This is a genomic window from Plantimonas leprariae (assembly GCF_008802405.1).
Lineage (GTDB): Bacteria > Pseudomonadota > Alphaproteobacteria > Rhizobiales > Rhizobiaceae > Plantimonas > Plantimonas leprariae.
In genome coordinates, this window is record NZ_VZDO01000015.1 from 57672 (window position 1) to 113107 (window position 55436).

56 protein-coding genes (2 of these 56 cut by a window edge) are annotated in these 55436 nt (G+C 69.7%); 36 read left to right on the forward strand and 20 right to left on the reverse strand.

What is annotated here, in order from left to right:
* The 9 genes from F6X38_RS17240 to F6X38_RS17280 all read left to right on the forward strand — a co-directional run.
* Nucleotides 1–649: the 3' portion of a FadR/GntR family transcriptional regulator gene (locus tag F6X38_RS17240; RefSeq protein WP_425482879.1), read on the forward strand. The gene continues 83 nt to the left of window position 1, outside the view; only the last 649 of its 732 coding nucleotides appear in the window; the start codon falls outside the window, past its left edge; the stop codon is at nucleotides 647–649.
* Between the two features lie 57 nt (nucleotides 650–706).
* Entirely contained in the window at nucleotides 707–1687 is a 981-nt protein-coding gene (locus F6X38_RS17245; RefSeq protein WP_150971805.1) for a mannonate dehydratase, read from the forward strand.
* A gap of 31 nt (nucleotides 1688–1718) precedes the next feature.
* Nucleotides 1719–2621, forward strand: coding sequence for a 5-dehydro-4-deoxyglucarate dehydratase (gene kdgD / locus F6X38_RS17250; protein WP_150971807.1), 903 nt, complete (start codon nucleotides 1719–1721; stop codon nucleotides 2619–2621).
* 15 nt (nucleotides 2622–2636) lie between these two features.
* Nucleotides 2637–3038: a family 1 glycosylhydrolase gene (locus F6X38_RS17255; RefSeq protein ID WP_150971809.1), complete on the forward strand. Its 402-nt coding sequence runs from the start codon at nucleotides 2637–2639 to the stop codon at nucleotides 3036–3038.
* Nucleotides 3039–3178: 140 nt separating this feature from the next.
* Nucleotides 3179–4192, forward strand: coding sequence for a mechanosensitive ion channel family protein (locus tag F6X38_RS17260; RefSeq protein ID WP_150971810.1), 1014 nt, complete (start codon nucleotides 3179–3181; stop codon nucleotides 4190–4192).
* Nucleotides 4193–4355: 163 nt separating this feature from the next.
* Nucleotides 4356–5297 carry a hypothetical protein gene (locus F6X38_RS17265; protein WP_150971813.1) on the forward strand — a complete coding sequence of 314 codons (942 nt, stop codon included), beginning with the start codon at nucleotides 4356–4358 and terminating at the stop codon, nucleotides 5295–5297.
* 190 nt (nucleotides 5298–5487) lie between these two features.
* The gene (locus F6X38_RS17270; RefSeq protein ID WP_150971815.1) at nucleotides 5488–5682 is read left to right on the forward strand and encodes a hypothetical protein; all 195 of its coding nucleotides are present in this window, start codon (nucleotides 5488–5490) and stop codon (nucleotides 5680–5682) included.
* A gap of 115 nt (nucleotides 5683–5797) precedes the next feature.
* Complete coding sequence (locus F6X38_RS17275) at nucleotides 5798–6811, forward strand: Gfo/Idh/MocA family protein (RefSeq protein WP_150971817.1); 1014 nt, start codon at nucleotides 5798–5800, stop codon at nucleotides 6809–6811.
* Nucleotides 6812–6820: 9 nt separating this feature from the next.
* A complete protein-coding gene (locus F6X38_RS17280) occupies nucleotides 6821–7219 on the forward strand; it encodes a VOC family protein (RefSeq protein WP_150971819.1) in 399 nt (132 codons plus the stop codon).
* Here F6X38_RS17280 and F6X38_RS17285 read toward each other — a convergent pair whose 3' ends face one another.
* Genes F6X38_RS17285 through F6X38_RS17295 form a run of 3 tightly spaced genes read right to left on the reverse strand, consistent with a single transcriptional unit; the run spans nucleotide 7220 to nucleotide 11362 of the window.
* Nucleotides 7220–9469 (reverse strand): xanthine dehydrogenase family protein molybdopterin-binding subunit, encoded by a 2250-nt coding sequence (locus F6X38_RS17285; RefSeq protein WP_246191405.1) that lies wholly within the window; start codon nucleotides 9467–9469, stop codon nucleotides 7220–7222.
* On the reverse strand, nucleotides 9466–9960 hold the full coding sequence (locus tag F6X38_RS17290) for a (2Fe-2S)-binding protein (protein WP_150971821.1): 495 nt from the start codon (nucleotides 9958–9960) through the stop codon (nucleotides 9466–9468). The genes F6X38_RS17285 and F6X38_RS17290 overlap by 4 nt, the downstream gene beginning before the upstream one ends.
* Before the next feature lie 4 nt (nucleotides 9961–9964).
* Nucleotides 9965–11362, reverse strand: a complete 1398-nt coding sequence (locus tag F6X38_RS17295; protein ID WP_150971823.1) for a c-type cytochrome — start codon at nucleotides 11360–11362, stop codon at nucleotides 9965–9967.
* Between the two features lie 123 nt (nucleotides 11363–11485).
* Between F6X38_RS17295 and F6X38_RS17300 the strand changes: the two genes are divergently transcribed.
* On the forward strand, nucleotides 11486–12310 hold the full coding sequence (locus F6X38_RS17300; protein WP_246191406.1) for a nitroreductase family protein: 825 nt from the start codon (nucleotides 11486–11488) through the stop codon (nucleotides 12308–12310).
* Between the two features lie 15 nt (nucleotides 12311–12325).
* Here F6X38_RS17300 and F6X38_RS17305 read toward each other — a convergent pair whose 3' ends face one another.
* Nucleotides 12326–12757, reverse strand: a complete 432-nt coding sequence (locus F6X38_RS17305) for a DUF6314 family protein (protein ID WP_150971825.1) — start codon at nucleotides 12755–12757, stop codon at nucleotides 12326–12328.
* Nucleotides 12758–12975: 218 nt separating this feature from the next.
* Here F6X38_RS17305 and F6X38_RS17310 point away from each other — a divergent pair, with 218 nt between their 5' ends.
* From F6X38_RS17310 to F6X38_RS17325, 4 genes are all read left to right on the forward strand, one after another.
* On the forward strand, nucleotides 12976–15504 hold the full coding sequence (locus F6X38_RS17310) for a bifunctional diguanylate cyclase/phosphodiesterase (protein WP_246191407.1): 2529 nt from the start codon (nucleotides 12976–12978) through the stop codon (nucleotides 15502–15504).
* A gap of 33 nt (nucleotides 15505–15537) precedes the next feature.
* Nucleotides 15538–16773, forward strand: a complete 1236-nt coding sequence (locus tag F6X38_RS17315; RefSeq protein WP_150971829.1) for a type III PLP-dependent enzyme domain-containing protein — start codon at nucleotides 15538–15540, stop codon at nucleotides 16771–16773.
* A gap of 36 nt (nucleotides 16774–16809) precedes the next feature.
* Nucleotides 16810–17985 carry a DMT family transporter gene (locus F6X38_RS17320; protein ID WP_246191408.1) on the forward strand — a complete coding sequence of 392 codons (1176 nt, stop codon included), beginning with the start codon at nucleotides 16810–16812 and terminating at the stop codon, nucleotides 17983–17985.
* Between the two features lie 124 nt (nucleotides 17986–18109).
* The gene (locus tag F6X38_RS17325; protein ID WP_150971831.1) at nucleotides 18110–18541 is read left to right on the forward strand and encodes a hypothetical protein; all 432 of its coding nucleotides are present in this window, start codon (nucleotides 18110–18112) and stop codon (nucleotides 18539–18541) included.
* A gap of 12 nt (nucleotides 18542–18553) precedes the next feature.
* Here the strand turns inward: F6X38_RS17325 and F6X38_RS17330 are convergent, their stop codons facing one another.
* On the reverse strand, nucleotides 18554–19288 hold the full coding sequence (locus F6X38_RS17330) for a copper homeostasis protein CutC (protein ID WP_150971833.1): 735 nt from the start codon (nucleotides 19286–19288) through the stop codon (nucleotides 18554–18556).
* A gap of 104 nt (nucleotides 19289–19392) precedes the next feature.
* Between F6X38_RS17330 and F6X38_RS17335 the strand changes: the two genes are divergently transcribed.
* Together F6X38_RS17335 and F6X38_RS17340 are read left to right on the forward strand one after the other, a co-directional pair.
* Nucleotides 19393–20370 (forward strand): ROK family protein, encoded by a 978-nt coding sequence (locus F6X38_RS17335; protein WP_150971835.1) that lies wholly within the window; start codon nucleotides 19393–19395, stop codon nucleotides 20368–20370.
* A 95-nt stretch (nucleotides 20371–20465) separates the two neighbouring features.
* Entirely contained in the window at nucleotides 20466–20726 is a 261-nt protein-coding gene (locus F6X38_RS17340; protein WP_150971837.1) for a hypothetical protein, read from the forward strand.
* 3 nt (nucleotides 20727–20729) lie between these two features.
* On the opposite strand, the gene F6X38_RS17345 is transcribed toward F6X38_RS17340, so the two are convergent.
* The 7 genes from F6X38_RS17345 to F6X38_RS17375 form a co-directional block, all read right to left on the reverse strand.
* The gene (locus tag F6X38_RS17345; protein ID WP_150971839.1) at nucleotides 20730–21350 is read right to left on the reverse strand and encodes an alpha/beta hydrolase; all 621 of its coding nucleotides are present in this window, start codon (nucleotides 21348–21350) and stop codon (nucleotides 20730–20732) included.
* A 4-nt stretch (nucleotides 21351–21354) separates the two neighbouring features.
* Entirely contained in the window at nucleotides 21355–22206 is an 852-nt protein-coding gene (locus F6X38_RS17350; RefSeq protein WP_150971841.1) for a VOC family protein, read from the reverse strand.
* 132 nt (nucleotides 22207–22338) lie between these two features.
* Nucleotides 22339–23313: an aldose epimerase family protein gene (locus tag F6X38_RS17355; RefSeq protein WP_150971843.1), complete on the reverse strand. Its 975-nt coding sequence runs from the start codon at nucleotides 23311–23313 to the stop codon at nucleotides 22339–22341.
* Nucleotides 23314–23366: 53 nt separating this feature from the next.
* A complete protein-coding gene (locus F6X38_RS17360; RefSeq protein ID WP_150971845.1) occupies nucleotides 23367–24299 on the reverse strand; it encodes an efflux RND transporter periplasmic adaptor subunit in 933 nt (310 codons plus the stop codon).
* A gap of 13 nt (nucleotides 24300–24312) precedes the next feature.
* Entirely contained in the window at nucleotides 24313–24516 is a 204-nt protein-coding gene (locus F6X38_RS17365; protein ID WP_150971847.1) for a DUF1656 domain-containing protein, read from the reverse strand.
* Nucleotides 24517–24520: 4 nt separating this feature from the next.
* A complete protein-coding gene (locus F6X38_RS17370) occupies nucleotides 24521–26614 on the reverse strand; it encodes an FUSC family protein (RefSeq protein ID WP_161992810.1) in 2094 nt (697 codons plus the stop codon).
* Between the two features lie 190 nt (nucleotides 26615–26804).
* Nucleotides 26805–27011 carry a hypothetical protein gene (locus tag F6X38_RS17375; RefSeq protein WP_150971850.1) on the reverse strand — a complete coding sequence of 69 codons (207 nt, stop codon included), beginning with the start codon at nucleotides 27009–27011 and terminating at the stop codon, nucleotides 26805–26807.
* Nucleotides 27012–27210: 199 nt separating this feature from the next.
* Here F6X38_RS17375 and acuI point away from each other — a divergent pair, with 199 nt between their 5' ends.
* The 12 genes from acuI to F6X38_RS17435 all read left to right on the forward strand — a co-directional run bounded on the left by acuI (nucleotide 27211) and on the right by F6X38_RS17435 (nucleotide 42441).
* The gene (gene acuI, locus F6X38_RS17380; protein ID WP_150971851.1) at nucleotides 27211–28197 is read left to right on the forward strand and encodes an acrylyl-CoA reductase (NADPH); all 987 of its coding nucleotides are present in this window, start codon (nucleotides 27211–27213) and stop codon (nucleotides 28195–28197) included.
* Between the two features lie 112 nt (nucleotides 28198–28309).
* A complete protein-coding gene (locus F6X38_RS17385) occupies nucleotides 28310–29506 on the forward strand; it encodes a glycosyltransferase family protein (protein WP_150971853.1) in 1197 nt (398 codons plus the stop codon).
* Between the two features lie 10 nt (nucleotides 29507–29516).
* The gene (locus F6X38_RS17390; protein ID WP_150971855.1) at nucleotides 29517–30779 is read left to right on the forward strand and encodes a glycosyltransferase; all 1263 of its coding nucleotides are present in this window, start codon (nucleotides 29517–29519) and stop codon (nucleotides 30777–30779) included.
* Nucleotides 30776–31912, forward strand: coding sequence for a glycosyltransferase family 4 protein (locus F6X38_RS17395; RefSeq protein WP_150971857.1), 1137 nt, complete (start codon nucleotides 30776–30778; stop codon nucleotides 31910–31912). Before F6X38_RS17390 ends, F6X38_RS17395 begins: the two co-directional genes overlap by 4 nt.
* Nucleotides 31912–32487 carry a histidine phosphatase family protein gene (locus tag F6X38_RS17400; RefSeq protein ID WP_150971859.1) on the forward strand — a complete coding sequence of 192 codons (576 nt, stop codon included), beginning with the start codon at nucleotides 31912–31914 and terminating at the stop codon, nucleotides 32485–32487. The genes F6X38_RS17395 and F6X38_RS17400 overlap by 1 nt, the downstream gene beginning before the upstream one ends.
* Nucleotides 32484–33683 (forward strand): glycosyltransferase family protein, encoded by a 1200-nt coding sequence (locus F6X38_RS17405; protein ID WP_150971861.1) that lies wholly within the window; start codon nucleotides 32484–32486, stop codon nucleotides 33681–33683. The genes F6X38_RS17400 and F6X38_RS17405 overlap by 4 nt, the downstream gene beginning before the upstream one ends.
* Nucleotides 33662–34453 (forward strand): polysaccharide deacetylase family protein, encoded by a 792-nt coding sequence (locus tag F6X38_RS17410; protein ID WP_150971863.1) that lies wholly within the window; start codon nucleotides 33662–33664, stop codon nucleotides 34451–34453. Before F6X38_RS17405 ends, F6X38_RS17410 begins: the two co-directional genes overlap by 22 nt.
* Nucleotides 34454–34475: 22 nt before the next feature.
* Entirely contained in the window at nucleotides 34476–37139 is a 2664-nt protein-coding gene (locus tag F6X38_RS17415) for a dipeptide ABC transporter ATP-binding protein (RefSeq protein ID WP_150971865.1), read from the forward strand.
* Nucleotides 37136–38302, forward strand: a complete 1167-nt coding sequence (locus F6X38_RS17420) for an FkbM family methyltransferase (RefSeq protein ID WP_150971867.1) — start codon at nucleotides 37136–37138, stop codon at nucleotides 38300–38302. Before F6X38_RS17415 ends, F6X38_RS17420 begins: the two co-directional genes overlap by 4 nt.
* Nucleotides 38303–38330: 28 nt before the next feature.
* Entirely contained in the window at nucleotides 38331–40259 is a 1929-nt protein-coding gene (locus tag F6X38_RS17425; RefSeq protein WP_150971869.1) for an ABC transporter substrate-binding protein, read from the forward strand.
* Nucleotides 40260–40288: 29 nt separating this feature from the next.
* Nucleotides 40289–41287 carry an ABC transporter permease gene (locus tag F6X38_RS17430; protein WP_150971871.1) on the forward strand — a complete coding sequence of 333 codons (999 nt, stop codon included), beginning with the start codon at nucleotides 40289–40291 and terminating at the stop codon, nucleotides 41285–41287.
* Between the two features lie 50 nt (nucleotides 41288–41337).
* A complete protein-coding gene (locus F6X38_RS17435) occupies nucleotides 41338–42441 on the forward strand; it encodes an ABC transporter permease (protein ID WP_150971963.1) in 1104 nt (367 codons plus the stop codon).
* An 18-nt stretch (nucleotides 42442–42459) separates the two neighbouring features.
* On the opposite strand, the gene F6X38_RS17440 is transcribed toward F6X38_RS17435, so the two are convergent.
* The 6 genes from F6X38_RS17440 to F6X38_RS17465 form a co-directional block, all read right to left on the reverse strand.
* Nucleotides 42460–43737: an adenylate/guanylate cyclase domain-containing protein gene (locus F6X38_RS17440; protein WP_150971873.1), complete on the reverse strand. Its 1278-nt coding sequence runs from the start codon at nucleotides 43735–43737 to the stop codon at nucleotides 42460–42462.
* A 13-nt stretch (nucleotides 43738–43750) separates the two neighbouring features.
* A complete protein-coding gene (locus F6X38_RS17445) occupies nucleotides 43751–44680 on the reverse strand; it encodes an MBL fold metallo-hydrolase (RefSeq protein ID WP_246191409.1) in 930 nt (309 codons plus the stop codon).
* Between the two features lie 83 nt (nucleotides 44681–44763).
* Nucleotides 44764–45225 (reverse strand): cyclic nucleotide-binding domain-containing protein, encoded by a 462-nt coding sequence (locus F6X38_RS17450; RefSeq protein ID WP_150971874.1) that lies wholly within the window; start codon nucleotides 45223–45225, stop codon nucleotides 44764–44766.
* Nucleotides 45226–45435: 210 nt separating this feature from the next.
* Entirely contained in the window at nucleotides 45436–48297 is a 2862-nt protein-coding gene (locus F6X38_RS17455) for an ABC transporter transmembrane domain-containing protein (RefSeq protein ID WP_150971876.1), read from the reverse strand.
* A 97-nt stretch (nucleotides 48298–48394) separates the two neighbouring features.
* Nucleotides 48395–49045, reverse strand: coding sequence for an NrsF family protein (locus F6X38_RS17460; RefSeq protein ID WP_150971878.1), 651 nt, complete (start codon nucleotides 49043–49045; stop codon nucleotides 48395–48397).
* Nucleotides 49023–49562 carry a sigma-70 family RNA polymerase sigma factor gene (locus tag F6X38_RS17465; protein WP_150971879.1) on the reverse strand — a complete coding sequence of 180 codons (540 nt, stop codon included), beginning with the start codon at nucleotides 49560–49562 and terminating at the stop codon, nucleotides 49023–49025. The genes F6X38_RS17460 and F6X38_RS17465 overlap by 23 nt, the downstream gene beginning before the upstream one ends.
* 216 nt (nucleotides 49563–49778) lie before the next feature.
* On the opposite strand from F6X38_RS17465, the gene msrA reads away from it, so the two are divergent.
* Genes msrA through F6X38_RS17480 form a run of 3 tightly spaced genes read left to right on the forward strand, consistent with a single transcriptional unit; the run spans nucleotide 49779 to nucleotide 51143 of the window.
* Nucleotides 49779–50522 carry a peptide-methionine (S)-S-oxide reductase MsrA gene (gene msrA / locus F6X38_RS17470; RefSeq protein WP_150971881.1) on the forward strand — a complete coding sequence of 248 codons (744 nt, stop codon included), beginning with the start codon at nucleotides 49779–49781 and terminating at the stop codon, nucleotides 50520–50522.
* A gap of 23 nt (nucleotides 50523–50545) precedes the next feature.
* Nucleotides 50546–50818: an Rdx family protein gene (locus F6X38_RS17475; RefSeq protein WP_281353078.1), complete on the forward strand. Its 273-nt coding sequence runs from the start codon at nucleotides 50546–50548 to the stop codon at nucleotides 50816–50818.
* A gap of 58 nt (nucleotides 50819–50876) precedes the next feature.
* Nucleotides 50877–51143: a hypothetical protein gene (locus F6X38_RS17480; RefSeq protein ID WP_150971885.1), complete on the forward strand. Its 267-nt coding sequence runs from the start codon at nucleotides 50877–50879 to the stop codon at nucleotides 51141–51143.
* A gap of 72 nt (nucleotides 51144–51215) precedes the next feature.
* Here F6X38_RS17480 and F6X38_RS17485 read toward each other — a convergent pair whose 3' ends face one another.
* Together F6X38_RS17485 and F6X38_RS17490 are read right to left on the reverse strand one after the other, a co-directional pair.
* On the reverse strand, nucleotides 51216–51578 hold the full coding sequence (locus tag F6X38_RS17485; protein ID WP_150971887.1) for a DUF1236 domain-containing protein: 363 nt from the start codon (nucleotides 51576–51578) through the stop codon (nucleotides 51216–51218).
* A 75-nt stretch (nucleotides 51579–51653) separates the two neighbouring features.
* Nucleotides 51654–52010 (reverse strand): DUF427 domain-containing protein, encoded by a 357-nt coding sequence (locus tag F6X38_RS17490; protein WP_150971889.1) that lies wholly within the window; start codon nucleotides 52008–52010, stop codon nucleotides 51654–51656.
* Nucleotides 52011–52141: 131 nt separating this feature from the next.
* Between F6X38_RS17490 and betB the strand changes: the two genes are divergently transcribed.
* The 5 genes from betB to murA all read left to right on the forward strand — a co-directional run.
* A complete protein-coding gene (gene betB, locus F6X38_RS17495) occupies nucleotides 52142–53605 on the forward strand; it encodes a betaine-aldehyde dehydrogenase (protein WP_150971891.1) in 1464 nt (487 codons plus the stop codon).
* Between the two features lie 79 nt (nucleotides 53606–53684).
* Nucleotides 53685–54245, forward strand: coding sequence for a sigma-70 family RNA polymerase sigma factor (locus F6X38_RS17500; RefSeq protein WP_150971893.1), 561 nt, complete (start codon nucleotides 53685–53687; stop codon nucleotides 54243–54245).
* Nucleotides 54242–54964, forward strand: coding sequence for an anti-sigma factor (locus F6X38_RS17505; RefSeq protein WP_150971895.1), 723 nt, complete (start codon nucleotides 54242–54244; stop codon nucleotides 54962–54964). The genes F6X38_RS17500 and F6X38_RS17505 overlap by 4 nt, the downstream gene beginning before the upstream one ends.
* 58 nt (nucleotides 54965–55022) lie before the next feature.
* Complete coding sequence (locus F6X38_RS23720; RefSeq protein WP_202618012.1) at nucleotides 55023–55181, forward strand: hypothetical protein; 159 nt, start codon at nucleotides 55023–55025, stop codon at nucleotides 55179–55181.
* 98 nt (nucleotides 55182–55279) lie between these two features.
* On the forward strand, nucleotides 55280–55436 hold the beginning of the coding sequence (gene murA / locus F6X38_RS17510; protein WP_150971897.1) for a UDP-N-acetylglucosamine 1-carboxyvinyltransferase. 1133 nt of this gene lie beyond the right edge of the window; only the first 157 of its 1290 coding nucleotides appear in the window; it begins with the start codon at nucleotides 55280–55282; its stop codon lies beyond the right edge, outside the window.

Sequence of the window (55436 nt, forward strand, 5' to 3'; positions counted from 1 at the left end):
GCGCCGCCGCATCGAGGCCGGGACGCTCGTCGCCGGCGCGCGCTTGCCGACGGAGGGCCAACTCGAAGCGCAGTTCGGCGTCAGCCGAACCGTGGTGCGCGAGGCGGTGGCCGAACTCCGGGCGGCCGGGCTGGTGACCCCGATGCAGGGAAAGGGCGTCTTCGTCGCCGAACAGCCCTTCGCGCTGTCGGTCCCTCTGACGCCGAGCGAAGCGCGCAACATCCCGCAGACCTTGGAAATGCTGGAGTTTCGCATCGCAGTCGAGACCGAAGCCGCGGCGATCGCCGCCTATCGGCGCTCGGCTGAAGAGGAGGATGCGATCCGCACCGCGAACGCCCGGATGGCCGAGCGGATCGAGGCCGGGGAGCCGACCGCGGACAGCGATTTCGCCTTCCACGTGGCCATCGCCACCGCCACCAGCAACCGTTTCTTCACCGAGGTGCTCGGCCGCTTCGGGCCGCGCGCCATCCCGCGCAGCCAGTTCCCGACGCTGCCGGGCGCCAACGATCCGCAATACATGCTGGCCGTCCTCGCCGAACACGAGCACATCCTCGACGCGATCGCCGATCAGGAGCCGGAGGCCGCACGGGCGGCGATGCGCCAGCATCTCGTCGGCAGTCAGCGGCGATATCGGCAACTGGCGCGATAAGGCTCGACAAGCGTCAAAAATTCATACTATGTCATACTTCATAGCAGGAGGTTGGGCATGTATGTGGGAACGCAGCTCGCGGCGCGAGACGACGACGACTACCTCGTCTGGGCGCAACTCGGCATCAAGCACATCTGCGCCGACCCCGCGACGACGCCCGGCACCTGGACGCTCGCCGATCTCGAGCGCCTGCGGGACAAGGTCGAGAGCTTCGACCTCGTCCTCGACATGATCCAGATCCCGCTGCCCTCGAACCCGATCGAGAAGGCGACCTGGCCCGATATCCTGCTCGCCGGTCCCGAGCGCGACCGGCAGATCGACGCGGTCTGCAAGCTGATCGAGGATTGCGCGAGCGCCGGCATCCCCGCCGCGAAGTACAACCTCAACCTCATCGGCATTCCGCGCACCCCGGACGAGCCGGGACGCGGCGGCTCGATGAACGCCTCGTTCCGCTGGGAGAAGACCGACCAGCAGGCGGTGCCCGGCCTCGCCGGCACCTTGTCCGAGGACGAGAACTGGGAGCGTATCGACTATTTCCTCGAGCGCGTCGTGCCGGTGGCGGAAGCGAACCGCGTCCGGCTCGCCTGCCACCCGCACGATCCCTATACCCCGCCGGGCTACAAGGGCGTCACCCGCGTGCTCGGCACGGTCGACGGCCTGAAAAAGTTCGTCCAAATGCGCGAGAGCCTCTATCACGGGCTGAACTTCTGCCAGGGCACCGTCGGCGAGATGCTGGACGATCCGCGCTCCGAGATCGACGACGTGATCCGCTGGTTCGGCAGCCGGAACAAGATCTTCAACCTGCATTTCCGCAACATCCGCGGCCGCAAGCTCTCGTTTATGGAGACCTTCCCGGACGAGGGCGACATGGACATGGCGCGCTCGCTGAAAATCTACCGCGAGGTCGGCTACCGCTACATGATCATGCCCGACCACGTGCCGACGATCAGCGGCCGCGATCCCCAGGGCGTCGCCTTCGCCTTCTGCTACGGCTACACCGCCGCGCTGCTCCAGGCGCTCGACAGCTACGCCGCCTGATCCGCCTGGCCCTTTCCACGGACATTCGAGCATGACTCCCAACGAGCTGAAGACCGCGCTCGGCAGCGGCCTCCTGTCGTTTCCCGTGACCGCCTTCACACCTGACCTCGCCTTCGACGAGGACAGCTACCGCGCGCATATCGACTGGCTGGACGACTATGGCGCGGCGGCGCTCTTCGCGCCGGGCGGCACCGGCGAGATCTTCTCGCTGACGCCGGCCGAGGTGGAGCGGGTGACGCGGGCAGCGAAGCTCAGCGCCGGGCGGACGCCCATCCTCGGCGGCGCGGCCTACGGCACGGCGATGGCGGTGGAGATGGCGCGGGGCGCCGAGCGGGCCGGGGCGGACGGCATCCTCCTCCTGCCGCCCTACCTGATGTTCGCCGAGCAGGAGGGGCTGGCGGCGCATGTGAAGGCGGTCTGCGACGCGGTCGGCATCGGCGTCGTCGTCTACAACCGCGACAACTGCATCCTCACCGTCGGCACGATCGCGGCACTGGCCGAGGCGTGCCCGAACCTCATCGGCTTCAAGGACGGCCACGGCGAGGTGGACCGGGTGATCGAGATCACCACGAAGCTCGGCGACCGTCTCGTCTATATCGGCGGCATGCCGACGCACGAACTCTACGCGCAGGCCTATTTCGCGGCCGGCGTCACCACCTATTCCTCGGCGGTGTTCAACTTCGTGCCGGACCTCGCGCAGCGCTTCTACAACGCGCTCCGCACCGGCGAGAAGGCGACCACCGACGCGATCCTGAACGACTTCTTCTTCCCGCTCGTGCGTCTGCGCAATCGCCGGCGCGGCTACGCCGTGTCAATCATCAAGGCGGGGCTCGAAGCGCGCGGCCGGCGCGCCGGGCCGGTGCGGCCGCCGCTGACCGACCTGACCGCCGACGAGATGCGCGAACTCGAAGCGCTCGTCGCGCGGTTCGCCTGAAGCGGCGACGCGACGATGCCGGAAAGCCGAAGCACCTTCTCGCATTCGCGCGCCGATTTCGGGCCGGATTTCGCGTTCGGCGTCGCCACCGCCGCCCACCAGATCGAGGGCGGCTGGACGGACGGGTGCGGCGCGTCGATCTGGGACCCGTTCGCCGCGACGCCCGGCAACGTGCGGAACGGCTCGACCGCAGCGACCGCCTGCGATCACTACCACCGCTGGAAGGAGGACCTCGACCTCGTCCGCGACGCCGGCTTCGAAGCCTACCGCTTCTCCTTCGCCTGGACGCTCGTCGACAACTTCGAATGGGCCGAAGGTTTCGCGCCGAAGTTCGGCCTCGTCGGCATGGATCCCGAGACGCTGGATCGCCTGCCGAAGGAAAGCTGGCACGCTTTCCGGACCATGCTGGCCCGCTGAGGGAAAGACGACGCGGACCGGCATCCGCAGTCGCGAAGAGTGCGCCGGCGAGACCGGATGCCGCGGCGGTCGGGGTGCAAAAGCCGCCCGCCGCCCCATCTAGGGAGGCCCTCCCGTTCCGCCGCCTCCCAAGGTTCCGCATGATCGTTGCCCAAGCCGAAACTACCGCCACCGATCCCGCCGCCGTCGATGCGCTCGCCGCCCAGGCGCCGAAGACGGTGGATCAGGCGGTGCGCGTCGATCCGGCCTTCGTTCTGTCGAAGGTCGAGTCCTGGGTGGTCGGCGCGCAGCAGCTCCTGCCGAACATCCTCGTCGCGCTCGTCGTCTTCGCGCTCTTCTTCGCCGTCGCCTGGGCCGTGCAGCGCAGCCTCGCGGCCTGGGCCGACAAGCACGGCCGCTCCAATCTCGGCGACGTGCTCGGCTCCTTCCTGAAATGGCTTGTCCTGACGGTCGGCCTCCTCCTGTCGCTCACCATCGTCATTCCCTCGCTCAATCCCGGTGATCTCATCGCCGGCCTCGGCATCGGTTCGGTGGCGATCGGCTTCGCGTTCAAGGATATTCTGCAGAACTGGCTGGCTGGCCTCCTCATCCTCATCCAGCGGCCGTTCGACGTCGGCGACCAGATCATCCTCAACGATTTCGAGGGCACGGTGGAGTGGATCGAGACACGCGCGACGATCATTACCACCTTCGACGGGCGGCGCGTCATCCTGCCGAACGCCGACGTCTATTCCAGCGCGGTGATGGTCAACACCGCCTATCGCGTCCGCCGTTCGCAATACGATGTCGGCATCGGCTACGGCGACGACCTCGACGAGGCGCGGCGCGTGATCGTCGAAGCCGTCCGGCAGGTCGAAGGGGTCGACAAGGAGAAACCGCCGGAAACGCTGGTCTGGGATCTGGCCGCTTCCAGCGTCAACATCCGCGTCCGCTGGTGGACGGATTCGAAGCGCGCCAATACCCTCGTCGTGAAGAGCGCCGTGATGCTGGCGATCAAGCAGGCGCTGGATGCCGCCGGCATCGACATGCCCTATCCGACGCAGGTGACGCTGTTCCACAACCAGACCGAAGACGCCGACCGCGACCGCCTCCGCCACCGCGAAGGCTGGCCGGCACCGCGCGAGGGGAACGGGGCCGCGTCTTCGCGGCAGTAGCGTCACACAAGCTCCGTCGTTGCTCCGACGCGCGACGCTTGTGCGGGCGATGATTTTCACCTCACGAAAACGGGAACGGTATATGCGCAGAAGCCTTTCCGGTCTGTGACCCATAAGCGCGCCGGCGTGTGTCGAGCCGCCGGTGCCAGCAGGAACGAGCTTCATGTCGGATACGACCTATCATCCCGCCGCCGTCCGCGAGCCCGCGACGGTGGCGCCCGCCTACGCCGTGCCGCCGCGGCGCGTCTCGTGGGGGGCGATCATCGCGGGGGCGATCATCACCTTCGTGGTGCAGATCATGCTCGGCCTGCTCGGCATCGGCATCGGCCTTTCGACCGTCGATCCGGCCGGCAACGGCGCCCCGACCCTGTCCACCCTCGGCACGAGCACCGGCATCTGGGCCATCGTCACCGTCCTGATCGCGACCTTCATCGGCGGCTACTCGGCGGCGCGGCTGTCCGGCGTGTTGACGCGCGGCGAGAGCGTCCTCCACGGCGTCGTCACCTGGGCGACCTCGACGCTCCTGATCGTCTATCTCCTGACCAGCGGCGCCGGCTCGATCATCTCCGGCACGTTGGGTACGGTCGGCTCGTCGTTCAGCGCCATCGGCAGCGCAGTGCAGGCGGTCGCGCCGAATTCGCTGGCCGGCCTGCCGGAGGGGCTGCAGAACCAGGCGCGCGATCTTCTCCGCCGCGGCGAGCAACAGGGTCAGCAGGCCGTGAACCAGGCGCAACAACAAGGTCAGCAGGCTGCCGATCAGGCCCGGCAGGCGACCGGCGAGCCGGACCTGACCCGTGCCATTCCGGAGATCGTGCGCGGGTTGGCCCCCAACGCCACGCCCGAGCAGCGGCAGGCGGCAGTGACCGTGGTCTCGCAGCAGGCCGGCATCCCGCAGCAGGAAGCCGAACAGCGTCTCCAGCAGTTCCAGGGCCAGTACAACCAGGCGCTGGACCAGGTGAAGCAGACGGCCGACGCCTCCGCAAAGAACGTTTCCACCGCCGCCTTCGCCGGCTTCGTGGCGCTGCTCGTCGGCGTCATCGTCGCGGCGATCGGCGGGGCGGCCGGCCGCCCGCGTCTGCCCGCGACTCATCGAGTGACTGCGTAAACCACCGATTTCACATCTGAAAAGGCCGGGGCGGCGCTGTCGCCCCGGCCTTTCGCGTGTCCGGGCGGGTCGAACCGGCAATTGCGGGCAACACGCAAATGGTGTCCCGGAAGCCACACTCGCGATCCGTTATCATTTCGTTAACACGGTTTTATTTGCTCACTAATCTCAATGCCCGCAATGGTAGCTCATGCTCGCTGCGGAACAGCAACTCGCGGAAACCTTCGCCCGCATGGCCTGCGAGGTGCTGATCGGGCAGGTCGGCGTCGAGCAGGCCTATCGCGAAATCTCGGCCCTGTTCGCCGCGGCGGACGAGGATCTCCGCCAGATGTACATGGAGATCATCGCGGTGATGGAGTTGGTGCGGTCCGGCGCGCGCGGCTGATCGCCCGAACGAAAATACCGCCGGCTCGGTGCTTTCGTCTCGTTCGAAGGTTGACCCGGCCGCCTCGTCCCCAACATTCCGACCCGACCGGCGCAACGGGAGGGGAGCGGCCGAGATGCCGAAATTTGCCGTCGTGGGGCTCGACCACGGCCATGCCTTCGACCACGTCAAGGGGCTGATCGCCGCCGGGGCGGAATTCGCCGGCTACTGCCCGCAGACGACCGTCCCGGCCCTGCTGGAGCGGTTTCGCGAGACCTATCCCGAGGCGCCGGAACTCGATCGCGACCGCATCTTCGACGACCCGTCGATCGGCATCGTCTGCATCTCGGCGGTGCCGCGCGAGCGCGCCGGCCTCGCCTGCCGCGCGATGCGGGCGGGCAAGGACGCGATGCTCGACAAGCCGGGCGTCACCACGGCGGCGCAGCTCGACGAGGTGAAGCGCACCGTCGCCGAGACCGGCCGTATCTTCTCCGTCTGCTTCTCGGAGCGTCACGGCGTGCGCTCGGCGGTGAAGGCCGGGAAACTCGTGGCGGAGGGCGCGATCGGCCGGGTGATCCAGACGATCGGCATGGGGCCGCACCGCCTGCAACTGCCGACCCGGCCGGACTGGTTCTTCGACCCGGACGCCTTCGGCGGCATCATCGTCGACATCGCCTCGCACCAGATCGACCAGTTCCTGTTCTACACCGGCTCGGAAACCGCCGAGGTGGCGGCGAGCTCGATCGGCAATTTCGGCATGCCGGAAAAGCCCGCCTTCCAGGATTTCGGCGAGGTGCTGCTGCGCTCGGAGACGGCGTCCGGCTACGTCCGCGTCGACTGGTTCACGCCGGAGGCGCTGCCGACCTGGGGCGACGGCCGCCTGACCATCCTCGGCACGGAGGGCTATATCGAGCTCCGGAAATACATCGACATCGCGGGGCGGCCGGGCAAGGACCACCTGTTCCTCGTGAGCGGCACGGCGATGACCCACATCGACTGCTCCGGCGAGAAGCTCGAATATTTCGACGCCTTCCTCGCCGACGTCCGGGATCGGACGGAAACGGCGATGCCGCAGGCGCATGTCTACGAGGTCTGCCGGCTGTCGGTCGAGGCGCAGGCGAAAGCTGCGCGGATCGGTGGGATCCGGTAGGCGCGGACCATGCTGAAGAGCTTCGAGCATGTCGGCATGACCGTCTCGGACATGGAGCGGACGATCGAGTTCTACTGCGGCCTCCTCGGCCTGGCGCTCACCTTGCGCAAGACGAACGCGGACGGCTCGGAGCTCGCCTTCCTCGATGCCGGCGGCGGCATGCTGGAGATCGTCGCGCCCGCCGGCGGCGCGGCGCCGGCATCCGACGTGCCGCCCGGCACGGCCGGCCTCCGGCACCTGACCTTCCTGTTCGACAGCATCGAAACGGCCTTCGCCCGCCTGGAGGCGGCGGGCGTTACCGTGCGCGAGCGGCCCCGGCTCGCCTTCAACCAAGAGGTCTTCCGGAAGGTCGCCTTCGTCGGCGACCCCGACGGGATCATAGTGGAGCTCGCCGAGCGCGCGAGCTGATCAGGTCGAAGGCGGGCGGTCGAGCGCCGCTCGCAGTCGCGCGCGGCTGAGCGGCAGGTCGCGCAGCCGTATGCCGGTGGCGTCGAGGATGGCGTTGCCGATCGCCGCCGAGGTCGGTCCCTGCGCCGCTTCGCCGGTGCCGAGGAAGGGCTCGTTCGGCCGCTCCATGATGTGCACTTCCACCACGTCCGGTACCGAGCCGAAGCGCAGGATCGGGTAGCTGCCCCAGTCGAGGCTGGTGATGCGCTTTTGATCGAACGCCACTTCCTCGAACAGCGTCCAGCTCATCGACTGGAGAATGCCGCCTTCCGTCTGGTTGCGGATGCCGTCCGGGTTCACCGCCTGGCCGGAATCGATCGCGGCGACGGCTCGGGTCATCCGCACGCGGCCGGTGGAGCGGTCGACCTCCACCTCGACGCCGAGCGCCAGATAGGCGGCGTGGTTCTTGTAGCGCGCGAAGGCGAAGCCGCGGCCGCGGTCGGGGCGCGGCTGCCAGTCGGCCCAGCCGAAGCGCTTCGCCGCCTCCTCGACCACGGCCTTCGCCCGCGGGTCGCCGAGATGGCGCAGCCGGAACTCCACCGGATCGGTCTTCGCCAGCCGCGCCAGATCGTCCATCGACGATTCGAGCGCGAAGACGTTGGCATAGGCGCCGAGCGCGCGCAGTGCCGAGACGCGCACCGGCATGTCGGGCAGGAAATGCCAGAGCACGCGCTTGTTCGGCAGACGGTAGAGCGGGTCGGCGTTGCGGTCGCCGTTGCCGGCCGGCGTGATCTCCAGCTTCGCCGGCTCCGGCGGAAAGGGCTGGGCGAGTTCGCGCGCGGGCAGCAGCGCGCCCGCGCCGCCCGGCCGGGTCGAATGCGTGTTGCTCCAGACGTCGTAGCGCCAGTGCGTGATGCGCCCGTCCGGCCCCAGCGCCGCCTCCACCTCGCCGAGCATCGCCGGCCCCTTCGGCTCGAAGCCGTTCTCCTGCTCGCGCATCCATTGCAGGCGGATCGGCCGGCCGGGGAGGGTGCGCGCGATCAGCGCCGCGTCCGCCGCGGCGTCGTCGGCACCGTTGTGACCGTAGCAGCCGGAGCCGGCCGCGTGGATGACCCGCACCTTTTCGGGCGGCAGGCGCAGCATCGCCGCGACCGCCTTCCGGTCGGGGAAGACGCCTTGCGTGTGCGACCAGACCGTCACCGCGTCGCCCTGCCAATGCGCCACCGCCACGGACGGCCCGATCGAGCCGTGCATCGTATAAGGCCGCGTGTAGCGCGCCTTGAACACGATCGCATCCGGCGGGAACGCGTCGGGCGAGCCGCTTTCCGCCACCGTTCCCACCTCGCGCTCCAGGCCTTTCAGCGTGCCGGCGATGTCGGTCATGTCGGGAAGCCGTGCCGGCTCGTCCCAGCGCGCCGTCGCGGCGAGCGCCCGCATCGCGAGGATCGCCTGGTATTCCCGGTCCGCCGCGACGGCGAGGAAGGTCCCGTCGCGGATCACGGCGACGACGCCCGGCATCCGCTTCGCCGCTTCCTCGTCGACGGAAAGGAGCTTCGCGCCGGGGCCGGGCGGGCGCACGACGCGGGCGTGGAGCATGCCCTCGGGACGCAAATCCTGCAGATAGGCCGGAGCGCCGGTCAGCTTCGCCGGGATGTCCACCCGTGGCAGCGATTTTCCGACATGCCGGAACGCTTGCGGCGGCTTGGTGGGAAGGCCCGGTCGAACCTCGACATGAAGGTCGAGACCGGCGGCGAGGGCGCCATAGCCGAGCGTGCGCCCGTCCGGCGCGCGGACGGCCTTGGCCGCCGCCGCAAGACCCGCTTCGGGCAGGCCGAGCCGCCGCGCAGCCTCCGAGACGAGCAGGAGGCGCACCTCTGCCGCCGCCGCCCGGATCGCCGCGCCGCTGTTCTGCATCGACTGGCTGCCGGCGGTGAAGCCCTCGTCCGGCGTGGCGCCCGTGTCGGCGGTGAGGAGGCGGATGTCGCCGGGCTCGACGTCGAGTTCTTCGGCGGCGATCTGGACGAGCGCCGTCTGGATGCCCTGACCGAGCTCGGCCTTGCCGGTGAAGGCGGTGATCGCCCCGTCCGCGTCGATGCGGATCCAGCTGTCGAGAAGCGGCGCCTTCTTGAAGCTTTCCGATCCGGTCGGCCCGCCGCCGGAAACGCCCATCGGCTCCTGCGCGCGGGCGGGCGAATCGAGCGCGAAGGACACGACGAGCGCGCCGGCGCTCGCCAGGAACCCTCGGCGGTCGAGGGCGAGGGGGGCGCTCACGACGCTTTCCCGCCGTTCGCGGCCGCCGCTTCCCGCATCAGCTCGTCGGCGCGCTTCGCGGCGCGGAGGATGCGCATGTGCGTGCCGCAGCGGCAGAGATTGTATTCGAGAGCGTTGCGAACGTCGCCGTCGCCGGCGTCGGGCTTCTCGCGGAACAGCGCCTCGATCCGCATCATCATGCCGGGAATGCAGAAGCCGCATTGCGCCGCTTGGGTTTCGATGAACGCCCGCTGCACCGGTCCGGGCCTCTCGGCGGTGCCGAGCCCCTCCAGCGTCGTCACCCGGCGGCCCTCGATCAGCAGCGCGGGCATCGAGCAGGAAAGGACCGCCTGCCCGTCGACGATCACCGTGCAGGCGCCGCACTGGCCGAGGCCGCAGCCGTATTTCGCGCCGTTGAGCCCGAGCTCGTCGCGCAGGACGTAGAGAAGCGGCGTCGCCGGGTCGCTGGTGACCGCCCGGTCCGTGCCGTTGACGTTGATCGTGATCGCCATCGCTTCAGTCCCTTGCGCCGACATTGGTCGGCGAGCGCTCGATCCCGTCGGCCGGGCGCACCACGACGTGGCGGGCGCCCGAACGGGTATCGGCGACGAGCTTTTCGAGGTCGGTCCAAGCCGGCTTGTCCGTGAAGGTCCGGCGCATGTAGGCGAGGAGCGCCACCGCGTCGGCGTCGCTCAAGGTTCCGGCGAAGGCCGGCATCACCGAGGAATAGTCGCCGTCGCCGGGCGGCAGGCCGTGCAGCACGACGGTGACGATGTTGCCGGGATCGGGCGCGGCGACGGCGGTGGAGAGGTGGAAGTCGAGCCCGCCATAGGGCTGCGGCCGGCCGCTCGCGTGGCAGGTGGCGCAGGCCGCGGCATAGACCGCCTCGCCGCGCTCAGTGGAGGCCGGCTGGACCGCTGCCGTCAGCGAATCGCCGGCCGGCGCGGCGCCGCCCGGGCCACCGCCGCCGGCGACGTAGCGGCGCAAGCCCTCGGCCGCCGCCAGCCGCTCCGGTGCGGGCGGTCCCATGACGTCGGCGGCGTAGGCCGCCATCGCGTCGACATCGGCGTCCGGCAGGCCGGCGAGGTTGCCGGTGACTTCCGCCATCGGCCCGCGCGCGACGCCGTGCTCGGCGTGCCAGCCGTGCCGAAGGTAATGCGCCAGCGCGTCGGAGTTCCACGGGATCGGCGCGTGCGAGTCCCGGTTGATCGCGTAGGAGTTCCACCCCTCCGCTTCGCCGCCGGCCCAGTGCTCGGCCTTCTTTTCCGCGCCGAGGATGTTGCGCGGCGTGTGGCAGGCGCCGCAATGCGCGAGCCCTTCAGCGAGGTATGCACCGCGGTTGACCCTCTCGCTCTTTGTCGGATCCGGCCGGAACTCGCCCTCGCGGAAGAACAGGAGCTTCCAACCGGCGACGCTCATCCGGATGTTCAGCGGGAAGGGCAGGTCGTTCGGCGGCGGCGTTGCGCGGACGGGCGTGCGCGTCATCAGGTACGCGTAGAGCGCCCGGTTGTCCGTGTCTGAAACCAGCGTGTAGTGGTCGTAGGGAAAGGCCGGATAGAGGTGGTTGCCCTCGCGGTCGACGCCTCGGCGCATCGAGCGGACGAAGGCCGCCTCGCTCCAGCGGCCGATACCGGTCTCCTCGTCGGGCGTGATGTTCGAGGAATGGATCGTGCCGAACGGCGTCGGGATCGCGAGGCCGCCGGCGAAGCTCTTGCCGCCCGGCACGGTGTGGCAGGCGATGCAGTTGCCGACCGCGGCGAGCTTCGCGCCCTCGGCGACGAGCCGGCCGTCGAAGGCGGCAGGGGCTGGCCGCTCGACCCGGTCGATCGCCGGTTCCCAGGCATAGGCGATGCCGGCGACCGTCGCGACGGCGACCAGTCCGAGACCGGCGAGGGCGATGCGAGCGATTTTCATTGTTCCAGTTCGAAGGATAGTCGAACGGTCGCGAAGGTCATCCCGCCGGCTGATCGCGATTTCGCGAGCCGGCTCCGGATGCGGCGATCCGCCCCTGCCGGACGCCTGAAGTGGAGAATGCGGATGGACGTGGAAACGACGCGGCGGATGGAGGCGGCCTGGCGGGCGCGCTACGGCGCGGCGGCGCCGGCCGCGATGCCGTGGAACGAGACGATCGCGGGCCTCCTCGCGCATCGCTCCGTGCGGGCCTACCGCGGCGATCCGCTTGCCCCCGGCACGCTGGAAGCGCTCGCGGCGGCGGCGCAATCGGCGCCGACTTCCTCCAACATGCAGGCGTGGTCGCTGGTGGCGGTGACGGAAGCGGCGACGAAGCGGGAACTCGCCCGTCTCGCCGCCGGGCAGAAGCATATCGAGGAATGTCCGCTTTTCCTCGTCTTCCTCGCCGATCTCTCGCGCGCCGAGCGGCTGGCCGGGCGCGAGGGCGTCCGGCTGGAAAACCTCGCCTATCTCGAAACCTTCCTCGTCGCCGCGTTCGACGCCGCCTTCGCGGCTGAGAACGCGCTGGTCGCCGCCGAGTCGCTCGGCCTCTCCACCGTCTATATCGGTGCGCTGCGCAACCGGCCGGAAGCGGTGGCGGCGCTGCTCGGCCTCCCCGGCAACTCCGTCGCGCTGTTCGGCCTCTGCGTCGGCCATGCGGACGAGCCTCGCGTCCCGAACGGCGTCCGGCCGCGCCTGCCACAGGCGGCCGTCGTCCATTGCGAGCGCTACGACGCCGCGAAGGAGGCCGATCTCGTGGCGGCTTACGACCGGACCTTCGCCGCGTCGCCGAACGGCGGTCCGCGGGGCTGGACGGCGCGGGTGTGCGACCGCTTCGGTCCGCTCGCGGCGCTCGCCGGCCGCGAAACGCTGAAAGGCACGCTGCGCCGGCTCGGCTTCCCGCTGGCGTGAAGCCCGTCAGGCCTTTCAGCCGCCGGCGGCGCGGCGATAGCGGCAGAAGCTCGCGTAGCGCTTCGCCGGGCCGGCGACGCGCCAGTATTCCGCCCAGTCGTTGGTGCTGCGGCAGATGATTCGGCCGAGATAGAGATCGGCGCCGCAGTCGTGGCGGACGGCCTGCGAAGCTCGCGCTCCAAGCGTGACGAAGGGGCGTCCGTCCGAAAAGAGCACATCGAGACGCGAATCGGCCGAGTGCAGACGGTAGGCCCGCTCGGCGGCGACCGTCCCGCGCGGCATCCGCAGTTTTCCCGTTTCCGCGAACGCATCCTCCGTCAGTTGGAGGCGGCCGGCGAAATGGTAGACCGCGTCGGCGCGATGATCGACGATCACGCGCCGGACGTCCCACAAACCGACGAACTCGGTCAGGAACTCCCCAGATCGCTCCTCAGTTGTTCTTCTCATCGGAAAGTAACTTTGGGTTGCATTCCATACACTCGTATGGATTGCATGGAAGTCCTTCGCGTACCAAGCATTAATACTGACGTTTCTTCATATCTGCTCATTGGGCAATTGTTAGCATCCGCTGCGCAGAGTCATGCCGACGCGTGTTCCTCTTTGGTCGGCAAGTTTTCATGCACGAGTTTTCGAGCAAAGGCTTCGGCCGGCGAGTGACGCTTCCCATGTCGGGGATGGTCGTCGCCACGGTGTTCCTCGTTCTCGTCTTCGCACTCATCAGCGCCCATCGCCAGAACAGCCTGGCCGTGGAATCGTCCACGCAGCTCGCGGAAACGGCGATCAGCGTGAAGGAGCGCGAGATCGCGCGCAACCTCAAGGACTACGCGGTCTGGGAGGACGCCTACCGCAACCTCCACGAGAACCTCGACCTCGCCTGGGCCGCGACCGACGGCAATGTCGGCGCCAACATCTATACCGGCCTCGGCTACGAGATGGCCTTCGTCGTCTCGCCGGAAGGCAAGACCGTCTATGCCGTCATGAACGGCGAGCCGGGCGCCCCCGTCGACGCCTTCGCGACGATCCCGACGGGCCTTCGCGAACTGGTGGCGAGGGGCGCCGTCGACGCCGAGCCGGCCGTCGGCTTCCTCCGGTCCGGCAGCGACGCGTTCCTCGTCGCGGCGACCGCGATTGTCCTGCCCTCCGCCGATCGCGCCGCGCTGCCGCCGTCCAGCCGCTCGGTGCTGATCTTCGCCAAGAAGTTCGATGCGAAGTTCCTCGCGCGGATCGGCGAGGAATATCTCCTGCAGAACCTGCGGATCGTGCCGTCGGCGACGGCGAGCCTCGGCGCCGCCGTGCCGCTGCGCTCGCTCGACGGCGCCGATCTCGGCTTCGTCTCCTGGTCGCCCGAGAAGCCGGGCACCGATCTTCTGCGCTTCCTCCTGCCGCCGATGGCGATCTCGCTCGTCGCGTTCGGCCTCTTCGCCTTCCTCGTGCTTCGCCATACGAAGCGCTCGGCGGCGGAGATCGAGACCTCGGCCCGCACCATCGAAGCCTATGCAAGGACGCTGGAAGACAGCGAAGCGCGCTTCCGCGACGTCGCGGAAGCCTCCTCGGACTGGATCTGGGAATCCGACCGGGACATGCGCATGGTGTACTTCTCGGCGAGGTTCACCGAGGTGACGGGGCTCGCGGCGGCGGGCGTCCTTGGACGCACGCTGGAGCAGTTCTTCGTGATCGAGCGGGCGGACGAGGCGTGGCAGTCCCGCGCCCAAGCGCTCCGGGCGCAGGAGAGCTTCCGCGATCTGCGCTGCCGCTACCACGACGCCAGCGGCCTCCTGCGCGTCTGCCGCCTCGCGGCGCGGCCGATCGTCGATCATGCGGGCAGCTTCGCCGGCTATCGCGGCACCGCGACCGACATCACCAGCGAGGTCGAGGCGCAGGCACGGGCGACGCATCTCGCTCTGCACGACGCGCTGACCGGCCTGCCGAACCGCGTGCTCTTCCACCAGCGCCTCGGGCAGGCGTTGGAAGCCGATGCGGACGAGCGCTCGCGCCTCGCCGTCCTCTGCCTCGATCTCGACCACTTCAAGGAGGTCAACGATACGCTCGGCCACGCGGCCGGCGACATTCTCCTCCAGGAGGTCGGCCAGCGGCTGAACGCCTGCATTCTGCCGTCCGATACCGTCGCGCGGCTCGGCGGCGACGAGTTCGCGATCGTCCAGAACGGCGTCAACCAGCCGCTGGAGGCGAACGCCCTGTCGCGCCGGATCCTGGAAAGCCTGAACCGGCCCTACATGGTGGACGGGAGCGAACTGCATGTCGGCGTCTCGATCGGCGTCGCCTTCGCCGAGGCGGAGAACGACGGCGCCGACGCGCTGCTGAAGAACGCCGACATCGCCCTCTATCGCGCCAAGCAGTCGGGCCGCGCGACGATGCGGGTCTTCGAGCCGCGCATGGACATCGAGCTCCAGGCCCGCAAGGCGCTCGAATACGATCTGCGGCAGGCGCTCGCGCGCAACCAGCTCGAAGTGCACTACCAGCCGCTCGTGGAGCTCGAGAACGGCCGCATCGCCGGCGTCGAGGCCCTGGCGCGCTGGCGCCATCCGGAACACGGCCTCGTGCCGCCGAGCAGCTTCATCCCGCTGGCGGAGGATACGGGCCTTATCGTCGGCATCGGCGAATGGGTGCTGCGCACCGCCTGCGCCCAGGCCGCCGCTTGGCCGGAACTCCGCGTCGCGGTGAACCTGTCGCCGATCCAGTTCAGGCACAGCGAACTGGTCGAGACGGTGCGCCAGGTGCTCGTCGACACCGGTCTCGCGCCGCACCGGCTCGAACTGGAGATCACGGAGAGCGTCCTTCTCCACGACGCCGCCGCCGCGCGCGAGATCCTGACCGCGCTAAAGGAGACCGGCGTCTTCATCGTCATGGACGATTTCGGCACGGGCTATTCCTCGCTCGGCTACCTGAACTCCTTCCCGTTCGACAAGATCAAGATCGACAAGTCCTTCATCTCGGACCTGTCGGCGGAGAAGTCGAACGCCATCGTGCGCTCGGTGATCGGGCTCGGCCAGAGCCTCAACATGATCACCACGGCGGAAGGGGTGGAAACGCCGGAGCAGGTCGAGTTCCTGCTTCGCGAAGGCTGCGAGCAGGTGCAGGGCTACCATTTCGGCCGCCCGATACCGGCCGACGCCATGACGACGCTCATCGGCGGTTGGACGAACGACCTCGGCGAAGGTCGATCCGCCGCCTGAAGACCCATAAGAAATAGCAACCGGGAATACGTGATGTCGGCTATCAAAGCCATGCAAGACCGCGTGCGCGATGCGCACGCGACGCCCCTTCCTGCCGCCGCGACGACGCCGGAACCGGCCCGGCGGACCGATCCGCCGCTGCCGACCTATGCGAGCGTCGACGCCATGATCGCCGAACTGAAGCCGACCGAGCCGGTCTTCTGCTTCCTGCCCGACGAGATGAAGGCGGCCGCGCGCCGCTTCCGCGGCCTGCCCGGCCGCGTGCTCTACGCTGTGAAGTGCAATCCGCATCCCTTCGCGCTCCGGACGCTGTTCGAGGCCGGGATCAGGGATTTCGACGTCGCCTCGCTGGAGGAGGTCAAGCTGATCGACAGCCTGTTCGGCAAGGCCGCCGGGCAGTTCTTCAACAATCCCGCCAAGTCGCGTCCGGCGATCCGCGCGGCGAGCCGCGACTTCGGTATCCGCTTCTACACGGTGGACTGCGCCGCCGAGGTCGACAAGATTTTGGACGAGACGCGCGGCGGCGACGACCTGATCATCGCCGTACGTCTCGCGACGCATTCGCGCGACGCGCGCTACGCCCTTTCCACCAAGTTCGGCGCCAGCCCGGCGGAGGCGGCGGAACTCCTGCAGCGCATCGATCGCCGCGGCGTGAAGGCGGGCATCTCGTTCCATGTCGGCTCGCAATGCCTGTCGCCCGACGCCTTCGGCGCGGCGCTCGACCTTTCCGGCAAGGTGGCGCGCAAAGCCGGCGTTGCCTTGAGCGTGATGAATGTCGGCGGCGGCTTTCCCGCGCCCTATCCGGGCGACGACCCGGCACCGCTCGAGCGCTACTTCGCCGAGGTCATCTACGGGCACCGCAAGCTCGGCCTCTCGTCGAGCTGCATGCTGATGTGCGAGCCCGGCCGCAGCCTCGTCGCGAGCGCCGGCCGCGTGGTGGCGCAGGTCACGGTGCGGCGCGACCGGACGCTCTTCATCAACGACGGCGTGTTCGGCGCGCTGCAGGAACTCGGCCATCCGAAGGAGCGGCGGCCGGTGCGGCTCGTGCGCGCCGACGGCGCGGCGACGACGACGACCCGGACGGCGGAATTCAGGATCTACGGTCCGACCTGCGATTCCAATGACGTTCTCGGCGCGCCGTTCGTCCTGCCCGACGACGTGCGCGAGGGCGACTGGCTGGAGATCGGGCTGATGGGCGCCTACAGCCTGTCGATGCGCACGCATTTCAACGGCTTCTTCCTCGACCGCGTGGTATCGATCGAGGGCTGACCGGCGGACGCGGCGGATCGCGGGGAGACGGAAACGATGCGAACCGCCGGGATGCGGACGAAGACCGCCGCGACCGTCCTCGGCACGTTCGGCGTGGTGCTGTGGGCGACCGAGACGGCGCTGATCACCTTCACCACCGCGATCCCGCCGATGCAAACGGTCGGGCTCGCCTTCGCCTTCGCCGCGCTTCTGTCGCCGCTCGTCTGGCTCGCGACCGGCGACGATCCGCGCGCCGCCTTCCGGCAGCCGCTCCGGATCTGGCTCTTCACGGTCGGCTCGCTGGTCGGCTACCACGCCTGCATCTACTACGCGACGCAGAAGGCGCCGCCGGCGGCGGCCGCGCTTTTGCAGGGCACGACCCCGCTGATCATCGTGCTCGGCTCGGCGCTGCTGCCGGGCGAGCGCCTTCGCTGGTGGCACGTCGCCGGCGCGGGGCTCGGCCTCGCCGGCATCCTGCTTCTCATCGGCAACGGCAGCGACGAGGCTGCCCCGACGGTCGCCGACCCCGCCTTCTACCTCGCGGTCGTCGGCACCGCCGCGGCGCTATGGGGGCTGTATTCGGTCGTGTCGCGCTTCTTCGGCGACGTGCCGACCTCGGCTCTCGGCGCGTTCTACGCCGCCTCCGCCGTGGTCTCGCTCCTGCTCCACGCGGCGACGGAAAGCTGGGTGGCACCGTTGGCGAGCGATTGGGCGGCGATCGCGGCGCTGGGAATGCTGCCGATGGGCCTTGCCCTTTTCTTCTGGGACTATGGCGTCAAGCGCGGCGACATCCAGGCGCTCGGCGCGATCTCCTATGTCGAGCCGTTCATCGGCGCGGCGCTCGTCGCGGCGATCGGGCACGGCGAACTCAGCGCCCCGCTGCTCGCTGCCGGCTGCCTCGTCGTCACCGGTGCGGCACTGGCGAGCCGCAGCCTCCTGCAGGGTGACGCAGGGCGCGGAAGCGCTGCCGCCGTGGCCGCGACCGTCGCGACCACGCCCGAGCGGACCGCGGAGGAGGAGATCGAGGCAGGGCTGCTCGAACTCGGCCTCGGCGTCCTCGACTATCTAGCCGCACGGCAGGGCGAACCGCTGACGAAGCATGAGGTCGACACGGTCAACGCCTTGATCGCCCGTTTGCTCGCCGCTTGGAACGCTCTCGACCGACCGGCCGAAACGCCGGCGCCAACTCCGGACGCCGTCTATCCGGACCCGCTTCGACGGGAAGCGGCCTGACCGCATCCACCACAGTCGCGACCGTTGTGTTCGTGTTTTGTTCGTGCTAGCCCTGCTTCGTCGGGAGAGCGGCGCGTGGCCCCGCAAGGCGGTCCGCCCGGACAGGAAGAGGCACCGCGGTTCGATGGACGCCGAAGACGCCACCTTTAGCGATACCTGGTTCGAGAACGCCGACTGGACCGTCTCGGTGGACGGGTTGGAGCACAAGCGCACCGGCTACTTCATCGCCCGGGACGGCGTCGGCCGCCAGCGGAGCGACGGCTGTTGGGCCTGGCCGATGCACATGCTGGAGAAGAGCTGGGTGGAGCCGGCCGCCTTCGTCGAGGCCTTCGGCCGCGCCATCGGCCTGTTCGGCCTGGCGGCGGATGCCCGGCTCGCCCGTTCCTATCACGAAAGCGGCCTCGCCGGCTTCGGGCCGATGGACATGGTGCGGCCGGCGGCGGTTCCCGCCGTGCCGGAGCCGGCACTCAAAGCCGGCTCGCCGGAATTCCGCGATGCGCTCCGCCGCGTGGCCGCGCAGAACGGGCAACGGGCGGGCAAGCGCCGCGCCGCCTGAGGTTCGGGCCCGTCAGGGCAGGCGGGACAGGAGGGCGCGGATCACCGCGCCGCTCGTCTCGCTCGGATGCGCGGTCTGGAAGCCGAACTCCGACAGGACGGCGTCCGGTGCGACCGGTGCGCGCGCCGAAGCGTGCACTTCCCTCGCGCCCGTGCGGCGCAGAAGTTCCTTAACGTTCTCCGGGCGCACGCCGCCGCCCGGCATCACGATGATCCGCTCGCCAGCCCGGGCCACCAGCGCGGCGAGCGCTCCCGATCCCGCGACCGCGTTTCGCATGCCCCCCGACGTGAGGATGCGCTCGAATCCGAGTTCCACGGCGAGTTCCAGCGCCGCGGCTCGGTCGGGAACGAGGTCGAAGGCGCGGTGGAGCGTCCGCCCGAGCGATCCCGCCGCATCCGCGAGCCTCGCCAGCGCATCGGCATCGAGCGTCCCGTCCGGGCGGGAAGCGCCGAGCACGACGCCCGCGAGGCCCACTTCGCCGGCGGCGGCGATGTCGGCCCGCATCGCCTCCACCTCCCGCCGGTCGCTGACGAAACCGCCGGCGCGCGGGCGGATCAGCGCATAGACCGGGATCGGCGCTTCCGCCGCGAGCCGCATCAGGCCGGGCGAGGGGGTCAGGCCGCCGAGATCGAGCGCGGCGCAGAGCTCGATGCGGTCCGCGCCGGCTTCCACGGCGGTTTCCAACCCCACCGGCGTGTCGACGCAGACTTCGAGGCGCGTTCGGCGGGGACTGGTGGCGGTGGTCACGCTCGATTTTCCTTGCGCGCCCTCCGCCCTTGACGCGGGGGCCTCGCCGGTAAACCAGAAGCCGGGCGCGTCGGGAAGCGACGACGGCGGGGCGAAGAGGAATCATGGGCGAGGCGACGAACCATTCCGGGGCATCCGATGCGGCCCTGTCCCTCGGGCGCGGCCGCCCGGCGATCTGCGCCGATATCGGCGGCTCGTTCATCAAGGCGGCGCGCCTCGACGGCGACGGCGCGTTCCGGAACGAAGTCCGCATGCCGACGCCGGCGAAGGACTGGCCGGCCTTCCGCGACGCGATGCGCGGGCTCTTCGACGCCGCGCCGGAGGCCGAAGCCCTGTCGCTGTCGATCGCGGGCGTGTTCGACCCGGATACCGGTCTCGCCGTCGTCGCGAACATTCCGTGCATCCACGGCCGCCGGCTCGCCGCCGACCTCGAAGCGGCGATCGGGCGGCCGGTGCTCGTCGCCAACGACGCCGACTGCTTCGCGCTCGCCGAGGCGCTGCGCGGGGCCGGCGTCGGATATCGCAACGTCTTCGGCATCATCCTCGGCACCGGCATCGGCGGTGGCCTCGTGGTCAACGGCCGGATCGTCGCGGGGGCCGGCGGCGTCGCCGGCGAATGGGGCCACGGCCCGGTGATCCGACCGCAGGATGGCTGCGTCGGGCCGGAAGGCTTTCCGGCCTACCGCTGCGGCTGCGGGCAGGTCGGCTGCGTCGACACGATGGGCGCGCGCGGGCTGGAGCGGCTCGACCGCCACCTCAACGGTGTCGAACGGGACAGTCGCGCGCTGGTCGACGCCTGGGTCGCGGGCGAGCCGGCGGCGACCCGTACCGTCGAATTATGGATCAACCTCGTTTCGGGGCCGCTCTCGATCGTCGTGAACGTCACCGGCGCGGCCGTACTGCCGGCGGGCGGCGGCCTGTCGAACAGCGCGCCGCTCCTCGCGGCGCTCGATGCGGCGCTGCGCCGGCGCATCCTGCGACGGGCCGATGCGCCGCTGATCCGTCAGGCCCGGATCGGCGCGGATGCGGGGCTCGTCGGGGCGGCGCTGCACTGGCGCACGGAAGCGGTCGCGGCCGTCTGAACGGTGCCGCGAAAAGCGGTGAGGCGATCGGTCGCGACAGCTTCGCGCAAGCTGCGGGAGGGACCGTCGGACGGTTGCATGCCGAGGAACAAGCCGTGCAGACCGACCGGATCGAAACGCACCTGATCGTCGCGAAGGGATCGGACGGCAAGGTCTACGATCTCCATCGCATCAGCTATCGCGAGCGCCCGAAAGCGCTCGGCTCGAACGCCGCGTGGAGCGAGACGGCGGTCGAATGGCTGATGTCGAACGGCGCGCTGGTGGAAACCGCGGACGAGACGACGTTCCGGCTGCCGGGCGGCGAACTCCTGCTGACCAAGCTGAAGGATATCGCCGCCGCCGCGGCGGGGAACTGACGCCTAAGCCGTCATCGGCGCGCCGAGCCGCTCCGCGAGGAAGGCGCCCGCGAGCCGCATCGCCTCCGGAGCGATCTCGTGGCCGACGCCGGGCAGGACGTGATGGCGCACCGCGAGGCCGCGGGCCCGCAGCGCCGTGGCGGCATGCTCGCCCTCGGTTGCCGGCACCACGGGATCGGCGGCGCCGTGGACGATGAGGAAGCCGGTCTTCGGTGAGGGCGCCAACGGCTCGGGGCTGGCGAACCTGCCGGACAGCGCGACCGCGGCGGCGACCGGCCAGCGCCCGCGCATCGCGGCGTCGAGCGCCATCGTCGCCCCTTGCGAGAAGCCGACGATCGCGACGCGGTCGAGACGTCCGGCAAAGCCGTGACGCTCGACGATGCCGGCGACGAGGGCGTCGAAGGCCGGCCGTGCCGCCGCGACGCGCGCCGGGCGGTTCGCGGGCGTGACGCCTTCCAGGCTGAACCATTGCCGGATCGGGCCGCCGCCGTCGAAGGGCTCCGGCGCGTCGGGGGCGTCGAAGTCGGCGTCGGGCAGCGTCCTCGCCCAGATGCGGCCGAGCGGCATGAGGTCCGCGCCGCTCGCGCCGACGCCGTGAAGCAGGACGACGAGGCTGTCCGGCATGCGCTCAAGGAGCCGGCGCGAAGCGGAGCCGGGTGCCCCAGGGATCGCGAAGGGCGAGCCCGCCGTCGTCGCGCTCCGCCGCGACGCCCGCGCCCGTCGCCTTCGCCGCGAGCCGGTCGACGAAGGCGGGATCGCGCAGGCGGATCGCGACTTCCGCCAGGCCGGTCGTCGGCTCGGCGCGCGGCGCGGCGCCCCGGCTGTTCCAGACGTTGGCGGCCAGATGATGGTGGTAGCCGCCGGACGAGAAGAAGCTCGCGCCCGGATAGCGGGCGGTGACGTCGAGGCCGATGAGGCCGTTGTAGAAGATGTCGGCGGGCTCGACCGCGCCGACCTGCAGGTGGACGTGGCCGACCGTCGTGCCGGCCGGCGCCCCCTGCCACGGCTCGGAGCCGGCCGCGCGGATGAGGGCGTCGGTGTCGAGCCGATCGGTGCGCATCGCCACCAGCCCGTCTGTCCAGGTCCAGGCGGCGCGCGACCGGTCGGCATAAATCTCGATGCCGTTGCCTTCCGGGTCGGCGAGGTAGACCGCCTCGCTGACGACATGGTCGGACGCGCCCTGCAGCGGCAGGCGCTTCTCCGCCATGTGGCGCAGCCAGCGGCCCAGATCGCCGCGCGTCGGCAGGAGGAAGGCCGTGTGGAACAGGCCGGCGTCGCGGGGTGAGCGCTCGCGCGCATGCGCGTCGCGGCGCAATTCCAGCAGCACGCGGTCGCCGGCGCCGAGCGCGCGGCTTTCGCCGTCGCGCCGGAGTTCGGCGAGGCCGATCACGTCGCGGTAGAAGTCGGCGACCCGGTCGAGGTCCCGGACGATGAGGGCGACCTTGTCGATCGCGAGCGGTGCGTCGTCGAACTCCGCCATGTGTGATTCTCCGGGTTAGCCGGTCGGCTAAACATGCCGCTCGTCGCGGCGACGACCCTTCTTAGCCGGCCGGCCGAGCCGTTTCGCCCGCGAATTTGGAAACGGACCGTGCCTGATCCGGCGACTTCGGCGTCAGATTCGCTCGACACCGACCGAGTAGCCGATGCGCCACGGCTCGCCAGCCCGCAACGCCACCGCCGTCGGAACCCCACGCCGCGCCGGCTCGCTTTCGCCCCGCGACGCCGCGGTGCCGAGGTCGAAGGCGGCGGCGACCGGCTCGACGCCGAGCGCCAGATGCCGGCCGTTCCACGGGGCATGGGCGCGGCCGCGATTACTGATCCAGAGCATCACCGCGGGGAGCTTCGCGGCGTCCCAGCGGAGCGTCGTACGGATGCCGGTCTCGCGGTTCGCCAGATCGACGCGGCCGCGCGCGCCGCCGACGAGCACCCGGCTCTCCGAACGCCCTGCCAGCGGCAGGCGCGTCAGGTCGAGCGTGCCGCCGGCGCGGAGCGGCATCCGCCGGAGATCGTCCGCGACCGCGCCCGGAACGAGCGGGCAGGGATCGGGCTGCGGGTCGTCGGGATGGGTGAAGACAGGTCCCGCGGCGTCCACCGCAAGCTCCATCGCCCCCGGCCGTTCGGGCAGGGCGAAGACCGGATGGAGGCCGATCGGCAGCGCCGCGTCGGCGCGGGGGTGAACCGTCAGTTCGAAATCGAGTCCGGCGCCGTTCGGCGTCACGCGGCGCTGCAGCCGCTCGACCGGGTGGTCGGGCGGATAAACGATCGCGGCGACGAGGCTGCCATCGTCGATCCGCATGTCCCAGTCGTGGTTCGAGCCGAAGCCGTGCGGGAACGGGTCTTCCCAGCCGCCGCCCCTGTCCGCTTCCGCCGCGCCGAACGGCACGCAGGGCCATTCGCCGCGAAGCCCGTGCATCAGCCCTTCTTGCGCGTCGCCGTCGGGACGCTCGACCCACGGGGCGGTGTGGAACGGCCGGACATCCGTCCCGTCGGGAAGCGTGAACCGGACGGGGCCGAGCATCGCGCCGAGCGGCTGCAGCGTCGCGCTGCCGGCGGACCAGTCGAGGCGGATGGCGGGCGCTGGGGTCATGGGCGCAGACTTGCGATGCGTCGCCCCGATGTCCAGCGCGGATCGCCGCGGTCTCAGTCCGCGGCGAAGGCGGCGCGGAGCGGCCCCCAGGCGCGCTCGTACCAGGCGAGGTTCCGCTCGCCCGGCGGCTGATCGACAATCACCGTCACCGTCGCGCCCGAAACCAGCGGAAAGTCGGCCGGCACGTTCTCGAAGCCGATGTCCACCGGCACCCGCTGCGCCAGCCGGATCCATTCGAACGCGGGCTCGGGCGCCAGCAGCAGGTCGGATGCCGTGGCGTTCTGCGAATCGGCGATGGCGCGCGCGATCGAGCGCACCCGGCCCTGCAACACCTTGCCGCTCGCCATCATGCGCAGCCGCGCCGTCGCGCCGACCTCGATCCGCGGCAGCTTGGTTTCCATGAAGTACGCGTCGACGCGATACGAGGCGGCGTCGACGATCGCCATCACCGCCGAGCCCGGCTGCGCGTAGTCGCCGACATCGACGCGAAGGTTGGTGACGAACCCGTCGACATTGGCGCGGATTTCCGTTCGAGCCAGATTGATCTGCGCGTCCTCCAGCGACGCCTGCGAGGCTTCGACGTTGGCGTTGGAGGAGGCGAGCTGCAGCTGCGCCTGCACGACGGTCGCCTGCGACACGGTGTTGGCGTCGCCGCGGCTGAGTTGCGTCGTGCGGTTGGTGTTGTCGGCCTGGATGTTGCGGTTGGCGATCGCGACGTCGAGCTGCGCCTGCGCCTGGCGCACCGCCGACTGGTAGGTCGCCGGATCGATCCGCATCAGCAGGTCGCCCTTCTTCACCGGTGAGTTGTTGCGGACCGGCAGCTCGACGACATTGCCGGCGACGTAGCTCGCCACCTGCACGGTGCGGGCGAAGACGCGGGCGTCGCGCGTCCAGGGCGCCTCGAAATAGGTGGTCCAGATGAAGGTGACGCCGAAGACGGCGCCGATGACGAAAAGGGCGGTGAGGGCGAGGCGGACGACGATCATTCGGGCGAGCGCTCTAAAAGTCCGGGTAGAGCGCCGACACGGCGCCGAAGAGAATCAGGAGGAGGCAGAGCCGGGCCAGCGGCGGGTGCCAGAACAGCGACCAAGCCTTGGCATGCAGCATCACCCGGTCGACGGCGAACCAGAGGATGCCCGCGATCACCGCGCAGAGCAGCAGCGAAGGAAAGAACAGGCCGGCGGCGGAGAGTTCATGCCGCATCGCGCTAGCCTCCTGCCGCCTGCAGACGACGGTCCTCGACGAGGAGTTCGAGGAACTCGACGCCGAGCGCGAACCGAAGCGCACCTGCCCGCGCAAGTTCGGGCATGTCCGCGCCGGACGCGAGCGCCAAGGCCTCGCGCCGCGCCGTATCCAGCGTCGCGCGCGCTTCGGCCCCGTCGCGGGAGCCGGCTTCGGCCTGCACCGCCTCTGCCACGTCCTCGAGGGAGGCGGCGAGGGGCCGCGGCAGGTGGCCGAGCCGCCGCAGCCGATGGAGTTCGTAGAGTTCGAGGCCTGCGGCCGCGACGGCCCGGCTGCGCCGGACATCGGTGCGGTTGGCCGGCTCGGCGAGATCGAGGTCGCCGCCGTAGTCGCCGATCGCGTCGAGCGACTGGGCGAGGAATTCGTCGGCCCGTGCGTCCCGGCCCCGCGCGGCCCGTGCCAGGAGCCGCGTTCCGGCGTCGTCGAGGTGCCGGCGCAGCCAGCGCTGGTTCTCCGGGAACAGGACGGTGAAGGCCGCGACGATCACCGGCGGCAGGAAGGCGAGCGCCGCCATCGCGTTGAAGGCGCCGAGCGCGTCGTAGGTCTCGGTGTTGGACGGCTGCAGGGCGGTCGCGAGGAAGATCGCGCCGCCGAGCGCGTAGGTGCGCAGCATCTGGTCGTAGCAGACGTAGAAGAACACGAAGAAGACGGAGCCGACGAGCGCCGCGAAGGCGGTGAAGGTCTCGACGTAGGGCAGGGCGGCTTCGAGCGCGAGCACGGGCAGGAACATCGCCGCGAAGCCCAGACCGAGGGCCTGTCCGCCAACCGTCAGCGCCGCGCGCGGCGCGATGGCCGGCAACGTGACGCAAAGTCCGGCCGCGATGAGCGCCAGGGTCTCGAAGGAGGAACTCGCGCTCGCGATCCAGAGCGTGGTGAGGCCGAGAAACACCAGCGCCGGTCGAAGGCCGCGCTCGAACGCCGCTCGCCAGTCCGGATAGCGGGGCGCGATGCGCTCCGTGCGCGGCGGCGGCTCCATCGGGTCGCGGATCGCCGCTTCCGCGTCGAGATAGCCCGCCGCGTCCAGCGCGAAGCCCCGCAGGGCATCGAGCGCCATCGCCTCGCGGCTGGTGTCCCGGTCAGCGCGGCGGACGAGGTCGCGGATCGCCGGTCGGAGATCCATCTCCGCGACGCCGGCTCGAAACGCCGCCGCCTGTTCCCGGATCGCCGCTATCGGCGCGTCCGGCGGCGGAACGGCGGCGAGGATGCCGACGATCCGGGCGCTGGCCGCCTCGACTTCGGCCGAGAGTTCCGCGCCCTGCAGACCGGCCATGGCGTAGGACATCCGCTCGGCCGCGATGAGGAGCCGGTTCAGCCGGTTGGTCGCCTCCGTGGCTTTCCGCGTCGAGATCCTGCGGTGCGAGCGCTCCAGGCTCTGGGCCCTGAGGTTCGCGTAGGCGCCGGACAGCGCCTTCGTCAGCCCTTGCGTTTCCTCGACGCCGATCTCGTCGCCGACCGCGGCCGCGCGCCGCGAGAGTTCGAGCACTTTGGTCCGCGAATCGGCGAGCGCGTTCGTCAGGACGCGCGAGGCCGAGACGGGAAACACCACGAGCAGGACGACGAACGCCGCGGCGATGCCGATCAGCGTTTCCGTGGTGCGCGTCACCGCGATCTCGAAGCCGGTCGGCGCGTTCGACCCCGTGTCGAACACGATCACCAAGGCGGTGAGGCCGGACACGGCATAGGCATAAGCGTCGAGCCCGACCTCGAAGCGCGCCAGCATGCCGACGGCGAGGATCCAGAGCGCCAGCGCCGCGACCACCGCCGCGCTGTTCTGCGCGAACAGCGCCAGCACCACCAGCGCGAAGGCGGCGCCGACCAGCGTTCCGATAAGGCGCGCGACGGAGCGCCAGACCGTCAGGCCCGAACTCGCCTGCGAGACGAGCGCCACAGTCAGGAGCGCCCAGTAGGAGCGATCGAGATCGAGAAGGAAGGAGCCGGCGAGAGCCAGCACCGCGATCAGCGCGACGTTCGTGGCGTAGACCAGCCGTTCCCTGCTGAAACCCGCGAGCCAGCGCGCGCCGTCGAACGCGTTCCGATGTGGCGGAGAGGGGGCGGACACAGCTTCGCTCGCCGTCATCGCGGCATAGGGCCTTCACCTTCCGAACGGTTGGAGCGGCGCTCGAGCGGCCGAGCCACGATTCGGAACGGAAGGTAATACCTCGCGTCCTCCCGTCGAGAGCGAAACGCTCCCGGCGGAACCGCTTCCGGACGGCCGTTATGAGAGTTCGGCTCGGGGGCCCGCGCGCCTGCTACTGCGCCGTGTAGACGTAGAAGCCGGTGCGCTCGATCACCGCGTTCGCGCTGGCATTGTCGAAATCGGCGAGCGCGCCGTTCACGCGGTCCATGCGGCCGGCATAGCGCCAGCCGGTGTCGCGCAGGAACGAGGGCATGATCCCGACATCCGGGATGACGCAGACGATCGAGGGGTCTTTCCGCTGATGAAAGACATTGAACATCGCATCCTCCCCCGTTCGTCTCCGCTGATCCGGCCATATCTCACGCGATCTGGTCGGGATGATGACCGCGAACGCGCATTAGCCGAATCAGGTGCATGAATCGTGAATGCCGCGCGGCCGGAACCTGGAGTCGGGCGACTGGCCGGCAATGGCTCGCCGCGACATGTGATTCGGCGAGACGCAACGGAGACCGAGGCCCATGTTCCGCGCCCTCCTCGCCGAGAAGATCGGCGACAGCACCCGCACGACGCTGCAGGAGATCGACGAGGCGCGGCTGCCGGACGGAGACGTCGCCGTAGAGGTGCTTTACTCGACGCTGAACTACAAGGACGCCCTGGCGATCACCGGCGACGGGCCGGTGGTGCGCTCGTTTCCGATGGTGCCGGGCATCGACCTCGCCGGCCGCGTGATGGAAAGCCGGCACCCGGACTGGCAGCCGGGCGACGCGGTCGTGCTGAACGGCTGGGGCGTCGGCGAAACGCATTGGGGCGCGCTCGCCGAAAAGGCGCGGCTCGACGGGAACTGGCTGATCCGGCTTCCCGCCGCCTTCGACGCGCGAAGCGCGATGGCGATCGGCACGGCCGGCTACACGGCGATGCTTTCGGTGATCGCGCTGGAGCGCCAGGGCGTCGCGCCGGACCGGGGCGAGGTCCTCGTCACCGGCGCGACCGGCGGCGTCGGCTCGGTCGCGGTGATGCTGCTGGCCCGGCTCGGCTATTCGGTCGCCGCCGTCACGGGCCGGAGCGCAGAGCATGGCGACTACCTTCGCCGCCTCGGCGCCGCGACCGTGCTGGATCGGCAGGACTTCTCGGAAGCCGGCAAACCGCTCGGCAAGGAGCGCTGGGCCGGCGCGGTGGATTCGGTCGGCGGCCGGACGCTCGCCAACGTCTGCGCGACGCTCAAGCGCGGCGGCACCGTCGCCGCCTGCGGCCTCGCCGGCGGCATGGACCTGCCGGCCAGCGTCGCGCCATTCATCCTGCGCGGCGTCAGGCTGATCGGCATCGACAGCGTCTACCGCCCGCGCAACGAGCGGGAAGAGGCGTGGACGCGGCTCGGCGAACTCGTCGACGTGTCGCTGCTCGAAAGCGCGACGAGCGAGATCGGGCTGGAATCCGCGATCGACGCCGCGCGCGGGCTGCTCGACGGTCGCTCGAAAGGGCGCATCGTCGTCGACGTCAGGCGCTGAGCGGCGGGACTTCGCCGGGGAGATTGGCATCCGCGCCGGAAAGGCTTAAATCTGCCCCCGCCGGCACGGGCGTCGCGCGGCTTCGGACGGGAATGCGGCTTCTGATCGACCGATGACCGGCAAGCGCCTCCTCATCTACAGCCACGACTCCTACGGCCTCGGGCACCTGCGCCGCTGCCAGACGATCGCGAACCATCTCACCGCGCTGCACGACGACCTCGCCGTCCTGATCGTCACCGGTTCGCCGGTGGTCGGCTCGTTCGACTTCCACCCGCGGGTGGACTTCATCCGCGTGCCGGGCATCGTGAAGCTCGACAACAACGCCTACGCCTCCTCGATGCCGGGCATCGCCGCCGAGGACATGATGGACGTTCGCGCCGTGATCATCCTCGAAGTCGCGCGCCGCTTCCGGCCGGACGTCTTCCTGGTCGACAAGGAGCCGCTGGGCCTGAAGGGCGAGGTCCGCGACGCGCTGCTGTTCCTGCGCCGCGAGGGAACGCGCAACATCCTCGGCATCCGCGAGATTCTCGACGACACGGGGCGGCTCAGGGACGAATGGGAGCGCAAGGGCGCGCTCGACGCCGTCGAGCAGCTCTACGACGAGATCTGGATCTACGGGCCGGAGAACGTCTACCGGCCGCTTGACGGTCTCGGCCTGTCCGGGCAAGCGCTCGGCCGCGCGCGCTACACCGGCTACATCCGCCGGACGCTCAGCGAGGAGGCGAAGGCCGAGGACGGGGGCGAGGGGCCGTACATCCTCGTCCATGCCGGTGGCGGGGGCGACGGCGCGGCGGTGATCGACTGGGTGATCGCCGCCTACGAGCACGACCCGGACCTGCCGTGCCCGGCGCGGATCGTGTTCGGGCCTTTCCTGTCGGCCGACGAGCGCGCCGGCTTCCGCGACCGCGTCGCCGCGATCCCGAAGCTCAGCGCCGAAAGCTTCGTCACCAACATGGAGGCGCTGATCGACGGCGCGGTCGGCCTCGTGACGATGGGCGGCTACAACACGTTCTGCGAGATGCTCTCTTTCGACAAGCCGACGCTGATGATGCCGCGAACGCGCCCGCGGCTGGAGCAGTTCATCCGCGCGACGCGAGCCGAGGAGCTCGGGCTGCTCCGCGTGATGCTGCCGGACGGCCGGCCGGACCCCGCGCGCATGGCCGCCGCGCTGCGCGGCCTGCCGGACCAGCCGAAGCCTTCTGCCGCCGGCCTGCCGAACCTCCTCAGCGGCCTCGACGAGATCGACCGCTTCTTCACCGAGGCCGTTTCGGCCCGGCGGCGCCGGCCGGCGCTCCTGAACATCGTCTGACGATCCCGCGATGAGCGAAACGGCGACGGCCCCCCGGCGGCCGCGGGTGGCGATCGTGCTGAAAGGCTATCCGCGCCTCTCGGAAACCTTCATCGCGCAGGAGATCCTCGGGCTGAAGCGGCTCGGGTGCCCGGTGCATCTCGTCTCGCTGCGCTGGCCGACCGACGAGCGCGAGCATCCGGTCCACGCCGAGATCGCGGAAGCGCCGAACTACCTGCCGGAATATCTCTACCAGGAGCCGCTGCGCGTCGTCCGGTCCTGGTGGCAGGCGCGGCGGCTTCCCGGCTACCGCGCCGCGCGCCGCATGTTCCTCGCCGACTGGCGGCGCGACCGAACGCCGAACCGCGGCCGACGCTGGGGGCAGGCGATGGTGCTGGCGAGCGAGATGCCGGCCGACATCGGGCTGATCTACGCGCATTTCCTCCATACGCCGGGCTCCGTCGCGCGCTATGCCGGGCGGATGCTCGGCCTGCCCTTCGCGGTCTCGGCGCATGCCAAGGACATCTGGACGATCCCCGACTGGGAAAAGCGCGAGAAGCTCGGCGACCTCGCCTTCCTCGTCACCTGCACCGGAGCGAACGCCGCGCACCTGCAAGGTCTCGCGCCCGAGCCTGAGCGCGTGTCGCTCGTCTATCACGGCCTCGACTTCTCGCGCTTCCCCCCGCCGCCCGTGGGAACGGAACCAAGTCGCCGCGACGGCTCGGCGGCGGGCGATCCGGTGCGACTGCTCTCGGTCGGACGCTTCGTCGACAAGAAGGGCCATGCCGGCCTCCTCGACGCGCTGTCGCGCTGCCGGGACCTCCACTGGCGGATCGAGTTCATCGGCGGCGGCCCGCTGAAGGAGGAATTGCGCGCGGAAGCCGAACGCCTCGGCCTCGCCGACCGGGTGAGCCTTCGCGCGGCGATGGCGCAGGGCGAACTCCTCCTTCGCTACCGCGCGGCCGATCTCTTCGTGCTCAATTCCCGCATTTCCGACGACGGCGACCGCGACGGCCTGCCGAACGTCCTGATGGAAGCGCAAAGCCAACGGCTCGCCTGCCTTTCGACGCGAGTTTCCGCCGTGCCGGAGATCGTGCGCGACGGGGAAACCGGGCTGCTCGTGCCGCCCGACGATCCGGCGGCGTTGGCGGCGGCGCTCCGGCGGCTGATCCTCGACCCGGCGCTCCGAATGCGCCTCGGTGCCGCCGGCGAAACGCACCTTCGCGCCCATTTCGGTCATGCCAGCGGCGTCGAGAGCGTGTTCCAGAACATCCGGCGGGTGCTGGAGCGATGAGGGTCGCCTTCCACGCGCCGATGAAGGCCCCGGACGACCCGGTGCCGTCCGGGGAAGGGCGCATGGCGCGGCTGTTCATGGAGGCGATTCGCCGGGCCGGTTGCGAGGTCGAACTCGCCTCGCGCTTTCGCGCCTACGAGGGCGCGGGCGATGCCGGCCGGCAGCGCGAGATCGCGGCGGAAGGAGCGCGGGAAGCCGAGCGCCTCGTCGCGCGCTATCGCGCCCTGCGGCAAGCCGAACGGCCGGCGCTCTGGTTCACCTACCATCTCTACCACAAGGCCCCGGACCATCTCGGGCCCGCGGTCGCCGGCGCGCTCGGCATCCCCTACGTCGTCGCCGAGGCATCGCACGCGCCGAAGCAACGGAACGGGCGCTGGGCGGCAGGCTACCACGCCGCCGAAAGTGCCATCCGCCTAGCCGACCGCATCTGGTGCATCAACCCGGTGGATCGCGCCTGCCTCCTGCCAATCGCGAAGCCGGGCGCGCTTCGCGACCTGCCGCCTTTCATCGACACCGCGCCGTTCCGGGCGGGCGACAGGGCGACGGCGCGCAGGTGGGCCGACGCCGCTTTCGGCCTCGATCCCGACGCGCCGCTGATCCTCACCGTCGCGATGATGCGCGCCGACCAGAAGCTCGAATCCTACCGCGTGCTCGCCGATGCGCTCGGTCGGGTGGAGAAGCGGCGCTGGAATGCGCTCGTCGTCGGAGACGGCCCGGCGGAAGCGGAGGTACGCCGTTCGATGCAGCCCCTTGGCGGCAGGGTCGCCTTCGCCGGCCGGCTCACTGGCGACGATCTCGTCCGCGCCTATCGCGCCGCCGACATCTACGCCTGGCCCTCGGTGAAGGAGGCGGTCGGCATGAGCTTCATCGAGGCCGCGAGCGCCGGCGTCGCGGTGGTGGCGGGGCGGTCCGGCGGCATCGATCACGTGGTGGAGGACGGCCGCACCGGGCTCGTCGTGCCGGCCGGCGACGCGGCGGTGCTGGCGGAAGGCATCGCCGTGCTCCTCGACGATCCGGCCCGCGCGCATCGCATGGGCGAAGCGGGCGCGGCCCGCGCCGTCGAGGTGAACGACGTCGAGGCCGCCGCGCGCATGCTCGCGGCGGATATCCGCCAACTCGTCGCTGCGCGCTGATGCCGGACTTCCTGCTTCTCCGCCATGCCGCGACGGACTGGAACGAGCGCGGCCTCATCCAGGGCCGGGCCGATGTGCCGTTGTCGCCGGCGGGGCGTGATGCCGCGAGCGGCTGGCGGCTGCCGCCCTTCGCGGCAGGCTGGACCGTCGTCGCGAGTCCGCTCGGTCGCGCCCGCGAAACGGCTGAGGCGATGGGCCTCGTCCCCCGGCTCGATCCGGCCTTCATCGAGATGGATTGGGGTGCCAGCGAAGGGCGGACGCTCGCCGAGCTTCGCGCAGAGGGGGGCGAGCCCTTCGCCGCGAACGAGGTCCGCGGCCTCGATTTCCGGTCCGAGAATGGGGAATCGCCGCGCGAGGTCGGCGCGCGCGCCCTCGAGGGATTGCGGCTGCTCGGCGGGAACAGCGCGATCGTCACCCACAAGGGCGTCATCCGCGCGCTTCTCGCCTCCGCCACCGGCTGGGACATGCGCGGCAAGGCGCCCGTCCGTTTGCTCCCCGGCACTGCGCACCATTTTCGCTTGAACGAGGGGTTGAGCCTCGTTCAGGCCAACATTCCGCTCGGCGAGGTTTCGTGAAGCCAAAGGTCCTGTTCTACGTCCAGCATCTTCTCGGCGTCGGGCATCTGAAGCGCGCCGCTGCCATCGCGGCCGCGATGGGCGCTCAAGGGCTGGACGTCACCGTCGTCCACGGCGGCACGCGCGACGAGGGTATCTCCTATCCCGGCGCGAGCGTGCATTACCTGCCCTCGGCGACGATCCGCGGCGGCGACTTTTCGACCCTCATCACCGCGAACGGCAAGCCGGCCGACGACGCCTGGCGCGACGCGCGTCGCGACGAACTGCTCGACCTTGCGGACCGCCTCCGCCCGGCGGCGGTGCTCTTCGAACTCTTTCCGTTCGGCCGACGGCAGTTCCGCTTCGAGCTCCTGCCGCTGATCGAGGCGATGCGGAACTGGACGCCCCGGCCGGCGCTCCTGTCCTCGGTGCGCGACATCCTGGTGCGGCCGGTGAAGGCCTCGCGCGAAACTGAAGCCGCCGACCTCATTCTCGCCAGCTTCGACGAGGTGCTGGTGCATGGCGACCCGGCCTTCGTGCCGTTCGAGTCGAGCTTCGGTGAGGCGAAGCGGATCGCGAGCAAGCTTCGCTACACCGGCTACGTCTCGTCGGATCTCTCGGCGCTCGCCGGCGACGCCGCCTTCGACCCGGCCGGGGAGGGGGCGGGCGAAGTCGTGGTCTCGGCCGGCGGCGGCGCGGTCGGCGCGACCCTCCTGCGTGCCGCGCTCCATGCCCGTCCGCGAAGCCGGGCGCATTCCCTCGACTGGCAGCTGATCGCCGGACCCCGCCTCGCGCAAGGTGAGTTCGACGCGCTTCGGCACTTGGCGGAGGATGCGGACGCGGACGAAGGCGGGCGAGTGCGAGTCGAGCGGTTCCGCTCCGATTTCCAGGCGGTGCTGAAGCGGGCGGCGCTTTCGATCAGCCAGGGCGGCTACAACACCACGATCGACCTGCTGCGCGCCGGCGTTCCGGCGATCGTCGTGCCGATCGGTGCGGAAGAGGAGACCGAGCAGAACGAGCGCGCCTCGCGCCTCGCCAGCCGCGGCTTCCTCCACGTGCTGCCGGAGGCGGCGCTGGCGGAGCGGCTCGCCGGCACGATCGACGCCACTCTTGCGGACGCCCCCCGGCGCCGCGCCATGCCGGCCGCCGACTTCGCGCTCGACGGCGCGGCGAACACCGCGCGGATCGTTGCGGAATGGGTCGCCCGGGCGCGATGACAGGGACAGGCTGGGGCGAAATCGGCAATCGTCTCGACCAACTCGCCGAGCTCTGCGGCGAGGTCCGCTTCTGGCTGCGCGACGACGACGCGACCGAACCCTCGGCCGCCCTCGACCGGCTGCTCGGCATCGCGGCGGAAACCGCGACGCCGCTGGCGCTGGCGGTGGTGCCGGCCGTCGCGACGGCGGGTTTGGCCGATCGGCTCGCGGGCGAATCGCACATCACCGTGCTGCAGCACGGGATCTCGCACGCCAATCATGCGCCGCCGGGCGAGAAAAAGGCTGAACTCGGCGACCACCGGCCGGTCGACGCGGTTCTGGCGGACCTCGCCCACGGCCGCGACCGCCTCCACGCCTTTTCGCGCGTCGCGCCGATCCTCGCGCCGCCCTGGAACCGCATCGGCGTCGAAGTCGCGAAAGGGCTCGCCGGCCTCGGCTATCGGGGCCTGTCGCTCTTCACCGGCCGGAAGCCCAATCCCGTCGCGCCGGGCGTCCTGGCGGTGGATACGCATCTCGACCCGGTGGACTGGGCGGCCGGCTCGTTCAAGGGCGAGCGGGAAATGCTCCGCCTTCTGGCGGAGCGGCTCGACACGCTGATCGACGGCCGCGCCGACCCTCGCCGAGCCACCGGCATACTGACGCATCATCTCGTCCACGACGGGGAAACCTTCACATTCCTGTCGGGTCTTCTCCGCTATCTCGCGAAACGAAAGGATTGCCGGTTTCTTTCCGCCGACGATCTTCTAGCTAAGCATCAGTCTGACTTGTGAGGCCGCAAGCGAAGATGGACGAATGAGCGACCTCCTGCGCGTCGAGGATCTGACGGTCGAGTTCAAGGTGCCGGCCGGAACGACCCGCGCCGTCTCGAACCTGTCGTTCCGGATCGAGCCGGGCAAGACCGTCGCGGTGGTCGGCGAGTCGGGCTCCGGCAAATCGGTCACGGCGCAGGCCATCCTCGGCATCCTCCCGGTGATCGCCCGCCGCCGCTCCGGCCGCATCCTGTTTCGCGACGGGAACGGCCCGGAGATCGACCTCGCCAGCCTGAAGCCCCGTTCGGAGAAGTACGCCGCCATCCGGGGCGGGCGAATCTCGATGATTTTCCAGGAGCCGACGACCTCGTTCTCGGCGCTCCACACGATCGGCTCGCAGATCGGCGAAGTGCTGAAGCTGCACGAGGGCGCCGACGACAAACAAGCGCGCGAGGCGACGATCCGGGCGCTCGGCGAGGTCGGCTTCAAGAACCCCGAGCGCTCGGTCGACGCCTATCCGTTCGAACTGTCCGGCGGGCTCTGCCAGCGCGCGATGATCGCGATGGCGATGATCTGCAAGCCGGCGCTCCTCATCGCCGACGAGCCGACCACCGCGCTCGACGTCACCGTCCAGGCCGAGATCCTGAAGCTGATGCGCCAGCTTCAGGAGCGGAACGGCACGGCGATCCTCTTGATCGCGCACGATCTCGGCGTCGTCGCCAACATGGCCGACGAGATGGTGGTGGTCTACCACGGCGAGGTGATGGAAAGCGGCCCGGCGCGCGAGCTCTTCGCTGCGCCGAAGCACCCCTATCTCAAGGCGCTGCTCCACGCCGTGCCGCGCATCGGCATGAAGCCGGGCGAGCGCCTGACGCCAGTGCGCGAGATTTCGGTCGACCTGTCGAAGGCCGGCCGGCACCGGCCGGCGGAGGCGCGCTGCCCGGTCGGCGAGCCGCTGGTGAAGCTGCGCGGCCTCGCCAAGGGCTTCACCAACCGCAGCGAGACGCGCTGGCTGAAGCGGAAAGGCTCAGGCCCCGTCGCGATGGCCGTCAACGGCGTCGACCTCGACATCCGGCGCGGCGAATGCCTCGGCCTCGTCGGCGAATCCGGCTGCGGCAAGACCACGCTGTCGAAGATGGTGGTGCGCACGGTTCCGGCCGACGAGGGCACCGTCGAGATGCAGGGCAAGGGCGGCGCGGAGGACGTGCTGGCGCTCGGCGGCGAGGCGCTCCGGCACTGGCGCACCCGCGTGCAGTACGTGTTCCAGAATCCCTATTCGGCGCTCAATCCGCGCATGACGGTCGGCGCGATCATCGCCGAGCCGCTGCAGATCCACGAATACGGGGACCATAAGGCGCGCAAGGCCCGCGTCGCCGAACTGCTGACGCTGGTCGGGCTCGATGCCTCGTACATGAACCGCTACCCGCACTCCTTCTCCGGCGGGCAGCGGCAGCGCATCGGCATCGCGCGGGCGCTGGCGCTCGACCCGGAACTGATCATCTTCGACGAGCCGGTCTCGGCGCTCGACGTGTCGATCCAGGCGCAGATCCTGAACCTTCTGCGCGACCTGAAGTCGGCGCTCGGCCTCACCTACCTGTTCATTTCCCACAACCTCGCGGTGGTGGACTACCTCGCCGACCGGATCGCGGTGATGGCATCCGGCCGGCTGGTCGAGCTCGCGCCGCGCGAGGAGCTGTTCCGCAACCCGCGCCATCCCTACACCAGGGCATTGATGGCGGCGGTACCGCAACCGGACCCGAACCGCCGGCTCGACTTCTCCAAGGTCAGCCTGTCCCGCCAGTCCGCGCCGGACGCCTGGGGAGCGCCCTTCGCGCCGGACGAGCGCGGCGAGCCGCACTGGATCGGGATCGGTCCGGACCATTACGTCCGCGCCCACGAGGTGCCGCCCGTCGCCGACCTCGGCGGCCGGACCCCGGAGGAGCACCGCGAGATCGCGCTCTCGCTCGCGACCGATCCGGTAGGAGAAGCGGTCGCGCATCTCGACTTCGAGAGCGGTACGCTGGACGGCTGGTCGACGCGCCGCCTGGCCGGGCCGCATTCGGCGCAGGTGCAGGACGTGGTGGCGCGCGTCGGCGCGAAGAGCTGCCGCTTCGAGCTGCGGCCCGACGAGCGCGTCAGCCAGGGCCACCGCGCGGAACTGCGCGACTGGTACAATGCGCCGCTGGAGGCCGAGACCTGGTACGGCTTCGCGACGCTTCTGCCGGAGGACTTCGCGCCGCCGCTCGGCACCGGCATCGTCCTGGCGCAGTGGCACGATCAGGCGAAACTCGGCGAGCCTTCCGGCAAGCCGCCGCTCGCCTTGCGCTTCCGCGACGGGCGCCTGCGCTTCACCGGCGCCTTCGACGACGTCGCCTCGGCGAACCCGGCGAAGACCCACGTCTTCCACGAAATGGCTGCGCCGCTCGGGCAGTGGATGGATTTCGTCTTCCGCATCCGCTGGTCGCGAACCGGAGATGCGGCGATCGAGGCGTTCCTGAACGGCCGGCCGCTGTTCAATTTCTGGGGGCCGCTCGGCTACCGCAACGAGGAACAGGCCCCCTATTTCAAGTTGGGGCTCTATGCCAGCGGGCCGATCGACGGACCGCTCGTCGCCTATCACGACAACTACAGCCGCGGCTCCTCCTTTGCGGAAGTGGATCCGTCGGTTTCGCACGGAGTCGCCGCCGTCGTTCCGGAGCCGGCGTGAGCCTTCCGACGCCGCGCGTGCTCGCCGTCCGGGCGACGCTGGACGACAGCGAGGCCTTGCGCGAGGCATTGCGCAGGGTGGACGCGGACGGTGCCGAATGGCTGATGCTGCTGGATTCCGGCGAAGCGCCGAGCGAGGCCGCGAGCCTGCGCGCCGCGCCGGCCCTGCCTCTGTTCGACGCCGTGTTCGGCGGGCTGGAGACCGCACGGGGCTTGTGGAGGCCTTCGCGGCTCGCCTTCGACGAAGCCGAGCGGCTGCCGCATGCGCTGCTCAACTGGTGGGTGGGCGAGCCGCGCTTCCTGCGGGCAGCGACGCTGCGGAACCTGCTTGAGGACGGTTCCGGGGAGGGACGCATCGCGCGGCTGTTCCGGTTGTGGGCGACCGCCCGCTGCATCAAGCTCGCTGCGCCGCTGGTGATCGCTGAAACGGAACCGGCGGCCGGGTTGACGGAGGCCGAGCGGGGAGAGGTGTTGCGGAGGCTGGAGGAACGTCCCGCCTTCCTGCCGATCCCCTATGGTGATCGCATCTGGCGCGTGCCCTATACCGGCCGCAACGCCGGCATCGAGCGCGACCAGACGCGCGGGGTCTTCTTCGAGGCGGCCGAACTCGAATACGTGAAGGCCCGCGTCGGCACGGGAGTGCGCGTCGTGGATGTCGGGGCCAATACCGGCAATCATACGGTGTTCTTCGCCGGCCCGATGCGGGCGGCGTCCGTCCTGCCGTTCGAGCCTCTCCCGCAGGCGGCGGCGACGCTGCGGCTGGCGGTTGAGGCGAACGGCTTCGCGAACGTCGATCTGTCGATGCTCGGACAGGGCGTCGGCGCGGAGCCGGCCCGCATGCATGCGGTGGTCTCCGAAGGCGGCGGGCTCGGCGCGACGCGTCTCGAAGCGGGCGGGGAGGGGGGCGTCCCGGTGGTGCGTCTCGACGACATTTTGACCGAGCCGCCCGGCTTTCTGAAGATCGACGTCGAAGGCATGGAACTCGACGTCCTTCGCGGTGCGTCGGAGACCATCGCCCGGGCGAGGCCGCCGATCTTCGTCGAGGTGGCGGAGCGGAACACCGGCGCTTTTCTCGACTGGCTGGAGCTTGCCTCCTACCGGATCGAGCGCATCTTCTCCGACAAAGGTCATGCCAACTATCTGATCGCGCCGCTGGATTCGTGATGGACCGGCGGATGGGAGGCGAGAGACGATGACGGTGAACCGCTCCAAATTCGCCTTCGGGCTCCTCGCCGCAATCCTGGCGGCTGCCTTACCCGTGCGCGCTGCCGAGATGCGCGAGCCGCCGGTGCTCGCAAAGGACGTGGCGGAAGGCAAGCTACCGCCGGTCGCGGAGCGCATCCCTGCCGAGCCGCTGGTGGTGGACATGGCAGCGGAAGGCAAGCGCACCGGCGACTATGGCGGTTCGCTCCGCATCCTCGAAGGCCAGGCCAAGGACACCCGCCGCATGGTGGTCTACGGCTATGCGCGGCTCGTAGGCTACACGCCCGACCAGAAGCTCGTTCCCGACATCGCGAAGGCCGTGGACGAGGAGGGCGAGCGCGTCTTCACCTTCCACCTGCGGAAAGGTCACAAGTGGTCGGACGGCGAGCCCTTCACAGCGGAGGACTTCCGCTATTGGTGGGAGGACGTCGTCAACAACAAGGAACTCAACAAGTTCGGCCCGCCGCGCGAGATGCTGGTCGACGGCGAGCCGCCGAAGGTGACCCTCGTCGACGAGACGACCATCCGCTACGAATGGTCGAAGCCCAATCCCTTCTTCCTCCCCGCCATCGCCGGCCCGCAGCCACTCTACATTTACCGGCCGGCGCACTACCTGAAGAAGTACCACGCGAAATACGCCGATCCCGAGAAGCTCGCGGCGAAGGTCAAGGATGCGGGGCAGCGCAACTGGGTCGCGTTGCACTTCAAGTACGACCAAATGTACAAGAACTCGGACCCGAAGCTGCCGTCGCTGGAGCCCTTCGTGCTTCGGACCAAGCCGCCGTCCGACCGCTTCGTCTTCGCGCGCAACCCGTTCTTCCACCGGATCGACACCGCAGGGCACCAGCTCCCCTACGCGAACGAGGTCGCGATGACGATCGCGAGCTCGAAGCTGATCCCGGCCAAGACCGGCGCCGGGGAGGCCGACCTGCAGGCGAGCTACCTCGTCTTCAACAACTACCCGTTCCTGAAGCAGGCGGCGCGGAGCCACGACTACGAGATCCGCCGCTGGACGAGCGGCAAGGGCTCGAAGATCGTCCTCTACCCGAACCTCAACGTGAAGGACGATGTCTGGCGCAAGCTGTTCCAGGAGGCCGACTTCCGCCGGGCCCTGTCGATGGGCTTCAACCGCGAGGACATCAACCAGGCGATCTATTACGGCCTCGGCAAGCCGGTGACCGACACGGCGATGGAGGGCTCGCCCTTCTACGATGCCGAACGCTCCATGCGCTACGCCAAGTACGATCCGGACGAGGCGAACCGACTACTCGACAAGCTCGGCCTGACCGAGCGTTCCGGGGGCCTCCGCCTCCTGCCGGACGGTCGGCAGATGATCATGGTGGTGGAGACCGCCGGCGAGGACACCGAGCAGGTCGACGTCCTCGGCCTGATCGCCGAGGACTACCGCAAGCTCGGCATCAAGATTCTGATCAAGCCGTCCGAGCGCGACACGCTGTCGAGCCGTCTCGCCGCCGGCTCCACGCTGATGTCGGTCTGGACCGGCCTCGAGAACGGCCTGCCGAACGCCGACTGGAGCCCGGCCGAGCTCGCGCCGACCAACGGCGAGCAGCAGGAATGGCCGATCTGGGGCAGCCATTACGAGACGATGGGCAAGATGGGCGCGGCACCGGAACTGCCGGCCGCGCAGAAACTGCTCGACCTCAACAAGGCCTGGAGTGAGACGACGGACGAGGGAGAGCGTGCCCGCATCTGGCGCGAGATGCTCGACATCGACGCGGATCAGGCCTTCCGCATCGGCATCGTGTCCGGCATCGATTCCATCGTCGTCGTGTCGAACCGGCTGCAGAACGTGCCGGAGCGCGCGGTGTTCAACTGGAATCCGGGCGCCTTCTTCGGCGTCTACCGCATCGATTCGTTCTTCTTCGCCGATCCCGAACAGAAGCAGGCGGCGAACTGATGCCGCGCCACCCGCCCGGAGCCTGACGGATGCTCGGTTTCCTCGTCCGCCGCATCGCGACGATGATCGGGACGCTCGCCGTGATCAGCGTTCTCGTCTTCGCCGTGATCCAGGCGCCGCCCGGCGACTACCTCACCACCTATATCGCCGACCTGCAGGCGCAGGGCGAGGACGTCTCCTCCGACAAGGTGCAGTTCCTTCGGGAGCAGTACGGCCTCGACAAGTCGCTGCCGCGCCAATACGTCGACTGGGTCTGGGGACTGATGCATGGCGACCTCGGCTATTCGTTCGAGTACCAGTTGCCGGTCGCCGACGTCGTCGGCGACCGCCTGTTCCTGACGCTGGTCCTGAACTTCCTCACCGTTCTCTTCATCTACGGCGTGTCGTTCCCGATCGGCGTCTACATCGCGACGCATCAGTACTCGGCGGCCGATCACTCGCTGTCGTTCCTCGGCTATATCGGCCTCGCCACGCCGAACTTCCTGCTCGCGCTGATCCTTCTCTACCTCTCGAACACCTGGTTCGGCGTCTCGATCGGCGGGTTGATGGACCCGGCCTATACGGACGAGGGCTGGTCGGCCGGCAAGATCGGCTCGCTCCTCGCCCACCTCGTCGTGCCGGTGATCGTGATCGGCACGGCCGGCACGGCCGGCATGATCCGGCGCCTGCGCGCCAACCTCCTCGACGAGCTTCAGAAACCCTATGTGGTGACCGCGCGGGCGAAGGGCCTGCCGGAGGGCAAGATCCTCCGGAAATACCCGCTGCGCGCCGTGCTGAATCCGTTCGTCTCGGACATCGGCACGCTCCTGCCGCAGATCGTCTCCGGCTCGGTGATCGTCTCGGCGGTGATGTCGCTGCCGACAACGGGGCCGATGCTGCTCTCCTCGCTGCGCAGCCAGGACATGTATCTCGCCGGCTCGTTCCTGATGTTCCTCGCCGTCCTCACCGTGGTCGGCATGCTGGTGTCCGACATCCTTCTCGCGGTGATCGACCCGCGCGTCAGGCTCGACCGGAGGCGCAAGGCGTGAGCGCGCTCGAACATACCGTCTCGACGGCGCCCTTCGACCCGCAGCGCACGATGGCGGAAGGGTCGAGCTATTCCGAGAAGTACATGCGCGCCTCGCAGCGCCAGCTCATCTGGTGGCGCTTCCGCAAGCATCGCATCGCCATGGTGGCGCTGGTCTTTCTCGTGCCCGCCTATCTGGCGGTGTTCTTCACGGAGATCATCGCGCCCTACGGGCTGGAGACGCGCAACACCCAGCACATCTTCATGCCGCCGCAGCCGATCCACCTCTTCCACGAGGGCCGTTTCATCGGGCCGTTCACCTATAAGACGACCGGCACGCTCGATCTCGATACGCTGCAGCGCCGCTACACGGAGGACCGCTCGCAGCCGCAACCGATCCGCTTCCTCTGCTCCGGCGACCGCTACGAGTTCTGGGGCCTCGTCGAGGGCGACTTCCACCTCGTCTGCCCGCCGGAAGGCGGCACGCTCTTCCCGCTCGGCACCGACCGGCTCGGGCACGACATGCTGTCGCGGCTGATCCACGGCGCACGGATCTCGCTCACCGTCGGCCTCGTCGGCGTCACGATCTCCTTCGTGCTCGGCCTCCTGTTCGGCGGTCTCGCCGGCTATTTCGGCGGCCGGATCGACTGGTGGGTGCAGCGCACCACCGAGACGCTGCGCTCGATCCCCGAACTGCCGCTTTGGCTGGCGCTCTCGGCGGCGCTGCCCGTGACCTGGAGCCCGATCGTCGTCTATTTCGGCATCACCATCATCCTGGCGCTGCTCGACTGGCCGGCGCTGGCGCGTGCCGTGCGCTCAAAGCTCCTTTCCTTGCGCGAGGAGGACTTCACCGCTGCCGCCGTGATGATGGGCGCGAAGCCCTCGCGCATCATCGCCCGGCACCTGCTGCCGAACTTCATGAGCCATCTCATCGCCTCGGCCTCGCTGTCGATCCCCTCGATGATCCTCGCCGAGACGGCGCTCTCCTTCCTCGGCCTCGGGCTTCGCCCGCCGATCACGAGCTGGGGCGTGCTCCTGTCGGAAGCGCAGAACATCGAGGCGGTCGCGCTCTATCCGTGGCTCCTGTTCCCGATGGTGCCGGTGATGCTGACGGTGCTCGCCTTCTCGTTCCTCGGCGACGGGCTGCGCGACGCGGTCGACCCCTACTCGCACTGACGAAAGACCGGCCGCTTCCTACTCCGCCGCGATCTTCGCCTCGCCGTTCGCCTCGGCGAGCGCAAAGAGTTCGACCGGTTGCTCGAAGCCGCGCAAGGGATGCGCGCCGCGCGTGTCCCATGCGCCCGGCGCGGCCTCGGCGACCGCGCGGGTGGCGAGCACCGCTGTGCCGAGCATCTTCGTCATCGTCTCGATGCGCGCGACCTCGTTCACGGTCGTGCCGATGACGGAGAAGGACAGGCGGCGGTCGATGCCGATATTGCCGAACATCACCTCGCCGATGTTCATGGCGATCCCGAAACGGAAGGTCGGACGTCCTGCCGCGCGCCGGCCGCCGTTGACGGCTTCGGCCGCCGCGAGCGCACCCCGCGCCGCGTCGGTCGCGGCGAGCGCCACTTGGTCCAGCCTCGCCTCGCCGGGCGAGCCGGCGCGGCATTCGCTTTCCTCCGGCACGGGGAAGATCGCCAGCACCGCGTCGCCGATGAAAGCGAGGATCTCGCCGCCGGCATCGAGCGCGGCCTCCGCGACGCAACTGAAATAGTCGTTGAGAAGGTCGAGATAGTCCGCCTCGAGCAGCGTTTCCGAGAACTGCGTCGAGTTGCGCAGGTCCGAGTACCACACGAGGGCCCGCGTCCGCTGGCCGCTGCCGAGCTTGATCTGGCCGGCGAGCACCTGCCGGCCGACCGTCTCGCCGAGATAGGTGTTGGCGATATTCTCCGTCATGCGGGGCTGCAGCGCCGTCTTGGCGGCGACCGCGTAGAAGCGCTGCAGGCGGAGGAGCACTTCCACGTCACCGTCCGAGAAGCCGCTCGCCCGGTCGGAAACCCAAGTGACGTAGAGGCCGAAGGCGTCGCGCTCGCGCGAGACCGTGTGGACCTTGCCGGAGAGCGGCGTGCGAAGCGCGAGGAAGTCGGTGTAGCCTTGGCCCGCGAGGTCGGCGAGGAGCGGGAAGTCGAGCTGCGGCTCGTCGCCCGCAAGGCGCCGGCGCATCACGACGATGCCGTTGTCGAGCATCCAGCGCGCCGGGCTTTCCCGCCATTCCTCGCTGTCAGAGTCCTGATGCGGGAACTGGCGGAATTCCATCTCTTGCCCGTCCCGCCACAGCATGGTCTCGGCGCTGAACAAGGGATGCAGCGTCGGCCAGGTCACGCGGCACCGGGCGACCGGCAGGCCGATCGCCTTCAGGCGGATGCAGAACTGCTCGAACGTCTCGATCGCGGGATGTTCGGCGAGGGCCCGGTCGATCAGCCATTCGCCGAGCCGGTCGACGAGCGGGCTGTCGGCAGCGCGCGTCACCGCGCCGGCGCCTTCACCGCACGCGCTCCGCCTCGCGCCGCGGCCGCGCCGGTTCCGGCACCGGCTCCAGCGCGAACCGCATGCCGGTGCGCCCGACCACCGCCCCGGCGAAGGCGGCCTTCGCTTCGCGCTCGATCGCGGCCAACGCGTCGTCGTCGCGCATGTGGGAGTGGTGGAACAGGACGAGCCGCTTGGTGTTCGCGGCCTTCGCCAGCCGGACGCCCTCTTCCCAGGAGGAGTGGCCGAAGCCCTTGAACTTCGCCATCTCCGCTTCGGTGTAGGACGTGTCGTAGAACACGACGTCGGCGTTCCGGAACAGGGAGAGGACGGCCTTGTCGGTCTGTCCCGGCACGTGCTCGGTGTCCGTAACGTAGGCGGCGGCACGCCCGCCATACTCGACGCGGAAGCCCACCGCGCCGTTCGGATGGTTCAGCCGCGCCGTCTTCACCGCGATGCCGGGGCCGGGTTCGAGGACGTCGCCTGGCTTGAAGGTCATGTACTCGATCTCGGCCTGGAAGATCTTCGGGCCGATCGGCAGGAACGGCGCGCGCATGAGGTCGGCCACCAGTTCGCCCGCGAGCCGCCCGTCCAGCATGTGGCCGAGCGAGACCGAGACGCGAGTCCCCGGCTTGTAGAAGGGCACGAAGAACGGCAGGCCCATGATGTGGTCGTAGTGGGCGTGGCTGAAGAAGATGTCGATGTCGCGGACCTCTTCCGCCGCCATCTCGCGCCCGAGGGTGACGATGCCGGTCCCGGCGTCGAAGATCAGCCGGCGGCCGCCGACGCGCATCTCGACGCAGCAGGTTTCGGTGCCGAAGGCGACCTGGTTCGGCCCGCAGCCGGGCAGGGTGCCGCGCGCGCCCCAGACGACGACCTCGAAGCCGCCGACCCCGGCCGCCGCCATGCTGCGCGCCTCGGCGTGCGGATCAGGGCCGGCGCGCATGGCTTCGGTGTTCCGGTTGCCGGTCTGGGTTGGAGGTGTCGGCTGCCATGTCGGTCGGCTTGTCCGGCTGTCCCCGCGCGACGTCACGCGTGCGCATGGCGCCGTTCGGAGGCGACGAGCTCGGCGGTGGTGCGGCTGAGGCGGAAGCCGAGCTCGCGCATCATCGCGACGCTCATCGTCGGGAAGGTGATCATGAATTCGGCGAAGGCTTCCTTCGAGACGCGCAGCGCGGTGAGGTCGCTGGTCGCCGCGACGGTCGCGGTGCGCGGCACGTCGCAGAGGATGGCGATCTCGCCGACGAAGTCGGTCTCGCCCACCTGCGCCAGCTCGATCTCGCCGTCCGGCCCGTCGACGAAGACGCGGGCCGTGCCGGACAGGATCACGTAGGCGCTATCGCCGACGTCGTTCTGGCGGAACAGCACCTCGCTCGCCTTGTAGCGGACGACCTTCGAGGTGAAGGCGAGAAGCTTCAGCTTCGCCGCATCCACACCCGAGAACAACGGAACGCGCTTCAGCACGTCCACCTCGTTCTTCAGAAGGCTCATCTCCGAGGCGCTCTCCTCAAAGGCAGAAACGCCGCGACGGGACCGGAGTTTCCATGGGGTCGGTTACTGGCCGTCCGCCGCGTATCTTGTTTTCGCCACCCGATAAGATTTCATTTCGACGTGATCTTCAAGTGCGGGGCATGCGCGAAAATCGCGCGATCCCCGGCATTGCCGCCCGAAACGGGGCGTTTCACCCGATCGGGCCCATCATCATTCCGCCGCAGCCGGGGTTTCCGACCGCGTCTTCTCCTCCCGTTCGGCCGCGTCGCGGTCCTTCGCGGCCTCGACGGGCTTCGATTCCGCCGATTCGCTGCCGGCTGCCGTCTCGGCGGCGCCGGGGCTGGCCTCCGGATGCCGCTCCGGGTTCTCCACCGCGTCCGGCATCTCGCCGCCGCCGACCGTCTCGTCCGCGACGAGCCGACCGTCGCGGAATTCGAGCACGCGTTCGAACAGCTTGGCGTCCCGCGCCGAGGCGACGACCCAGAACGCGCCGAAGGGGCGGGGGCCGTTCGCGGCCCGCTCCAGCGTCGCGCCGACGATCCGGCTCTGCGAGTCGCCGTCGAGCGCCGACAGGCCGCGGTTCACCACCAGATAGTCGGGCGCTTTCGTGAGCGCGCGGGCGAGCGCCAGCTTCTGCTGCTGGCCGAGCGACAAGCGCTTCGCGCCCGAGCCGATGTCGTAGGTGAGGCCGGCCTCCTGCACGATGCCGCCGAGGCCGAGCTCGTCGAGGTCCTTCAGGAGCAGCCCTTCTACCGCGTCGCCCGCATTGGCGAGGTCGGTGGCGATGCGGCCGAAGAGGACGTTGTCCTGCACGCTCGTCGCTGGGTTGAAACGGTCCGCGTCGTGGAAGACCAGCACTTCCTCCATTTCCTTCGGCAAGCGCTCGCGCAGGAGATGCCGCGTTTCCACGACGTTGCGCATCACCTCGTCGTCGACGAGGCCGAGGCGGTCGCGCGTCTCGATGTAGGAGAAGGCGAGGCGGATGAAGGCGACGCGGTCGGCGTCCGGGGCGCGCTCGAAGTCCTCGTTGCCGCTCCGCCCGAGCAGCTGCCGGTAGGTGGCAAGGTCCTCTGCGGTCATCACCGTCATGCGCTGCAGCAGCGGATTGCCGGGCTCCAGATCGCCGAAGAGGTCGATCATGTTCGAGGCGATGTCGCGGCCGATGCCGTAGAGCCGCTCCGCGAGGCCCGTCTCGCGCACCACGGCGCGGGTGTTCTCGTTGATCCAGAGCTGGGCGAGCCCGGCGCGCGGGTCGCGCGGCGCGCCGAACACGATGTTCTCCATGATCGTCGCGTTGCGGATGTAGCGCTCGACGTCGAACGGCTCGACGTAGTCCTCCATGCCCGCCTCGGCGAGGCTTTCCCGGAAGGCTCGGCGGGCGGCTAGGATATGCTCCTCGACGTCGTCCACCGCGTGCTCCTCCGGCACGCGCGAGCGCAGGCCGAAGAGCCGGACATCGCGTTCGAGGCCGACCAGCGCCAGGATCTCGCCGAGATAGGCCCCGAGCCCGTCCGGCGCCGCGACGCCGATGTCCTCGTAGTCGATCCAGTCGTCCGCGATGTCGAGGGCGGTGTTGCCGGAGAGTTTCGTCTCGAGGGCGGCAAGATCGGCCTTCCGGGAGGACGTCGTCTCGTGCCGGGTCACGGGGTGGTGCATCAGCCCGTAGAGGAGGGACTGACGCAGCGTGGTGCGCGGGAAGTAGGTCGCCGCGTCGACATAGGCGATGCGCCGGCCGGTGACGGATTCCGGCATCGCGCCGAGCGGCCGGTCGCCGAGCGAGAGCTCGCCCGCCGTGGTGCTCCGCAGGCGTACCAGCATCTCGGCGAAAGCCTCGCCGCCCTCGCCGATCGGGCCGACCGCCGCGACGCGCTGATTCAGCGGCAGGTCGAGCGTCACCGGGTCGAGCACGCGGCCGCCGTTCTCGTCGGTCAGCGCCGCACCCGCCAGCGCGAAGCCGCCGGCCAGCGCCGCGACGCGCTCCGGCGCCGGTGCGGTGAGCGCGGCGTCCGACAGGTTCTGGATGTAGAACTGCTCGACCACCTGCTCGAACTTCACCTGCACGTCGAGGCGGAGCTGGTCCCAGTCGATCAGGTCCTTCAGCGGCGAGGGCAGGTCCTTGTAGGCCGCGATCACCGCGACGAGCTGGCCGATGTCGAGATGGCCGGTGATCGCGAAATAGCCGCCGAACAGGTAGAAGATGAAGGGCGTGAGCTGCGCGAGGAAGTTGTTCAGGAACTTGACCAGGAACTTCCACTGGTAGATGTCGAAGCGGATCAGGAAGATGCGCCCGAGCTCCTCCGACACGCCCGCCCGCTCGTAGTTCGCCGTGTCGTTGGCGTGGATCGAGGAGATGCTCTCGACGATCTCGCCGACGCGGCCGGCGAACTGCCGGGCGGTCAACTGCCGCTGCCGGCCGAGCACCAGGAGCCGCCGCCGCATGCGCGGGATGAGGATAACCTGGATCATCATCACGCCGAGCGCGACGAGCCCGAGCGAGACCGACTGGATGAAGATGAAGACGATGGCCGTCAGCACCTGGCTGATCAGGTAGACCGGCGTCACGACGGCATCGCCGATGAAGCCGCCGATCGGCTCCAGCTCGTCCTTGACCATGGAGGACAGTTCGGAGGCGCGGAGCTGGCGGAAGCGCCCGATCGGAAAGCGCAGGATCAGGTCGACGAACTCGTAGCGCATGCGCCGGAGCATCCGTTCGCCGAGCCGGCCCTTGTAGGTGTTGATGTAGTACTTGAACGCGCCGTTGATGATGACGAGCGCCAAGAACAGGCCGCTGAGGACGTAGAGCGCCTCCATCCGGCCGAAGTGGATGCCGGGGAAGACGACGAGCTCGCCGGCCGAGCTCAGCCAATGGGGCAGGGGGATCGCGGTGCGCAGGTATTCGCGCGTCGCTCCGACCTGCTCGAAGCCCTCGCCCTGGATCGGACCGTTGACGATCAGCTTCGGCAGGTTCAGCGACAGGAAGAGCGGGATGATCGACACGGCGACCACGACCAGCATCCAGAGCTGAGCGCGCCTGGTATGCCGCCAGGTGTAGCCGTAGAGGGTGATCGCCATTCGCGCCTTTCGGGCGTTGGGTGCCCCCGGTCGCGAGAGCGTCGATGATGTTAGCAGGTGCGGAAGACGCGCACCAGCAGGAGCGCGGGCGAGGCGACTACCAGCGCAGGAGGCCCGCCCGTCCGGCGGCGAGGCCGGCGAGGCCGGCGAGGACGATGCCGAGAGTGTACCAGCTCGCGAGGAACGGGATGCTCCGCTCGGCGCAGGAGAAGGAATAGACGAAGGACGCCACCGCGCCCGCGAAGAGGCCGGCGCCGAGCCCGGCGGCGACGGGGCGCGTCGGTCCGAGGCCGCGCATCGCCCAGACCGTTCCCGCCAGCACCGGCAGCGCCAGAGCGAAGATCGCGAACGGACAGTACTCGGCGCTGCGCCCAAGGAACATCGGCCGGCCGTCCTCCATGCCCGCCGCCATCTGGCCCGCCGCCAGCACGACGACCGCGAGGAAGGCGAGAGCGGCGAGCCGCGTTCCGGCCGCGGCGCGGCCACCGGGGCGGGAGAGGCGCTCGACCGCGAGCAGGCCCGCCACGGCCGCAACCAGCGTATAGGCGGCCTTGATCCAGAACGAGGGCAGCGCGGCGGCGACGGCGAGGTCGGGGCGCGGCCCGAGCCAGAGCGCCGTGGCGGCGATGGCCACCAGCGCGCCGGCACCGGCGCCGAGCGACAGGCGGCCGAAAACCGCCGAACGCCGGGCCGGCGTCAGGTCCGTCACGAGGCCTTCGATCAGGTCATTCGTCGCCGCGGTCGGCATTGCTTCTTCCCATCCTGGCGGCGAGGCTCCTGACACCCCGATGCACGGTCACCTTCACCGAGGCCTCCGACATGCCCCGCGCCGCGGCTGTCTCGGCGACCGAGCGGCCGTCGAGCTTGACGTCCCGGATCACGGCGCGGGTGCGCTCCGGAACCGTGGCGAGGAGACGGTCGACGTCGAGCCGCGCGCTCGTCGCCGCCTCGTGCTCCACGGACAGTAGTTCGTCCGCATCCTCGATCGGTATCGTCACCCGCTGTCGATTCCTGCGAAAATAATCGACGAGCTTATAGCGGGCGATCGCGTGCAGCCAGACGGTGAACGGGCGCGTGGGGTCGAAGGTCATCCGGCGCTGGTGAATGGCGAGCAGCGTTTCCTGCACGAGATCGTCCACGTCGGCGCGCCGGCCTGCCACAAGGCGACGGGCGAAATAGCCTTCGAGGAGTTCGGCGGCTTCGGCGAGGAGCAGCCGGTACGCCCCGGCATCTCCGGCGAGGGCCGCGCGCATCCGCTCCGTCATTCGGGGTTCGTAAGGTATCCTGGCCAAGAAACCGCTTCGAATCCCGTTCGGTTCGGGGTGGGCTTCGCGCGCCGCAGTCGGTGCCGCCCGTGTAACCGAAGCTGTGGCGGCGCGAACTTCCCGTCAAGCGTCCGACGACGGGCACGTTCCGCCCGCCTTCGCGCCGCCGCGATTCCGCCGCACCCTGCAACCGAACCGTTCGAAGGACGTCCCGCCATGCGCTCAGACCGTCGAGGCTTACCGCTTCCCTCCCTCAAGACCGTCGTTCCCGCTGCGGCGGGGCTGGCGCTCCTGGCCGCCGCCGCGCTCTCGTCCGGCGGGTTGACCGCTTCCGCCGCCGAAGAGGCGTGGACCCTGCCGAAGCCGGCGGTCGATGACGCCGGTACCGCCGGCGAGCAGACGGCGCTCGTCGCCGGCGGCTGCTTCTGGGGCGTCCAGGGCGTCTTCCAGCACGTGAAGGGCGTCACGAGCGCCGTATCCGGCTATGCCGGCGGCGAAACTAAGGACCCGTCCTACGAGGCGGTCTCGACCGGCACCACCGGCCACGCGGAAACGGTGAAGATCACCTTCGACCCGAAGGTCGTCAGCTACGGCGAGCTGCTGCGCATCTACTTCTCGGTCGCGCACGACCCGACGACCCTGAATGCGCAGGGGCCGGATCACGGCACGCAGTACCGCTCGGCGGTGTTCCCTGTGAACGACGCGCAGAAGCGGGTGGCGGATGCCTATATCGCCCAGCTCGGCGCGGCGAAGATCTATCCCGCGAAGATCGTCACCACCACGACGCCGGCGGCCTCCGGCTTCTTCCCGGCGGAGGCCTATCACCAGGACTTCCTCGCCCAGAACCCGACCTATCCCTACATCGTCTACAACGACCTGCCGAAGGTTGAGAACCTGAAGCGGCTGTTCCCGGCGGAATACCGGGCGGACCCGGTGCTGGTCTCCGCCGCGAAGAGCTGAAAGGGCGCGGCGTGGCCGGAGGCGTGAGGGTTTCGATCACCTACTGTACGCAGTGCCAGTGGCTTCTGCGTGCCGGCTGGATGGCGCAGGAACTCCTTTCGACCTTCGGCACCGATCTGGGGGAGGTCGCCCTCCTGCCCGGCACGGGCGGCGTCTTCGAGGTCCGCTGCGGCGACGAACTTGTCTGGGAGCGCAAGCGCGACGGCGGCTTCCCGGACGCGAAGGTCCTGAAGCAGCGCGTCCGGGACGTGATCGACCCCGGCCGTGACCTCGGCCACAGCGACCGCAAATCTTAAGTCGTCAGCGATAGGATCTCGGCACCATCCCGATTTCGAGCGTTGCCGCCAAAGACGAATGACGAGCTTTCAGCGCCTTGTTCGGTTTCTCCTATGGTTTGTCCTTTTTGGATCGATCTTCACCGCCGTACTAGGGGCGTTCGTCGCCGCATTCGGCGGGATTTTGGGAATGGATGGGCTTCGATCGGCCGGAGCTTTTGTCGCCGGCGGCAGCGCAGCCACCTTCTTCTTCGTCATTCTTTCGCCGCTCGGCGAGATCGTCGTCGGTTTCCTGATGGCGGCCGATTCGACTGCAAAGAAAAAATCGGCTGACGCGCGACGTTGAAGCTCTGCTGATAAAGGAAAGGCCGCCCCTGCGACGAGCCGGGACGGCCTTTCGATATCGGTCGGCGTCGGATCAGCGGACGATCCGGATGACCTTGCGATCGGAGTTGACGATCACCGGCGCGCCGTCCTGATAGAAGTAAGAGTAGCCGCTGTAGCCCTGTACCGGCGTCAGCGTCACGTCCGGCGGGATGATCGCGCCATCGACCAGCCGGCCTTCCAGCACGGGCGCGGCGTCGATCGGGTTCTGCTGCACGTAGGTGGTGACCTCGGCCGGGATCTCGTCGCCCGGCATGGTGCCGTCCGTGCTGGTCACGGTGGTCGTGGTCCGGGTGGTGGTCACGGGCGCGGGGGCGCTATCGATCACCACGGTCTCGGCGAACGCCGGAGCGGTGAGGAGGGCGCCGGCAGCCGCGGCCATCAGGAACTTACGCATGAAATCCAGTCCTTGTTCTTCGTGAACCCTTCTGGGCGCGATAACTGCGGCCTGCGACAAAACGTTCCGTGGGTGTCAACCCACCTCGATGCGCAGCTTGTCCGGATAGAAGGCGACGTGCCCGGCGATGGCCGAGACCGCGGCGTGCGGATCGTCGTAGGCCCAGGCGGCGTTCTCGAGCGCTCGACCCTGGCCGGAGATCGTCCAGTAGCGCGCCTCGCCCTTGTGCGGGCAGGTGGTGCGCTTATCGGTGGGAAGGAAGAACTCCATCGCCACGTGATCCTTCGGGATGTAGTAGACCGGCGGATAGTCGCCTTCCTTCAGGATCAGCGCTTCCTTCGTGGTGGCGACGATGTTGTCGTTCATCATCACGTTCACCGGTCGCGTCTCGCGCTCGATGGTGATGTAGGGCTTCTGCTCGGCGGCGCTCATCGGCGGCTCGCTCCTCGTCTGACGGGCTTCCAGCCGAGGAAACCGGTGGGAGGGGCGGCGGTTCCGGTATCCCGGCCTCGACACCGCGCCCTGCCGGGCCGATAAGCTTCGCCGCAACCAGAGGAGCTTCCATGCGCGCCCAGCCGCCCGCCTCCCACTTCATCGACGGCGTCTTCCACGAGGACGTCGAGGGCGCGCCGTTCGAGAGCCTCTATCCCGCGACCGGAGAGGCGATCGCCCGGCTCCACGTCGCGACGCCGGCGGCGGTGGAACTCGCGGTGGCGTCCGCCGCGCGGGCGCAGGTCGCTTGGGGCCGGACGAGCGGTGCGGAACGCGGCCGGGTGCTGCGGCGCGCCGCCGCGATTCTGAGGGAGCGGAACCGCGAACTGTCGGAACTCGAAACCCTCGACACCGGCAAGCCGATCGCCGAGACGCTGGTGGCCGACGCCGCTTCCGGCGCGGACTGCCTCGACTGGTTCGCCAACCTCGCCGGCGACATCCGCGGCGAGCACGTCGAGCTCGGGCAATCCTTCGTCTACACGCGGCGCGAGCCGCTCGGCGTCTGCGCCGGGATCGGCGCGTGGAACTACCCGATCCAGATCGCCTGCTGGAAGGCGGCGCCGGCGCTCGCCTGCGGCAACGCCATGGTGTTCAAGCCGTCCGAGACGACGCCGCTTTCCGCGCTGAAGCTCGCGGAGATTCTGGGCGAAGCCGGCCTGCCGGCGGGCCTCTTCAACGTCGTGCAGGGCTCCGGCGAGGTCGGCGCAGCCCTCGTCGCGCATCCGAAGGTCGCCAAGGTCTCCGTCACGGGCTCGGTCGCGACGGGCTCGCGCGTCATGCGGGCCGCCGCCGAGACCATCAAGCCGGTGACGCTGGAACTCGGCGGCAAGTCGCCGCTGATCGTCTTCGCCGACGCGGACCTCGACGCGGCCGTATCCGGCGCGCTCCTCGGCAACTTCTATTCCGCCGGTCAGATCTGCTCGAACGGCACGCGCGTCTTCGTCGAGCGCTCGGCCCGCGCCGCCTTCGTCGGCAAGCTGCTCGCCCGCGTCGCGAAGATCCGGCTCGGCGACCCGCTGGACGAGGCGACCGGCATGGGCCCGCTCGTGTCGCGCGCGCAGATGGAGCGTGTCCTCGCCTACATGCGGCTCGGGCAGGAGGAGGGTGCGACGCTCGAATGCGGCGGCCGGGCGGCGCGGGTCGAGGGATTCCCGGACGGGCTCTTCGTCGAGCCGACCGTCTTCACCGGCGTTTCCGACGGGATGCGCATCGCGAAGGAAGAGATCTTCGGACCGGTGATGAGCGTCTTCGACTTCGACGGCGAGGACGAGGTGGTGGCGCGCGCCAACGCCACCGAGTTCGGCCTCGCGGCCGGCGTCTTCACGCGCGACGTCCAGCGGGCGCACCGCGTCGTGGCGCAACTCCAGGCCGGTACCTGCTGGATCAACGCCTACAACCTCACCCCCGTCGAGATGCCGTTCGGCGGCGTGAAGCGGTCCGGCATCGGGCGCGAGAACGGCCGCGCCGCGATCGAACACTACACGCAGGTCAAGAGCGTCTATGTCGAGATGGGGACGGCGGAGGCGCCGTACTGACGAGGAGTGTCGCGGCACGATTGACAACCGCGCCCGAGCGTTGTTCGTCTCCACCCGCAACAACCTCTAGCGGAACGCCGTGACGCCGGATCAGGGACGCCAGTATCTCGTCGACCGGCTCCATGCCGTGGCAGGCGGCGACCGCGCCGCCCTGCAGGACGTTTATCGCCGGACCTCCGCGAAGCTTTTCGGCACGATCCTGCGTATCTTGCCCGACAGGGAAGAAGCGGAAGACGTGCTCCAGGAAACGTATCTCGCGGTGTGGAACAAGGCCGATCGCTTCGATGCGACGCGCGCCAGCCCGGTGACGTGGCTGGCGACCATCGCGCGGAACCGCGCCATCGACCGGCTCCGCGCCATCGCGCCGCGGGGGCGCTCGCACGGCCCGCTGGAAGCGGCGGCCGAGATCGAGGACGGCGCGCCCGGAGCGCTGGCGGCGCTGGAAGCCGGCGACGAGGCGCGGCGGCTCGCCGGCTGTCTGGAAACGCTGGAGGAGCGGGCGAGGGGCGCCGTCGTCGCCGCATTCTACGGCGGTCGCACCTACGAGGATCTGGCGAACAGCGGCGGCGTGCCGCTCGGCACGATGAAGAGCCTCATCCGCCGTGCCCTGATCCGGCTGAAGGGTTGCCTCGAAGCATGAGCGATACCCGGCTCCCGGACGATCTGCCCGAGGACGAGCTTCTCGCCGCCGAATACGTGCTCGGCGTGCTCGATGCCGACGAGCGGCGGCGCGTCGAGCGTCGCGCCCGCAGCGATGGGGCGCTGCAGCGCCGGATCGAGGCCTGGGAGCACCGCTTCGCGCCGATGCTGGCGGACGAGAGGGAGGAAGCGCCGCCCGCGACCACTTGGGATGCGGTTGAGACGCAGCTCGACCGCATGATCCGTTTCCGGTCGCCGGCGGCCGCGCCGTCCGCGTCCGCACGCGGCGTCTCGCGCCTGTGGAAATGGTTCGGCCTCGGCTCCTTCGGTCTGCTCGCCGCGAGCCTCGCCATGCTCTTCGTGGTAACGCAGCCGCGCGTCGGCCCGCCGTCGCTCGCCGCGGTGATCGCGCCGGAAGGCGGCGCGGCGCTCTATGCCGCGGTGATCGATCCGCGCACCTCCCGCGCGACGCTGATCCCGGTTTCGGCCGGCGCCGACGCCGCCCATTCGAACGAGCTCTGGCTGATCGGTGCGGACGGGACGCCGCGCTCCCTCGGCCTCCTGCCGACGGAAGGGCCGGCAGAGGTCGTCGTCGCGCCCGAACTCCTTGTCGGCGGCGGCGGCGCGGCGCTTGCCGTATCGCGCGAGCCGCCCGGCGGCTCCCCGACCGGCAAGCCCACCGGTCCCGTGATCGGCGTCGGCCAGCTCCGGCGGATCTGAGGCGACGGCGGCGCCACGCGGTTGAGCGCGCCGCGGCGCCGCCCTACTGTCGCAGGCGATGGGCAAGCTCCTCTCGATTCTCCTCGTCCTCGCCGTTCTGGTGCAACTCGTCCGACCGTTGGGGCTGCCGGGGCTGGAGCGACGGGCGGACGCCTGGAAGATCGCCATCGGGGCTATCCTCCTCTTCGGCCTCGCCGTGTTCATCCGGCCGGAATAGCGGCAGGCTCCGCCGCTCCGTTTGAACCATCCGCCCCGCTGGTATAGAGCGTCATCTTTCGACGACGGGGCTTCCCGGTCGCTCTGGACGGGAAGATCATGGATCGCATTCGCATCAAGGGCGGCAACCGGCTCGTCGGCACCATCCCGATCTCGGGCGCGAAGAACGCCGCGCTGCCGCTGATGATCGCCTCGCTCCTGACCGACGACACCCTGACGCTGGAGAACGTGCCGCATCTGGCCGACGTCGAGCAAC

Excerpts from the sequence above, each read along its gene's own strand:
- F6X38_RS17245 (WP_150971805.1), top strand. The coding sequence starts at position 707 with ATGTATGTGGGAACGCAGCTCGCGGCGCGAGACGACGACGACTACCTC.
- kdgD (WP_150971807.1), top strand. The coding sequence starts at position 1,719 with ATGACTCCCAACGAGCTGAAGACCGCGCTCGGCAGCGGCCTCCTGTCG.
- F6X38_RS17255 (WP_150971809.1), top strand. The coding sequence starts at position 2,637 with ATGCCGGAAAGCCGAAGCACCTTCTCGCATTCGCGCGCCGATTTCGGG.
- F6X38_RS17260 (WP_150971810.1), top strand. The coding sequence starts at position 3,179 with ATGATCGTTGCCCAAGCCGAAACTACCGCCACCGATCCCGCCGCCGTC.
- F6X38_RS17265 (WP_150971813.1), top strand. The coding sequence starts at position 4,356 with ATGTCGGATACGACCTATCATCCCGCCGCCGTCCGCGAGCCCGCGACG.
- F6X38_RS17270 (WP_150971815.1), top strand. The coding sequence starts at position 5,488 with ATGCTCGCTGCGGAACAGCAACTCGCGGAAACCTTCGCCCGCATGGCC.
- F6X38_RS17275 (WP_150971817.1), top strand. The coding sequence starts at position 5,798 with ATGCCGAAATTTGCCGTCGTGGGGCTCGACCACGGCCATGCCTTCGAC.
- F6X38_RS17280 (WP_150971819.1), top strand. The coding sequence starts at position 6,821 with ATGCTGAAGAGCTTCGAGCATGTCGGCATGACCGTCTCGGACATGGAG.
- F6X38_RS17290 (WP_150971821.1), bottom strand. The coding sequence starts at position 9,960 with ATGGCGATCACGATCAACGTCAACGGCACGGACCGGGCGGTCACCAGC.
- F6X38_RS17295 (WP_150971823.1), bottom strand. The coding sequence starts at position 11,362 with ATGAAAATCGCTCGCATCGCCCTCGCCGGTCTCGGACTGGTCGCCGTC.
- F6X38_RS17300 (WP_246191406.1), top strand. The coding sequence starts at position 11,486 with ATGGACGTGGAAACGACGCGGCGGATGGAGGCGGCCTGGCGGGCGCGC.
- F6X38_RS17305 (WP_150971825.1), bottom strand. The coding sequence starts at position 12,757 with ATGAGAAGAACAACTGAGGAGCGATCTGGGGAGTTCCTGACCGAGTTC.
- F6X38_RS17310 (WP_246191407.1), top strand. The coding sequence starts at position 12,976 with ATGTCGGGGATGGTCGTCGCCACGGTGTTCCTCGTTCTCGTCTTCGCA.
- F6X38_RS17315 (WP_150971829.1), top strand. The coding sequence starts at position 15,538 with ATGTCGGCTATCAAAGCCATGCAAGACCGCGTGCGCGATGCGCACGCG.
- F6X38_RS17320 (WP_246191408.1), top strand. The coding sequence starts at position 16,810 with ATGCGAACCGCCGGGATGCGGACGAAGACCGCCGCGACCGTCCTCGGC.
- F6X38_RS17325 (WP_150971831.1), top strand. The coding sequence starts at position 18,110 with ATGGACGCCGAAGACGCCACCTTTAGCGATACCTGGTTCGAGAACGCC.
- F6X38_RS17335 (WP_150971835.1), top strand. The coding sequence starts at position 19,393 with ATGGGCGAGGCGACGAACCATTCCGGGGCATCCGATGCGGCCCTGTCC.
- F6X38_RS17345 (WP_150971839.1), bottom strand. The coding sequence starts at position 21,350 with ATGCCGGACAGCCTCGTCGTCCTGCTTCACGGCGTCGGCGCGAGCGGC.
- F6X38_RS17350 (WP_150971841.1), bottom strand. The coding sequence starts at position 22,206 with ATGGCGGAGTTCGACGACGCACCGCTCGCGATCGACAAGGTCGCCCTC.
- F6X38_RS17355 (WP_150971843.1), bottom strand. The coding sequence starts at position 23,313 with ATGACCCCAGCGCCCGCCATCCGCCTCGACTGGTCCGCCGGCAGCGCG.
- F6X38_RS17360 (WP_150971845.1), bottom strand. The coding sequence starts at position 24,299 with ATGATCGTCGTCCGCCTCGCCCTCACCGCCCTTTTCGTCATCGGCGCC.
- F6X38_RS17365 (WP_150971847.1), bottom strand. The coding sequence starts at position 24,516 with ATGCGGCATGAACTCTCCGCCGCCGGCCTGTTCTTTCCTTCGCTGCTG.
- F6X38_RS17375 (WP_150971850.1), bottom strand. The coding sequence starts at position 27,011 with ATGTTCAATGTCTTTCATCAGCGGAAAGACCCCTCGATCGTCTGCGTC.
- acuI (WP_150971851.1), top strand. The coding sequence starts at position 27,211 with ATGTTCCGCGCCCTCCTCGCCGAGAAGATCGGCGACAGCACCCGCACG.
- F6X38_RS17385 (WP_150971853.1), top strand. The coding sequence starts at position 28,310 with ATGACCGGCAAGCGCCTCCTCATCTACAGCCACGACTCCTACGGCCTC.
- F6X38_RS17390 (WP_150971855.1), top strand. The coding sequence starts at position 29,517 with ATGAGCGAAACGGCGACGGCCCCCCGGCGGCCGCGGGTGGCGATCGTG.
- F6X38_RS17395 (WP_150971857.1), top strand. The coding sequence starts at position 30,776 with ATGAGGGTCGCCTTCCACGCGCCGATGAAGGCCCCGGACGACCCGGTG.
- F6X38_RS17400 (WP_150971859.1), top strand. The coding sequence starts at position 31,912 with ATGCCGGACTTCCTGCTTCTCCGCCATGCCGCGACGGACTGGAACGAG.
- F6X38_RS17410 (WP_150971863.1), top strand. The coding sequence starts at position 33,662 with ATGGGTCGCCCGGGCGCGATGACAGGGACAGGCTGGGGCGAAATCGGC.
- F6X38_RS17415 (WP_150971865.1), top strand. The coding sequence starts at position 34,476 with ATGAGCGACCTCCTGCGCGTCGAGGATCTGACGGTCGAGTTCAAGGTG.
- F6X38_RS17425 (WP_150971869.1), top strand. The coding sequence starts at position 38,331 with ATGACGGTGAACCGCTCCAAATTCGCCTTCGGGCTCCTCGCCGCAATC.
- F6X38_RS17430 (WP_150971871.1), top strand. The coding sequence starts at position 40,289 with ATGCTCGGTTTCCTCGTCCGCCGCATCGCGACGATGATCGGGACGCTC.
- F6X38_RS17435 (WP_150971963.1), top strand. The coding sequence starts at position 41,338 with ATGGCGGAAGGGTCGAGCTATTCCGAGAAGTACATGCGCGCCTCGCAG.
- F6X38_RS17445 (WP_246191409.1), bottom strand. The coding sequence starts at position 44,680 with ATGCGCGCCGGCCCTGATCCGCACGCCGAGGCGCGCAGCATGGCGGCG.
- F6X38_RS17450 (WP_150971874.1), bottom strand. The coding sequence starts at position 45,225 with ATGAGCCTTCTGAAGAACGAGGTGGACGTGCTGAAGCGCGTTCCGTTG.
- F6X38_RS17455 (WP_150971876.1), bottom strand. The coding sequence starts at position 48,297 with ATGGCGATCACCCTCTACGGCTACACCTGGCGGCATACCAGGCGCGCT.
- F6X38_RS17460 (WP_150971878.1), bottom strand. The coding sequence starts at position 49,045 with ATGCCGACCGCGGCGACGAATGACCTGATCGAAGGCCTCGTGACGGAC.
- F6X38_RS17465 (WP_150971879.1), bottom strand. The coding sequence starts at position 49,562 with ATGACGGAGCGGATGCGCGCGGCCCTCGCCGGAGATGCCGGGGCGTAC.
- msrA (WP_150971881.1), top strand. The coding sequence starts at position 49,779 with ATGCGCTCAGACCGTCGAGGCTTACCGCTTCCCTCCCTCAAGACCGTC.
- F6X38_RS17480 (WP_150971885.1), top strand. The coding sequence starts at position 50,877 with ATGACGAGCTTTCAGCGCCTTGTTCGGTTTCTCCTATGGTTTGTCCTT.
- F6X38_RS17485 (WP_150971887.1), bottom strand. The coding sequence starts at position 51,578 with ATGCGTAAGTTCCTGATGGCCGCGGCTGCCGGCGCCCTCCTCACCGCT.
- F6X38_RS17490 (WP_150971889.1), bottom strand. The coding sequence starts at position 52,010 with ATGAGCGCCGCCGAGCAGAAGCCCTACATCACCATCGAGCGCGAGACG.
- betB (WP_150971891.1), top strand. The coding sequence starts at position 52,142 with ATGCGCGCCCAGCCGCCCGCCTCCCACTTCATCGACGGCGTCTTCCAC.
- F6X38_RS17505 (WP_150971895.1), top strand. The coding sequence starts at position 54,242 with ATGAGCGATACCCGGCTCCCGGACGATCTGCCCGAGGACGAGCTTCTC.
- F6X38_RS23720 (WP_202618012.1), top strand. The coding sequence starts at position 55,023 with ATGGGCAAGCTCCTCTCGATTCTCCTCGTCCTCGCCGTTCTGGTGCAA.